Source organism: Geoalkalibacter subterraneus, assembly GCF_000827125.1.
GTDB classification, from domain to species: domain Bacteria; phylum Desulfobacterota; class Desulfuromonadia; order Desulfuromonadales; family Geoalkalibacteraceae; genus Geoalkalibacter_A; species Geoalkalibacter_A subterraneus.
The window spans coordinates 56,125-113,132 of record NZ_CP010311.1; the positions used below are offsets into that span (position 1 = coordinate 56,125).

56 protein-coding genes (2 of these 56 only partly in view) are annotated in these 57,008 nt (G+C 60.3%); 50 read left to right on the forward strand and 6 right to left on the reverse strand.

Translation table 11 applies throughout. The features are described 5' to 3' along the window. From GSUB_RS00280 to GSUB_RS00335, 14 genes are all read left to right on the forward strand, one after another. On the forward strand, nt 1–90 hold the final stretch of the coding sequence (locus GSUB_RS00280) for a proton-conducting transporter transmembrane domain-containing protein (RefSeq protein ID WP_040198586.1). The gene continues 1,335 nt to the left of window position 1, outside the view; only the last 90 of its 1,425 coding nucleotides appear in the window; its start codon lies beyond the left edge, outside the window; the stop codon is at nt 88–90. After that, nucleotides 87–1,607 (forward strand): hydrogenase large subunit, encoded by a 1,521-nt coding sequence (locus tag GSUB_RS00285; protein WP_040198588.1) that lies wholly within the window; start codon nt 87–89, stop codon nt 1,605–1,607. Before GSUB_RS00280 ends, GSUB_RS00285 begins: the two co-directional genes overlap by 4 nt. 12 nt (nt 1,608–1,619) lie before the next feature. Further along, nucleotides 1,620–2,372: an NADH-quinone oxidoreductase subunit B family protein gene (locus GSUB_RS00290; RefSeq protein ID WP_040198589.1), complete on the forward strand. Its 753-nt coding sequence runs from the start codon at nt 1,620–1,622 to the stop codon at nt 2,370–2,372. 74 nt (nt 2,373–2,446) lie between these two features. Further along, the gene (locus GSUB_RS00295) at nt 2,447–4,699 is read left to right on the forward strand and encodes an NADP-dependent malic enzyme (RefSeq protein ID WP_040198590.1); all 2,253 of its coding nucleotides are present in this window, start codon (nt 2,447–2,449) and stop codon (nt 4,697–4,699) included. A 183-nt stretch (nt 4,700–4,882) separates the two neighbouring features. Further along, complete coding sequence (locus GSUB_RS00300) at nt 4,883–7,525, forward strand: chemotaxis protein CheB (protein ID WP_084211603.1); 2,643 nt, start codon at nt 4,883–4,885, stop codon at nt 7,523–7,525. Between the two features lie 2 nt (nt 7,526–7,527). Beyond that, the gene (locus GSUB_RS00305) at nt 7,528–9,246 is read left to right on the forward strand and encodes a sigma-54 interaction domain-containing protein (protein WP_040198591.1); all 1,719 of its coding nucleotides are present in this window, start codon (nt 7,528–7,530) and stop codon (nt 9,244–9,246) included. Between the two features lie 189 nt (nt 9,247–9,435). After that, nucleotides 9,436–9,654 (forward strand): OmpA family protein, encoded by a 219-nt coding sequence (locus GSUB_RS18910; RefSeq protein WP_144401897.1) that lies wholly within the window; start codon nt 9,436–9,438, stop codon nt 9,652–9,654. 70 nt (nt 9,655–9,724) lie between these two features. Further along, the gene (locus tag GSUB_RS00310; protein ID WP_040201840.1) at nt 9,725–9,904 is read left to right on the forward strand and encodes a CsbD family protein; all 180 of its coding nucleotides are present in this window, start codon (nt 9,725–9,727) and stop codon (nt 9,902–9,904) included. 231 nt (nt 9,905–10,135) lie between these two features. After that, the gene (locus GSUB_RS18915) at nt 10,136–10,282 is read left to right on the forward strand and encodes a lmo0937 family membrane protein (protein ID WP_144401898.1); all 147 of its coding nucleotides are present in this window, start codon (nt 10,136–10,138) and stop codon (nt 10,280–10,282) included. A 31-nt stretch (nt 10,283–10,313) separates the two neighbouring features. Then, a complete protein-coding gene (locus GSUB_RS18395) occupies nt 10,314–10,469 on the forward strand; it encodes a DUF3309 family protein (protein ID WP_040198592.1) in 156 nt (51 codons plus the stop codon). Between the two features lie 43 nt (nt 10,470–10,512). After that, nucleotides 10,513–10,950: a putative quinol monooxygenase gene (locus tag GSUB_RS00320; RefSeq protein ID WP_235269860.1), complete on the forward strand. Its 438-nt coding sequence runs from the start codon at nt 10,513–10,515 to the stop codon at nt 10,948–10,950. Between the two features lie 76 nt (nt 10,951–11,026). After that, entirely contained in the window at nt 11,027–11,341 is a 315-nt protein-coding gene (locus tag GSUB_RS00325) for a BON domain-containing protein (RefSeq protein ID WP_040198593.1), read from the forward strand. 150 nt (nt 11,342–11,491) lie between these two features. Continuing rightward, the gene (locus GSUB_RS00330; RefSeq protein WP_052464268.1) at nt 11,492–12,367 is read left to right on the forward strand and encodes a sensor histidine kinase; all 876 of its coding nucleotides are present in this window, start codon (nt 11,492–11,494) and stop codon (nt 12,365–12,367) included. Between the two features lie 34 nt (nt 12,368–12,401). Next, on the forward strand, nt 12,402–14,186 hold the full coding sequence (locus GSUB_RS00335; RefSeq protein WP_040198595.1) for an alpha-amylase family glycosyl hydrolase: 1,785 nt from the start codon (nt 12,402–12,404) through the stop codon (nt 14,184–14,186). 133 nt (nt 14,187–14,319) lie between these two features. Here GSUB_RS00335 and GSUB_RS00340 read toward each other — a convergent pair whose 3' ends face one another. Next, nucleotides 14,320–15,849, reverse strand: coding sequence for a YifB family Mg chelatase-like AAA ATPase (locus GSUB_RS00340; RefSeq protein ID WP_040198596.1), 1,530 nt, complete (start codon nt 15,847–15,849; stop codon nt 14,320–14,322). A 264-nt stretch (nt 15,850–16,113) separates the two neighbouring features. On the opposite strand from GSUB_RS00340, the gene GSUB_RS00345 reads away from it, so the two are divergent. Together GSUB_RS00345 and GSUB_RS00350 are read left to right on the forward strand one after the other, a co-directional pair. Beyond that, on the forward strand, nt 16,114–17,052 hold the full coding sequence (locus GSUB_RS00345; protein WP_040198597.1) for a cation diffusion facilitator family transporter: 939 nt from the start codon (nt 16,114–16,116) through the stop codon (nt 17,050–17,052). A 10-nt stretch (nt 17,053–17,062) separates the two neighbouring features. Continuing rightward, nucleotides 17,063–17,392 (forward strand): hypothetical protein, encoded by a 330-nt coding sequence (locus GSUB_RS00350; protein ID WP_040198598.1) that lies wholly within the window; start codon nt 17,063–17,065, stop codon nt 17,390–17,392. A gap of 108 nt (nt 17,393–17,500) precedes the next feature. Here the strand turns inward: GSUB_RS00350 and GSUB_RS00355 are convergent, their stop codons facing one another. Further along, nucleotides 17,501–18,292 (reverse strand): carbon-nitrogen family hydrolase, encoded by a 792-nt coding sequence (locus GSUB_RS00355; protein WP_040198599.1) that lies wholly within the window; start codon nt 18,290–18,292, stop codon nt 17,501–17,503. Nucleotides 18,293–18,581: 289 nt separating this feature from the next. On the opposite strand from GSUB_RS00355, the gene GSUB_RS00360 reads away from it, so the two are divergent. From GSUB_RS00360 to GSUB_RS00445, 20 genes are all read left to right on the forward strand, one after another. Beyond that, nucleotides 18,582–19,067: a Na+/H+ antiporter subunit E gene (locus GSUB_RS00360; RefSeq protein WP_040198600.1), complete on the forward strand. Its 486-nt coding sequence runs from the start codon at nt 18,582–18,584 to the stop codon at nt 19,065–19,067. Beyond that, nucleotides 19,067–19,375: an MrpF/PhaF family protein gene (locus GSUB_RS00365; RefSeq protein ID WP_040198601.1), complete on the forward strand. Its 309-nt coding sequence runs from the start codon at nt 19,067–19,069 to the stop codon at nt 19,373–19,375. The genes GSUB_RS00360 and GSUB_RS00365 overlap by 1 nt, the downstream gene beginning before the upstream one ends. Beyond that, nucleotides 19,372–19,698 (forward strand): monovalent cation/H(+) antiporter subunit G, encoded by a 327-nt coding sequence (gene mnhG, locus GSUB_RS00370; protein WP_040198603.1) that lies wholly within the window; start codon nt 19,372–19,374, stop codon nt 19,696–19,698. Before GSUB_RS00365 ends, mnhG begins: the two co-directional genes overlap by 4 nt. Continuing rightward, nucleotides 19,695–19,940: a Na(+)/H(+) antiporter subunit B gene (locus GSUB_RS00375; RefSeq protein WP_040198605.1), complete on the forward strand. Its 246-nt coding sequence runs from the start codon at nt 19,695–19,697 to the stop codon at nt 19,938–19,940. The genes mnhG and GSUB_RS00375 overlap by 4 nt, the downstream gene beginning before the upstream one ends. Beyond that, nucleotides 19,937–20,209 (forward strand): hydrogen gas-evolving membrane-bound hydrogenase subunit E, encoded by a 273-nt coding sequence (gene mbhE, locus GSUB_RS19575; protein WP_052464270.1) that lies wholly within the window; start codon nt 19,937–19,939, stop codon nt 20,207–20,209. Before GSUB_RS00375 ends, mbhE begins: the two co-directional genes overlap by 4 nt. Next, nucleotides 20,206–20,685: a Na(+)/H(+) antiporter subunit B gene (locus GSUB_RS19580; RefSeq protein ID WP_052464272.1), complete on the forward strand. Its 480-nt coding sequence runs from the start codon at nt 20,206–20,208 to the stop codon at nt 20,683–20,685. Before mbhE ends, GSUB_RS19580 begins: the two co-directional genes overlap by 4 nt. Nucleotide 20,686: 1 nt before the next feature. Further along, complete coding sequence (locus tag GSUB_RS00385) at nt 20,687–21,076, forward strand: cation:proton antiporter subunit C (protein WP_040198607.1); 390 nt, start codon at nt 20,687–20,689, stop codon at nt 21,074–21,076. Continuing rightward, nucleotides 21,073–22,563, forward strand: a complete 1,491-nt coding sequence (locus tag GSUB_RS00390) for a complex I subunit 5 family protein (protein ID WP_040198609.1) — start codon at nt 21,073–21,075, stop codon at nt 22,561–22,563. Before GSUB_RS00385 ends, GSUB_RS00390 begins: the two co-directional genes overlap by 4 nt. A 45-nt stretch (nt 22,564–22,608) precedes the next feature. Continuing rightward, nucleotides 22,609–24,078, forward strand: coding sequence for a monovalent cation/H+ antiporter subunit D family protein (locus GSUB_RS00395; protein WP_040198611.1), 1,470 nt, complete (start codon nt 22,609–22,611; stop codon nt 24,076–24,078). 52 nt (nt 24,079–24,130) lie between these two features. Next, nucleotides 24,131–24,274, forward strand: a complete 144-nt coding sequence (locus GSUB_RS19295; protein WP_158414012.1) for a hypothetical protein — start codon at nt 24,131–24,133, stop codon at nt 24,272–24,274. Nucleotides 24,275–24,285: 11 nt separating this feature from the next. Then, entirely contained in the window at nt 24,286–24,546 is a 261-nt protein-coding gene (locus GSUB_RS00400) for a hypothetical protein (protein ID WP_040198613.1), read from the forward strand. Beyond that, nucleotides 24,536–26,317, forward strand: coding sequence for a Na(+)/H(+) antiporter subunit D (locus tag GSUB_RS00405; protein WP_040198615.1), 1,782 nt, complete (start codon nt 24,536–24,538; stop codon nt 26,315–26,317). The genes GSUB_RS00400 and GSUB_RS00405 overlap by 11 nt, the downstream gene beginning before the upstream one ends. Nucleotides 26,318–26,348: 31 nt before the next feature. Beyond that, a complete protein-coding gene (locus tag GSUB_RS00410; protein ID WP_040198617.1) occupies nt 26,349–26,819 on the forward strand; it encodes a universal stress protein in 471 nt (156 codons plus the stop codon). Between the two features lie 13 nt (nt 26,820–26,832). After that, complete coding sequence (gene hemW, locus GSUB_RS00415) at nt 26,833–27,960, forward strand: radical SAM family heme chaperone HemW (RefSeq protein ID WP_040198618.1); 1,128 nt, start codon at nt 26,833–26,835, stop codon at nt 27,958–27,960. A 154-nt stretch (nt 27,961–28,114) separates the two neighbouring features. After that, nucleotides 28,115–29,152: a heat-inducible transcriptional repressor HrcA gene (gene hrcA / locus GSUB_RS00420; protein ID WP_040198620.1), complete on the forward strand. Its 1,038-nt coding sequence runs from the start codon at nt 28,115–28,117 to the stop codon at nt 29,150–29,152. Nucleotides 29,153–29,165: 13 nt separating this feature from the next. Next, nucleotides 29,166–29,792, forward strand: coding sequence for a nucleotide exchange factor GrpE (gene grpE, locus GSUB_RS00425; RefSeq protein ID WP_040198623.1), 627 nt, complete (start codon nt 29,166–29,168; stop codon nt 29,790–29,792). A gap of 50 nt (nt 29,793–29,842) precedes the next feature. After that, on the forward strand, nt 29,843–31,762 hold the full coding sequence (gene dnaK / locus GSUB_RS00430; protein ID WP_040198624.1) for a molecular chaperone DnaK: 1,920 nt from the start codon (nt 29,843–29,845) through the stop codon (nt 31,760–31,762). Between the two features lie 135 nt (nt 31,763–31,897). After that, entirely contained in the window at nt 31,898–33,019 is a 1,122-nt protein-coding gene (gene dnaJ, locus GSUB_RS00435; protein WP_040198625.1) for a molecular chaperone DnaJ, read from the forward strand. Between the two features lie 26 nt (nt 33,020–33,045). After that, the gene (locus GSUB_RS00440; protein ID WP_158414013.1) at nt 33,046–34,965 is read left to right on the forward strand and encodes an ABC transporter substrate-binding protein; all 1,920 of its coding nucleotides are present in this window, start codon (nt 33,046–33,048) and stop codon (nt 34,963–34,965) included. A 12-nt stretch (nt 34,966–34,977) separates the two neighbouring features. Then, nucleotides 34,978–35,712: a hypothetical protein gene (locus GSUB_RS00445; protein WP_040198627.1), complete on the forward strand. Its 735-nt coding sequence runs from the start codon at nt 34,978–34,980 to the stop codon at nt 35,710–35,712. A gap of 4 nt (nt 35,713–35,716) precedes the next feature. Here the strand turns inward: GSUB_RS00445 and GSUB_RS00450 are convergent, their stop codons facing one another. Both GSUB_RS00450 and GSUB_RS00455 read right to left on the reverse strand, forming a co-directional pair. Then, the gene (locus GSUB_RS00450; protein ID WP_040198628.1) at nt 35,717–36,637 is read right to left on the reverse strand and encodes a putative 2-dehydropantoate 2-reductase; all 921 of its coding nucleotides are present in this window, start codon (nt 36,635–36,637) and stop codon (nt 35,717–35,719) included. Nucleotides 36,638–36,930: 293 nt separating this feature from the next. Continuing rightward, nucleotides 36,931–37,113 (reverse strand): hypothetical protein, encoded by a 183-nt coding sequence (locus GSUB_RS00455; protein ID WP_040198629.1) that lies wholly within the window; start codon nt 37,111–37,113, stop codon nt 36,931–36,933. A 166-nt stretch (nt 37,114–37,279) separates the two neighbouring features. Between GSUB_RS00455 and GSUB_RS00460 the strand changes: the two genes are divergently transcribed. The 12 genes from GSUB_RS00460 (at nt 37,280) to GSUB_RS00515 (ending at nt 53,703) form a co-directional block, all read left to right on the forward strand. Beyond that, a complete protein-coding gene (locus tag GSUB_RS00460; RefSeq protein WP_040198630.1) occupies nt 37,280–37,759 on the forward strand; it encodes a CarD family transcriptional regulator in 480 nt (159 codons plus the stop codon). Nucleotides 37,760–37,855: 96 nt separating this feature from the next. Then, the gene (gene ispD, locus GSUB_RS00465; RefSeq protein ID WP_040198631.1) at nt 37,856–38,551 is read left to right on the forward strand and encodes a 2-C-methyl-D-erythritol 4-phosphate cytidylyltransferase; all 696 of its coding nucleotides are present in this window, start codon (nt 37,856–37,858) and stop codon (nt 38,549–38,551) included. A 67-nt stretch (nt 38,552–38,618) separates the two neighbouring features. Further along, nucleotides 38,619–39,119 (forward strand): 2-C-methyl-D-erythritol 2,4-cyclodiphosphate synthase, encoded by a 501-nt coding sequence (gene ispF / locus GSUB_RS00470; protein ID WP_040198632.1) that lies wholly within the window; start codon nt 38,619–38,621, stop codon nt 39,117–39,119. A 72-nt stretch (nt 39,120–39,191) separates the two neighbouring features. Beyond that, the gene (locus GSUB_RS00475) at nt 39,192–40,877 is read left to right on the forward strand and encodes a glutamine--tRNA ligase/YqeY domain fusion protein (RefSeq protein ID WP_040198633.1); all 1,686 of its coding nucleotides are present in this window, start codon (nt 39,192–39,194) and stop codon (nt 40,875–40,877) included. 24 nt (nt 40,878–40,901) lie between these two features. Further along, nucleotides 40,902–42,845 (forward strand): CheR family methyltransferase, encoded by a 1,944-nt coding sequence (locus GSUB_RS00480; RefSeq protein ID WP_052464274.1) that lies wholly within the window; start codon nt 40,902–40,904, stop codon nt 42,843–42,845. Between the two features lie 174 nt (nt 42,846–43,019). After that, nucleotides 43,020–43,562: a chemotaxis protein CheW gene (locus GSUB_RS00485; protein ID WP_040198634.1), complete on the forward strand. Its 543-nt coding sequence runs from the start codon at nt 43,020–43,022 to the stop codon at nt 43,560–43,562. 73 nt (nt 43,563–43,635) lie between these two features. Further along, on the forward strand, nt 43,636–45,411 hold the full coding sequence (locus GSUB_RS00490; RefSeq protein WP_040198635.1) for a methyl-accepting chemotaxis protein: 1,776 nt from the start codon (nt 43,636–43,638) through the stop codon (nt 45,409–45,411). A 20-nt stretch (nt 45,412–45,431) separates the two neighbouring features. Then, nucleotides 45,432–47,558 (forward strand): hybrid sensor histidine kinase/response regulator, encoded by a 2,127-nt coding sequence (locus GSUB_RS00495; RefSeq protein WP_040198636.1) that lies wholly within the window; start codon nt 45,432–45,434, stop codon nt 47,556–47,558. An 11-nt stretch (nt 47,559–47,569) separates the two neighbouring features. Further along, entirely contained in the window at nt 47,570–48,598 is a 1,029-nt protein-coding gene (cheB, locus tag GSUB_RS00500) for a chemotaxis-specific protein-glutamate methyltransferase CheB (protein ID WP_040198637.1), read from the forward strand. A gap of 124 nt (nt 48,599–48,722) precedes the next feature. Further along, entirely contained in the window at nt 48,723–50,168 is a 1,446-nt protein-coding gene (gene cysS / locus GSUB_RS00505; RefSeq protein ID WP_040198638.1) for a cysteine--tRNA ligase, read from the forward strand. A gap of 10 nt (nt 50,169–50,178) precedes the next feature. Further along, nucleotides 50,179–52,191 carry an excinuclease ABC subunit UvrB gene (gene uvrB / locus GSUB_RS00510; protein WP_040198639.1) on the forward strand — a complete coding sequence of 671 codons (2,013 nt, stop codon included), beginning with the start codon at nt 50,179–50,181 and terminating at the stop codon, nt 52,189–52,191. Between the two features lie 69 nt (nt 52,192–52,260). Next, nucleotides 52,261–53,703, forward strand: coding sequence for a dihydrolipoyl dehydrogenase family protein (locus tag GSUB_RS00515; protein ID WP_052464276.1), 1,443 nt, complete (start codon nt 52,261–52,263; stop codon nt 53,701–53,703). On the opposite strand, the gene GSUB_RS00520 is transcribed toward GSUB_RS00515, so the two are convergent. Then, nucleotides 53,675–54,772: a phosphotransacetylase family protein gene (locus GSUB_RS00520; RefSeq protein WP_040198641.1), complete on the reverse strand. Its 1,098-nt coding sequence runs from the start codon at nt 54,770–54,772 to the stop codon at nt 53,675–53,677. The genes GSUB_RS00515 and GSUB_RS00520 overlap by 29 nt on opposite strands. Nucleotides 54,773–54,870: 98 nt before the next feature. Here GSUB_RS00520 and GSUB_RS19300 point away from each other — a divergent pair, with 98 nt between their 5' ends. Next, the gene (locus GSUB_RS19300; RefSeq protein WP_158414014.1) at nt 54,871–55,044 is read left to right on the forward strand and encodes a hypothetical protein; all 174 of its coding nucleotides are present in this window, start codon (nt 54,871–54,873) and stop codon (nt 55,042–55,044) included. Nucleotides 55,045–55,083: 39 nt separating this feature from the next. On the opposite strand, the gene GSUB_RS00525 is transcribed toward GSUB_RS19300, so the two are convergent. Continuing rightward, a complete protein-coding gene (locus GSUB_RS00525; protein ID WP_040198642.1) occupies nt 55,084–55,272 on the reverse strand; it encodes a Rho termination factor N-terminal domain-containing protein in 189 nt (62 codons plus the stop codon). A gap of 228 nt (nt 55,273–55,500) precedes the next feature. Here GSUB_RS00525 and GSUB_RS00530 point away from each other — a divergent pair, with 228 nt between their 5' ends. Beyond that, nucleotides 55,501–57,008 carry the 5' portion of a UbiD family decarboxylase gene (locus tag GSUB_RS00530; RefSeq protein ID WP_040198643.1) on the forward strand. Its footprint extends 334 nt past the window's final position, so the window shows 1,508 of its 1,842 coding nt (coding positions 1–1,508); the start codon lies at nt 55,501–55,503; its stop codon lies beyond the right edge, outside the window.

Below are 57,008 nucleotides of genomic sequence, written 5' to 3' on the forward strand. Positions count from 1 at the left end.
CTGCTGATTCTGCTGATCGGGGTCTATATCCCCGAGCCGATGCAGAACGCGCTGCATCAGGCGGCGGCCCTGCTGGAGGTGCAACCATGAACCCTTCCCGCGTGATCCGCCTTCGGCACGGCGCCTGTGTGCCGCTCGCCGAGTTGCCGCGGCTTGAATTTTCATCCTTTCGCAACACCCTGCTTGATGAGGTCGCGGGCGAGGCACGCGTTGTGAGCCTGTTCGGTCACCCCGGCGGCGAAGGACTGGACCTGTACGCGGTTCTGGCCCGCGACTGGAAAGGAGAACTGGTGCTGCTGCATACCCGGGTGAAGGAAAGCTTCCCATCGCTGACGCCGGAGTGTCCGCAAGTGCACCTGTTCGAGCGAGAACTCGCCGAACAGTACGGCGTCCGTCCGCAAGGGCACCCCTGGCTCAAGCCGGTGCGCTTTCATCAGAGATGGGTGAAAGGGGCCGACATCTGGGGGCGCAGGGACGATGAGCACCCGATCCCCGGCGATATGGACTTTTATCGGGTCGAGGGGGAGGAGGTTCACGAGGTCGCCGTCGGCCCCGTTCACGCCGGCGTCATCGAACCGGGTCATTTCCGTTTTCAGTGTCATGGCGAAGAGGTCATGCATCTGGAGATCTCCCTCGGCTACCAGCATCGCGGCATCGAGCAGATGTTGCGCGGCGGGCCCCATCCGGCCAGTATCTATCAACTCGAGGCGGCCGCTGGGGACACCACTATCGGCCACGCCACCGCGTACAGTCAGCTCATCGAGAGCTTGGCCGGGGTGAAGGTTTCACTGCGGACCCATGCCATCCGCGCCATTGCCCTGGAGCTGGAGCGGCTCGCCAACCATGTCGGGGACATCGGAGCCCTGGCCGGTGATGTCGGTTTTCTGCCGACCGCATCGTTTTGCGGCCGCCTTCGGGGGGATTACCTGAACCTGACCGCCGAACTGTGCGGCAGCCGTTTCGGGCGCGGTCTGGTGCGTCCCGGCGGGGTTCAATTCGACCTTGATCCGGCGCGGGCCGAGACCCTGACGCAACGACTCAAAGTCCTTGCCGCAGAAACCCGTGGCGCCATCGAGCTCTGTTTCGACAGCCCTTCGGTGTTGGCTCGCTTCGAGGGGACCGGACGCGTGACCGCCGATGACGCCGAAGCCCTGGGGCTGGTCGGCGTCGCGGCCCGTGCCTGCGGGCTGGTTCGCGATGTCCGCTTACATCGCAACTTCGGGAACGGCGAGACGCGCTTCGATACCCCGGTGATCGAAACCGATGGCGACGTTTTCGCACGCGGCAATGTCCGCCGTCGCGAAATCTATGCTTCGCACCGGCTGATCGACGAGGACCTCAAGCGACTTCCGGCCGGGGAGATCCGGACGGCCCTGCCTGCTCTGGCGCCGGAATCCCTGGGAATTTCCCTCTGTGAAGGATGGCGCGGCGAACTGGTCCATGTCGGGATCACCGATGCCCAGGGGAGGCTGGCGCGCTACAAGATCGTCGATCCCTCCTTTCATAACTGGAGCGCTCTGGCAATGGCCCTGCGTGGCGAACAGATCTCGGATTTCCCGCTGTGCAACAAGAGCTTCAATCTCTCCTACTGCGGATTCGACCTATAGGGAGTCATCAAGATGCTGAACATTGTTCGTGAACGCCTGCGCCAGGGGCATCGCACCGGCACCTTTCCCAAAGAGGCGCCGAAGCTGCCGGAGCGCTTCCGAGGCCTGCCGACCATTGCACAGAACCTGACCCCGGCGGAGTGCGCAGAGGTTGCCGCCGCGTGCCCCTTCGCTGCCCTGGGCTGCTCCGACAGCCAGCTGCAGATCGATCTGGGCCGCTGCCTCTTTTGCGCCGATTGTCCGGCCGCAGCCCGGGGCGCGCTCACCTTCAGCGGCGACTACCGGCTGGCGGTGAGAAAGCGCGAGGATCTTCTGCTCGAAGACAAAGCCCACCGGCTGGCCGACAAGCTGGACAAACGGATGCGCAAGCTCTTCGGCCGCTCGCTCAAGCTGCGCCAGGTCTCCGCCGGCGGGTGCAACGCCTGTGAAGCCGATCTCAACGTGCTTGGAACCCTGGTTTTCGACCTGGGACGTTTCGGCATCCAGTTCGTCGCCTCGCCCCGTCACGCCGACGGCCTCATCGTCACCGGGGCGGTCACTGAAAACATGAAGGGCGCCCTGCTCGAGACCTACGCCGCCGTTCCCGAGCCGAAGCTGGTGATCGCATCGGGCGCCTGCGCCATCGCCGGCGGGCCGTTTCGCGACAGCCCCGAGGCTCATAACGGCATCGGCGATCTGCTGCCGGTCGACCTCTACATTCCCGGCTGCCCGCCCCATCCCTACACGGCGCTCGACGGCCTGCTGCGTCTGCTCGGGCGGCTTTGACCGGGGCGCAAGCCCGCATAGAACAAGTTTGAGCCATCCTCCGGCCTCAGGCCAACATCAAAAGGAGAAAAATCATGTCCAAACGACAGGACGCTCTTGACTATCACAGCCAGGGCCGAAAAGGAAAAATCGAAGTCATCACCACCAAACCCTGCGCGACCAGCCGCGACCTTTCGCTGGCGTACAGCCCCGGGGTCGCGGAGCCCTGTCTGGCCATTGAAAAAGAACCCGGCCTGGCCTACGAGTACACCGCCAAGGGGAACCTGGTGGCGGTGGTGTCCAATGGCACAGCCGTGCTGGGGCTCGGCGACATCGGCGCCCTGGCCGGCAAGCCGGTCATGGAAGGCAAGGGTGTGCTGTTCAAGCGCTTTGCCGACGTCGATGTGTTCGACATCGAACTTGCCACCAAGGATCCGGACGAGATCATCCGCACCGTCAAGCTACTGGAGCCGACCTTCGGCGGAATCAACCTGGAAGATATCAAGGGGCCCGAGTGCTTCTACATCGAAGAGCAGCTTAAAGAGATCATGGATATCCCGGTCTTTCACGACGATCAGCACGGCACGGCGATCATCGCCGCCGCCGGCATGCTCAACGCTTTAGAGCTCGTTGACAAGAAAATCGAGGATGTCAAAATGGTGGTCAACGGAGCCGGCGCTGCCGGCATTGCCTGTGCGAATCTGGTCATCAGCCTCGGCATCAAACAAGAAAACGTTATTTTATGTGATACCAAGGGGGTCATCTACAAGGGACGCACCGAGGGAATGAACGCGTACAAGGAGCGCCTGGCGAATGAGACCAGCGCACGCAGCCTGGGCGAGGCTGTGAAGGGCGCCGACATTTTCTTCGGAGTCTCTGCCAAAGGGGCTCTGACCCAGGAGATGGTCAAGAGCATGGGCAGAGACCCGATCATCTTCGCCATGGCCAACCCCGACCCGGAAATCACCCCGCCGGAAGCTCTGGCGGTTCGTCCTGACGCCATTGTCGGCACCGGTCGCAGCGATTATCCCAACCAAGTCAACAACGTGCTCTGTTTCCCCTTCCTGTTTCGGGGGGCTCTCGACGTGCATGCCCGGGCGATCAACGAAGAGATGAAAGTGGCCGCGGTTCATGCCCTGGCCAACCTGGCCCGGCAGGATGTGCCCGACTCGGTGCGCAAGGCTTACGGCGGAGAGGAGATCAGCTTCGGCCGGAATTACATCATCCCCAAGCCGTTTGATCCCAGAGTTCTGCTGCATGTCGCACCTGCGGTCGCCCGCGCGGCGATGGACTCCGGGGTGGCCCGCAGACCTGTCGAGGATATGGACAGATACCGTGAGCAGCTGGAGTCTCTACAGGGTCGATCCAAAGAGGTCATGCGCATCCTCATCAACAAAGCCAGGACCAACCCGAAGAGGGTCGTTTTCCCGGAAGGAGATCAAGAGAAAATTCTCCGTGCCGTTCAAATTCTCCTGGACGAAGGGATCGCCCGGCCGGTTCTGCTCGGAGAGAAAGAACTTATTCGCGCCAAAATGGCAGATCTCCACATGGAACCGGATCAGGTCGAAATTATTGATCCGCCGACCAGCCCCGACCTTGAGGGCTATATCGATGAATTCTTCCGGTTGCGTCAGCGCAAAGGCATCACGCTCGCCGAGGCAAAGCGTCTGATCATGAAGAATCGCAATTATTTCGGCGCGATGATGGTTCACATGGGAGACGCCGATACCTTGTTGTCCGGCATTGACCATCATTACCCGGACACCATCCGTCCGGCCCTGGAGGTCATCGGCAGGCAGGACGGCCTGTCCAAAGTCCATGGCGCCTACATGATGGTCACTAAAAAAGATGTAGTGTTCTTTGCCGACACCACGGTGAATATCGAGCCGAGCGCCGAAGAATTGGCGGAAATCGCTCTTCTTACAGCCAGGAAGGCTCAACATCTGGATATCGAGCCCCGCGTGGCGATGCTCTCGTTTTCCAACTTCGGCAGCACGCAGCATCCCTTGAGCATCAAGGTCAAAAAGGCGACGGCTCTCATCAAGGAGCGAGACCCTGCGCTGGTGGTCGATGGCGAAATGCAGGCCAATGTGGCTCTCGACCCGGAGCTGTCGGCGAAACAGTTCCCTTTTTCCGCAGTGCAGGGTAATGCCAATGTTTTCATCTTCCCTGATTTGCAGTCGGGAAATATCTGCTACAAATTGCTCAATAAGCTGGGCGGCGCCGAGGCCATCGGACCTATTCTCATGGGCATGAAAAAGCCGATCCATGTTCTGCAGCGCGGTGATGACGTGGCCGACATTGTCAACATGGCCGCTGTTGCCGTAGTGGATGCGCAGGAATATTGAGTTGCATGCGGATGAAATGGAACATGGCAACACGGCAGCAACTGATGCTTTGAGCTTGGGTTTTGCCAGAAAGATGATACCTTTCCTATGAAAGGCCCCTTCTACCTTTTATTTTGATTTAAGCCGCCACTTCCATGGGTGAGCATATCAAGCTGGGGCGCAAACAAAAAAGGTGGACGGATAATGAGAGGGCAGAGCCTGAATACGGACAAAAAAAGCAACCGGCGAGATCAGGTTGCCGCAAACCAGGATCTGTCACAGGCCGGGGAGCTTCCTTTCCCTATCGTCGGCATCGGCGCCTCCGCCGGGGGGCTCGAGGCGCTGGAGCAGTTTCTGCAGCAGGTTCCGCAAGACAGCGGTCTGGCCTTTGTCATCATCCAGCACCTCGATCCGACCCACAAGGCCATGCTGACCGAACTGCTCCAGCGCACCACCGGGATGAAAACCTTTCAGGCCCGGGACAGGTTGCAGGTCAAGCCGAACTGCGTTTACGTGATCCCGCCCAACAAGGACATGTCGATCCTGCACGGCGCGCTGCACCTGTTTGAGCCGAGCGAACCCCGCGGCCTGCGCCTGCCCATCGATTTTTTTCTACGCTCCCTGGCCGAAGACCGGCAGGAGCGCAGCATCGGTGTCATTCTCTCGGGCATGGGCTCGGACGGTACCCTGGGGCTGAAGGCGATCAAGGAAAAAGGGGGCCTGGTCCTGGTGCAGGATCCGGCCACCGCCAAGTTCGACAGCATGCCCCGCAGCGCCATTTCCGCCGGCCTCGCCGACCTGGTCGCGCCGGCGGAGGAACTGCCCGGCAAGATCATCGATTACCTGCGTCATGCCCGCACCCTTGCCGGTTCCGAACCCCCGCTGGAGGAAAAGGATCAGAGCGCCCTGGAAAAGGTCGTCATCCTGTTGCGGAACAAAACCGGCCAGGATTTTTCGCTGTATAAAAAAAACACTATCCGCCGCCGCATCGAACGGCGCATGGGCATTCACCAGCTTGGCAAAATCGCCGACTATGTCCGCTATCTGCAACACAATCCCCAGGAGGTGGAACTGCTCTTCAAGGAGCTGCTAATCGGGGTGACTAATTTTTTCCGCGATCCGGAAGCCTGGGAGCTGCTGCGCACCGAGGCGCTGCCGGCCCTGCTCGAAAAGCGCCCGGATGGTGGGGGTCTGCGTGCCTGGTCGGTAGGCTGTTCCAGCGGCGAAGAGGCCTATTCGCTGGCGATCGTCTGCCATGAGGCGCTCACGGAGATTGAGCCGAGGGAGGATTTCAAACCCCAGATTTTCGCCACCGATCTCGACCAGGACGCCATCGACAAGGCCCGCCGGGGCTGGTATCCTGCCAATATTGCCGCTGATGTTTCCGCCGAGCGCCTGCGCCGGTACTTTGTCCAGGAGGAGGACGGCTACCGCATCGGCAAGAAAATCCGCGAGATGGTGACCTTCGCCACCCAGAACGTCATCATGGACCCTCCCTTCACCAAGCTCGACATTCTGGTCTGCCGCAACCTTCTGATCTATCTGATGCCGGAGCTGCAGAAAAAACTTCTGCCGCTCTTTCACTACAGCCTCAAACCCGACGGCATCCTGTTTCTGGGCAATGCCGAAGCCGTCAGCGCCGCCGCCGATCTGTTTACTCCCATCAATCTCAAACTGCGCCTTTTCCGGCGGCGGGAATCGGTCCTGCCGGTGGCCCCGGTGGATTTCCCCGCTTCGTTTGTTTCCCCCAGGGCGCAGGACGCCAAGGAGCCAACCAAGGTGAAAGCTGCATCCAACCTTCAGTTGCTTGCGGACCAATTGCTCCTGCAGCATTTTTCTCCGCCGGCCGTGCTGGTCAACGACCAGGGCGATATCCTCTACATCAGTGGGCGCACCGGCAAGTACCTCGAACCGGCGGCCGGCAAGGCCAACTGGAACATTTTCGCCATGGCTCGCCAGGGGATCAATTTTGATCTGGGCGTCGCCTTCCACAAGGTGCTCCGACAAAAAGAGCCCATTACCCTCAGAGGACTCAAGGTCGGCACCGACGGCGGCAGCCAGACCCTGGACGTCACTCTCAAGACGATCGAGGAACCTGAAGCGCTGCGCGGAATGGTGATGATCGTCTTTCACGACGTGGCGGAGCCGCCGAAGAATAAAACGCGCGGCCCCGCCGGTGGACCTGCAGCCGACAATGCCCGGATCGCAGAGTTGGAGCAGGAAGTCGCGCGATTGCGTGAAGAGCTGCATACCACCCGCGAGGAAATGCAATCTTCGCAGGAAGAACTCAAGTCGACCAACGAGGAGCTGCAGTCTGCCAACGAGGAGCTGCAGTCCACCAACGAGGAGCTGACCACCTCCAAGGAAGAAATGCAGTCCCTCAACGAGGAACTGCAGACGGTCAACGCCGAGCAGCAGTCCAAAATGGACGAGCTGACCCGGACCGAAGACGATCTGCGCAACCTGCTCAACAGCACCGAGATCACCACCGTGTTCCTGGATAACGACCTCCATGTGCGACGCTTCACCGAAGGGGCTCAAAAAATCTTCAAACTGATTCCCGGCGACGTGGGGCGTCCCCTCTCCGACATCACCAGCGACCTGCTCTACCCCGAGATGGCCAAAGACACCGAGGCGGTGTTGCGCACCCTGGTCTTTTCGGAAAAGGAGATTGCCACCGACGACGGACGCTGGTTTTCGGTGCGCATCATGCCCTATCGCACCATTGACGACGTCATCGGCGGGGTGGTGATCACCTTTGCCGATATCACCGAGGCCAAGACACTGGAGAACGAACTGCGCGGACAGGTCGAACAACTCAAACATCAGTTCGAGGGGGGCGGCTAGCTTTGGCCATCGACAAAAACAACAAACCCTTGGCGACGAGCGGCCGGCTGCGCCGCGAGGCTGAGGCGCAGTTGCGTGCGAAGACCGCGGCACAACCGCCACCGCTGAACCTGGCTGAGGCGCAGCGCCTGCTCCATGAGCTTGAGGTTCACCAGATCGAGCTTGAAATGCAGAACGTCGAACTGCGCAGCGCCCGCGAGGAGCTTGAGGTCGCGCACACCAAATACGCCGAACTCTTCGACTTCGCCCCCCTAGGCTACTTCATCCTCGATCAGCGCGGCCGCATCCAGGAGGCCAATCTGGCCGGGGCGCAGCTGCTGGGCATCGAGCGAAGCCGGCTGGTCGGTAAAATTCTAAGCCGATTTATCGAGGAGGACGAGGGGAGGGCGGCTTTTGCCGCTCATCTCGAAAAGGTCTTGCGCGGCGAGGGGGTTCAGTGCTGCGAACTTACCCTCAGACGGCCTGACGGCACCCGCTTCCACGGCCTGCTGCAGAGCGCCTCGGTGGACGCCAGCGAAAGTCTGGACGGCCGTGTCCTGACCTCGATCATCGACGACACCGATAACCGCAAGCTGCGCCTTAAACTGAAGAAGGCCCAGGCGATGTTGGAGGAGACGGTCGCCGCGCGCACCGCCGAGCTGACCCAGGCCAACGCACATCTGGTGCAGGAAGTCGAGCAGCACAAGCGGGCGAAGGAATCGCTTAAGGAGGCTTTTTCCCAGATCCAGCAGCTCTCCGAGCGGCTGCAGGCGGAGAACGTTCACCTGCAGCAGGAGGTCTCTCGAGAGTACGACTTCGGCGAGATCATCGGTCACAGCGATGCCATGTCCTACGTTTTTTTCCGTGTCGAACAGGTGGCGCCGCAGGATGCCACCGTGCTGCTGCTCGGCGAGACCGGCACCGGCAAGGGGCTGGTCGCTCGTGCCATTCACAACCGCAGTGCGCGCAAAGACCGGCCGATGATCACCGTCAACTGCACGGCACTGCCGGCAAACCTCATCGAGAGCGAACTTTTCGGGCGGGAAAAGGGCGCCTTCACCGGCGCGAACGCCCGCCAGATGGGGCGCTTCGAACTGGCTGACGGCGGCACCATCTTTCTCGACGAAATCGGCGAAATGCCGCTGGAGCTGCAGGTCAAGCTGCTGCGGGTCATTCAGGACGGCGAGTTCGAGCGGCTGGGCAGCCCCCGCACCCTCAAGGTCAACGTGCGCATCATCGCCGCCAGCAACCGCAACCTTGAAGAAGAAATCCGCGCCGGCCGCTTCCGCGAAGACCTTTTCTACCGGCTCAGCGTTTTTCCCATCACCATCCCGCCTCTGCGACAGCGCACTGACGACATCGAGCTGCTCGTACGGTATTTTGTCGCCAAGTACACCAAGAAAACCGGCAAGAAGATCGACACCGTCCCGAAAGAAACCCTCGAACTTTTCCTGCGCTATCACTGGCCGGGCAACGTGCGGGAGTTGGAAAACGTCATCGAGCGGGCGGTCATCACCAGCCAGGGCCCCGTCCTCCAGGTTCTCGACCGGTTCGATGCTTTCCGCAAACCCGAGGAGGAACAAGACCTCAAATCCCTCGGCGATCTGGAACGCGATCACATCGTCCAGGTGCTGCAGAAGACCGGGTGGCGCATCGAGGGCCCAAAAGGCGCGGCGCTCCTCCTGGGCCTCAACCCCAGCACTCTGCGTGCCCGCATGCGCAAATACGGCATCCAGCGTTAATCAGCACGATCCTCCCGCCTCATTCTCGCCCGCCATATCTGACGGATATGGCAAGTATGACGGCTGTCGCTGACGGCTTTCCCTCCGACCCTCCAGGAAATTTACACTTTCTCTTTTATAATCAACATCTTGCGCTCTATGAATCCGCAGGTTTCGGGCGGCACGTTCGTTGCGATAGTAATTTATAGAATGCTTACCGACAGTACCGGAGCCGTGGGATACAACCTGCGCCGCTCCGAACGCAGTGCCCTCGTGGCCAGAGGAGTCGATCCGCGCCGGCTCGTGACCCGGGGTTATGGTGTCGAGTTCCCCGTAGCCGGCAACGATACGGCCGAAGGTCGACAGCGTAACCGGCGCGTCGAGGTCATCATTTCGGATGAAGAAGGTCGCATACTGGAACGAAAATAATGAGATCTCAGGACTTGCGGAATGTTTCGAGGAGGGGGAAGTCAACCACGATCAGCGATTGGGGGACATTATGAAATCAGGTATCAGGGATAAGGCGCAAGGTGTGTTGCACGAGATGAAAGGCAAGGTCAAGGAAGTGACCGGAAAGCTCACCGATAATTCAAAGTTGGAGGCCGAAGGCAAGGCCGAGAAAATGGCCGGTAAAGCTCAGGGCAAAGTCGGTGAAGTGAAGAGGGATCTGGGCGAATAGTGAGTCCGGCCTGTCCTGTTCCAGGGTATTCGCCGGCCACAGCAAGACCCATCGGAGACTGCCGATCCTGATATAGCTGCAGCCGGGCCCGTTAAATGTGACGGCTATGCGATAACGAGAGCCTCGGTCCCAGGGGGCATTCGGAGGTTGAAGCAAAACCAACACAAAACCAACAACGTACGACTGGATGGTTGTTGCCGGGAGGCAGCCGCTGTCGGAAAGGAGTATCTCATGCTGTGGACTATTGCTGTAATTCTTATCGTCCTCTGGGCTCTGGGCCTGGTGAGCGGCTACACGCTCGGTTCGTTCATTCACGTGCTGCTGGTCATTGCCCTGGTCGTTGTGGTCGTCGGCTTTATCCAGGGGCGCAGAGTCTGAAAAGGCAACCCCATAGAAAAGGAGGAGCCACATGATTGGAACCATTGTCCTTGTCGTCGTGGTCCTGCTGTTGCTGGGTGCGTTGCCGACCTGGCCCCACAGCAGGCAGTGGGGCTACTTCCCCAGCGGTGGATTGGCGCTGATTCTGTTGATTCTTCTGCTGCTTATGCTGACCGGCAGACTGTAGATGGTTCCGGAGCAGTACGGGCGGCTCTCCGACCAGAGCGATCATGCACGACACAAAGGATCATGCACGACACAAAGAGAGAACCATGATCGATGCCACCATCAAAATCACGGTGCCGCCTGAGAAACGTAAGGAATTTCTGCAGACTCTTCGCGCGAGCCTCGACACGATCCGTCAAGAGCAGGGGTGCCTGAGCTGCAACTGCTACGTGGATATTGAAGCGGAAAACACACTTTTTTTCAGGGAGGAGTGGCGTACCAGCGAGGATCTTGAAAACCATGTGCGCTCGGTCATTTTCTGCGTTCTGGTCGGAGCCATGAGCCTTCTGGAAAAGCCGCCGGAGATCAGGTTCAACACCATCGCCTCCACCGTCGGTGTGGAGGCGATTGAAGCAATGCGGAACTCGCCGACAGCGGAGCGCGGCAGTTTCTGTCTCACCAATCACCGGGGGTTGAACGGAAAGAGCCCCCAGGCAGAATAACCCGAACCCTGGCGGACCTTCCCGGTGATGTATTCACCCGTTCCATCAGGGCCACCAACAGCAAGGAGAAAATTCCATGTTAAAATTACAGCGCATCATACAACTGATGGTTTGCCTGGTCGTGATCGCCGCTTTTATGGGGTGTGCCTCAACGGACACCAAATCAGGCACCGGCGAGTATATCGACGACACAGTTATTACCACCAAGGTCAAAACCGCAATTTTTGCTGAACCGGACCTGAAGAGTCTGCAGATCAATGTCGAGACCTTCAAAGGGGTCGTTCAGCTCAGCGGTTTTGTCGATTCTGCCCAGAGCGTCAAAAAAGCAGCAGAAGTTGCCCGTGGCGTCAAGGGGGTCGTCTCGGTGAAAAACGACTTGGTCGTTCGCTGATGTCCGGTGCCCTTGCCGGCAGGCAAAACTGCTTAGAATGAACAGGAGGAACTAACTGCACGAGGCACTAACTGCACGAGGCACTATGCCGAGAAGCCTGCAAAATAGAGGCTGAAAAGACTGATCAAACCCGACTCAGGTGGAGGATGCATGGCGGTCAACCGACCCGAAAAACCGACGGACGAATTCCTGGAACTGCGCCATCAAGCCGAAGAGCAGGTGCGCTTGAGCAATACCAGGGTGCAGGCTCCGCCGAGCAGGGAGGAGGCGCTGCGGCTCGTGCATGAACTCCAGGTCCACCAGATCGAGCTGCAGATGCAGAATGCGCAACTGGCCCAGGCCCGCGACGAGCTGGAAGCCGCCAACATCGATCTGGAGGCGTTCAATTACACCCTCGCCCATGACCTGCGCCAGCATCTGATGACCATCAACGGGTACTGTCAGCTCATTCAAAGTCTGAGCGGCGCGGAGCGCGCAGAAAAATCCCTGGAATATCTCGAGGACGTCTACCAGGGCACTCTTTCCATGAGCCGCCTCATAGACACTCTGCTCGAATTTTCCAGTGTCGCTAACGGCGAAGTGAGCCGTCAATCCGTCGACCTGAGCGCCATCGCCGAAGCAGTGGTGGCCGAACTGACCCAGGCGGCCGATGCGCCCCGTTACACCTTTCACATTGCCCCGGGAATCCTGGTCGACGCTGACCCGGACCTGTTGCGGGTGGTACTGGATAACCTCATCGGTAATGCCTGCAAGTATTGCGGCAACCGCGAAGGGGTGGTGATCGAATTCGGCGTAACCTCCGCTTGCGGGAAACAGGCCTGTTTTGTCCGGGACAACGGACCAGGCTTTGACATGGAGTTGGCCGGCAAGCTCTTTCTTCCTTTCCAGCGCCTCCCCGGCACCAAAGTCGAAGGCCACGGCATCGGGTTGGCTACCGTAGAAAGGATTGTCAGGCGCCACGGCGGCAGGGTGTGGGCCGAGAGTGAAAAAAGCAAGGGAGCAACTTTCTTTTTCACTCTCGATTGAGGCCGTGGCTTCGCAACGTGGAGGCACTATTTTCATGAGCGATACGGGGAAAATCACGGGGATGGGAGCCATCCCTCACTCAGGGGGCGTGGCTTTTCGGGTCTGGGCACCGCATGCACGGCAGGTTGCGGTGGTCGGCTCCTTCAACGGATGGGACGGCAACAGCCATCCCATGCTCGCCGAGGAAAACGGCTACTGGTACGCGGATGTGACAAAGGCGAAAATCGGCGATGAGTACAAGTTCCTGCTGACCACGGAGCAGGGCACCCTGAACCGCATCGATCCCTATGCCCGCGAAGTCACAAGCTCGGTCGGCAACGCCATTGTGCACGATACGTATTTTGACTGGGAAGGAGACGACTTGCGGCTGGCGTCGTGGAACGAGCTGGTCATCTACGAACTGCACATCGGAACGTTCAACGATCAGGAAAAGATCAACCAGCCAGGCCATTTTTCCTCGGTTTCGGCGCGCCTCGGGCATTTGAAAAGGCTCGGCGTCAATGCCATCCAGATCATGCCGGTGGGCGAGTTCGCCGGGGATCGCTCCTGGGGCTACAACCCCTCCCACATTTTCTCGGTGGAAATGACCTACGGCGGCCCGAAGGCTTTCAAGCAGTTGGTCAAGCGCGCCCATCAGGAAGGGATCGCGGTGATCCTCGACGTGGTGTACAACCACCTGGGGCCAAGCGATCTTGATCTCTGGCAATTCGACGGCTGGAGCGAGAACGGTCGCGGCGGCATCTATTTCTACAACGACGAGCGGGCCCATACGCCCTGGGGGGAAACCCGGCCCGATTATGGTCGCGGCGAAGTGCGGCAGTATCTGCGCGACAACGCCATGATGTGGCTGGAAGAATACCACCTGGACGGCCTGCGTTTCGACTGCACCCAGTTCATCCGCACCGTCAATGGGACCGACCATGTGCTGCCCGAGGGCTGGAGCCTGCTGCAGTGGATCAACAGCGAGGTGTCGCACAAATTTCCCGGGAGAATCCTGATTGCAGAGGACCTGATGAACAACCGCTGGCTCACCAGGGACGTCGGCGCCGGAGGTGCCGGCTTCGCCTCCCAGTGGGACGCCATGTTCGTCCACCCGATTCGTTTGGCGGTGGTCACTCCTGCCGATGAGCAGCGCTCTCTCGCCGCAATTCGCGACGCCCTCTGCTACCGCTACAACGATGACGCTTTCGACCGGGTCATCTACAGCGAATCCCACGACGAAGTGGCCAACGGGCTGCAGCGCGTTCCCCAGGAGATCAATCCCAGCGATCCCAAGGGCTGGCATGCGCGCAAACGCTCAACCCTGGCCGCCGCCATGGTCTTTACCGCCCCCGGCATCCCCATGATCTTTCAGGGCCAGGAATTCCTCGAAGGCGGCTGGTTTCGCGACACGGTGCCTGTCGATTGGGACCAGTGCGAGGAATTTCACGGTATCGTGCGGCTCTATCGCGACCTGGTCCGGCTGCGGTTGAACCGCGACGGCTTCACCCGGGGCCTGTGCGGCCAGTTCACCCAGGTCACGCACCTGAACGAAGCGCGCAAGGTCATCGCCTTTCACCGTTGGGACAAGGGCGGGGCGGGGGATGACGTGGTGGTGGTCGCCAACTTTTATCACGAGGCGCAGGATGACTACGTCATCGGTTTTCCGGCGCAAGGCGCCTGGAAGCTGCGCTTCAACAGCGACTGGCAGGGCTACAACGACGATTTCCGCAATCATCCAAGCACCGACGTCCGTACCGAACCTGGAGAGAAAGACGGTCTGCCCTGTCACGCCAGACTGTCAATTGGTCCCTACAGCGTGGTGATTTTTTCTCAATGACCGATGAAGAGGCCATTCAGTCCTGTGTGCAAAACCCCCTCGATTTATTACTTAAAGACTGCACTGTCAATTTTCCCTTTCAGTGAACTCGCTTGCCCGGTCCCCTTTTGCCTTGTGCAAACCTGATAATACTTCAGACCACCTTGCGGTCCAGCCCCCGATACTGAATGGCTTCCGCCAGATGCTCAGTTGCGATCTTTTCGCGGCCGGCCAGGTCGGCGATGGTGCGCGAGATCTTGAGGATGCGCGCGTAGGAGCGGGCGGAGAGTCCCAGGCGATCGGTGACGCTCTCCAGCAGTTTCTGCCCCTGGTCATCGAGGGCGCAGAAGCGGCGGATGTGGCGCGCCTGCATGCGGGCGTTGCAGTGGAGGTTGAAGGGGGCGAGGCGTTCGCGCTGAATGGCGCGGGCGGCTTCCACCCGGGCGCGGATGACGGCGGAGGATTCGCCATCCACCGGGTCGGCCAGATCCTTGTGCTGCACGCGCGGCACCTCGATGTGCAGGTCGATGCGGTCGAGCAGCGGCCCGGACAGACGCCGACGGTAGCGCTCGATCATGGTCGGGGTGCAGGAGCAGCTATCCTCGGATTCCCCCAAGAGACCGCAGAAACAGGGATTCATGGCGCCTACCAGCATGAAAGTGGCCGGATAGGTGAGGCTGGTGGCGGCGCGCGAAATCGTGACCTGGCCGTCCTCGAGGGGTTGACGCAGCATCTCCAGCACATTCTTTTTGAATTCCGGCAGTTCGTCGAGGAAAAGCAAACCGTTATGTGCCATCGAAACCTCTCCCGGGCGCGGATTGCTGCCGCCGCCGATCAATCCGGCATCGGAGATGGTATGATGGGGGTGTCGGAAGGGGCGCTGGGTGATCAGGGCCTGCTGTTCGTTGAGTAGGCCCATAACCGAGTGGATCTTGGTGGTTTCAAGAGCTTCGGCGAAGCTCAGATCCGGTAGAATGGTGGAAACCCGGCGTGCCAGCATGGTCTTGCCGCTGCCGGGCGGGCCGACCATCAGGATATTATGAGAGCCGGCCGCTGCGACCTCCAGGGCGCGCTTGGCCTGCTCCTGGCCGCGTACTTCGGCAAAGTCCTCGCCGTTGTGGTCTGCGCCGGCGAACAGTTCCGGAATAGAGACGCTGCACGGTTCGATCATGCGTTCGCCATTGAGGAAAGCCGTCACTTCGCCGAGGTCGTGCACGCCATAGACCGGTACGCTGTTAGCGATAGCGCCCTCGCGGGCATTTTCGCGGGGCAGAATCAGGCCGTCCACCGGCCAGTCGCCGGCGGCGATGGCCACCGGCAGGGCACCGCGTATCGGTTTGACCCGTCCATCGAGGGAGAGCTCTCCCATGATGACAAAGCGTCGGGCGGCATCTTCCTTGATGAGTCCGGTGGCGGTGAGCAGGCCGACCGCCATGGGCAGGTCAAAGGCGGCACCGTCCTTTTTGATGCCTGCGGGAGCGAGGTTGATGGTGATGCGCCGCGCGGGAAATTCGTAGCCGGAATTCTTGATGGCGGATTTGACCCGGTCCTTGCTCTCCTTGACCGCCCCTTCGGGCAGCCCCACGGTGGCGAACTGGGGCAGGCCGCGGGCGATATCGACCTCCACTTCAACCTGGTAGGCGTCGATCCCCGACAGGGCGCCGGACAGAACTTTGGCGAGCATGTTTGATTCCCCCCTCTTGCAGTCATTGACATAGAACCAGGTGATTTCACTGCCGCATGAGCCGTTGACGCCCAGCTGAAAGAGGGCGAAACGGCTCGGTTGGTCGGAAACGGCGAAGGTCTTTAATTAACAAAAAAGGACGTGGCGGGCAAGGACAAAGATCTGTAATACAAGAGGCAGGGCATTGCTTTTATCTGCTTGTCAGCAGGCACCTCCACCGTTAGAATGGCGCCGTTCCCAGCCGATTTCGACAGGAGAATGCGTATGTCCGCCCATGAAGGCGTCGACCGCAATATCAGCCGCGGGTTTCTTTTTGCCATCAGCCTGACCAGCGTGACGCTGCTGGCTGAGGTGATCGGCGGCCTGTGGACCAACTCTCTGGCCCTGCTGGCGGATGCGGCCCATGTGTTCATGGACCTGCTGGCGCTGGTCCTTTCGCTGGCGGCGCTGAAACTGGCGCGGCTTCCGGCCACCGACCGGCGCACCTACGGTTGGCACCGAGCGGAGATTTTTGCCTCCCTCATCAATGGCGTGACCCTGCTGGCGATGGCGGTGGGTATACTGCTGGAAGCCTGGGAGCGGGTGCAGGCGCCGGAGCCGGTCAAGAGCCGGGAAATGTTCATTATTGCCGCGATCGGGCTGGTCATGAACCTGGTGGCCGCCAGGTTTCTGCACGGCCACTCCCGTGATGACCTCAACGTCCGCAGCGCTTTTCTGCATGTGCTGGGCGATGCCATCGCTTCGGTGGGGGTCATTGCCGGCGGGCTGGTCATGATGCTGACCGGATGGTATGTTGTCGACGGACTGATCTCCGTCTTCATCGTCCTGATTATCGGCTGGGGCGCGGTGCGCGTCATTCGCGAGGCCGGCCATATTCTGCTCGAGGGGGTGCCGGCCCATATCGATATCGGCGAGGTGGTCGAGAGCATAAAGGGGATTGCGGGGGTGCGCGACGTACATCATATCCATTGCTGGTCGATCTGCTCCCACATCTCCTCCCTGTCCGCCCATGTCGACATCGAGCCGGAGCAGCGCCCGCAGCAGGGGCGGATTATCGCCGAGATTGGGGATATGCTCGAGCGGGACTACTCGATCAGCCACAGTACCCTTCAGGGCGAATGCAGTCGTTGCGAGACCGTGCCGCTGTTTCAGCAGCTTCATCACCGGTCTCCCGACTCGAACGGCCATGGCCACGAGCATTGATAGAGGAATTATGAAAAAACTCGTTCGTTTTATCTTCTGGGGTGTTGTTTTCGTTGTGCTGCTGGTCGCCGCCGACCAGGCACTGCTGCGGGTAGACCTGGATGTGCCGGGCTACCGCGAGGCGCACAGCTTCTACAAGGAATTCCGCGCGCGCCTGATCGGCCTGGGCGGGGAGCAGACGGCGCCGCCCGCATCAGGGAACGAGGGCACGCAACCTGCGCCGCCGGCCGCCGGCCCTTCCTATGTCTATGTCGATGATGAGGGAGCGCTTCATTTTGCCGAAAATCTCAACGAGGTCCCTGAACGTTACCGCCAGAACGCTCAGCAATTGGGGCATTAACAACAGGCGCTCAGTCCAGGCTCAGCACAGCTCTCCTGTGAAAAAAAAGGGCCACTCGCGGACATCGTTTGCGGCTGGCTCTTTTTTCTGACAGACAGGGCCGTTTCGTCAGGGCAGAGTCCCGTAAACGGTCGGCCTTCTGTCCTGAAAACACCTGATCTTGCTACGAAAATCGATCATCTCCTGAAAATCCAGGGTAGCAAACAGTTCGACACCCTTTTCTTCGCCTTCTGCCAGGATCTCTCCCCAGGGAGAAATGATCAGGCTCATGCCGAAGAAATCCAGCTTGCCCTGCACCCCGCAGCAGTTGGTGGCGACCACGAACTGCTGATTCTCAATGGCTCTGGCACGTAAAAGAGTCCGCCAATGCTCCTGGCGCGGCTTGGGCCATTCCGCAGGCAGGCAGAGGATTTCGGCCCCTTCCAGCGCCATTTTGCGGAACAGCTCCGGAAAACGCAGGTCGTAGCAGATCGCGATGCCGAGGCGTCCGGCGCTGGTAGGGACAACCAGGGTTTTGTCTCCGGCGGACAGGAAGCGATCCTCCCCCATGGTGGAAAAAAGGTGCAGTTTGCGGTAAGTCCCTTTGATTTCACCCTGGTCGATGACATAGGCGGCATTGTAGATATGGCCGTTTTCGCTTTCGGGCAGACTGCCGACCAACACCATTTTCTGCTCAGCCGATTTTTTCTGGAGGACTTCAATGACCCGCGGCGTTTCCAGGGCAAGTCGGGGCAGGTTTTTGTAGTCGTATCCAGTGCTCCACATCTCTGGAAGTACGGCAAGTTCGGCTCCCCGATCCCTGGTCCGGTCGATGGCCGACAGTGCTTTCTTCAGATTGGTGTCGACATCGCCAAGGGAAATATTGAACTGAATGCTGGCTGCGTTAAGTTTTCGATTCATCACACCTCTCTGGAAACAATGTTTTAAAAAGACGGAATTTTCCGGCGCAGTTAAGAAACAAACACGATTATAAAAGAAAAGAAGCCAATGAACAAGAGGCTCTAGGGGGATACCGGTTTGCCTTGACACCTTTTGGGGAGCATGCTAATCCTTGACACACTTTTCTTTCGTGCGGCAAGGGGTTCTGCTTTCTGCCGAGGTTCGGGAGGGAACTTATCTTCTTGTTTTTCCGGTCTGAGTTTCGGATTTAATGTCGAGACAACTGCCGGGTGGACCAGGGTGGTTTTAGATGACCAAGTTTGCCACTTTTCTGATCATGTTTGTCTTCTGGGCGGTCCTGTCCGGGATGTTCGACGGGTTTCACCTGTCGCTGGGGATTCTCTCCTGCCTCCTGGTCGCACATTTCAGTCATGACCTCCTTTTCGTCAACCGAAGCGTGGGCTCCTTCACCCGGCATTTTATCGGGTGGATCTTTTATGTGCCCTATCTGCTGAAGGAAATTGTTCTGGCCAGCGTGCAGGTTGCTTACATTGTGCTGCACCCCCGTATGCTCGATCTGATCGATCCCCAGTTGATCCGTTTTAAGACCCGCCTGAAAAGACCTGTTTCCAGGGTGTCCTTTGCCCAGTCAATCACGTTGACGCCTGGAACGATCACCGTAAGCGTTCACGATGATGAATTCACCGTGTATGCGTTAACCCGCAGCACGGCCGAGTCGCTGCCCGGCACCATGGAAGAAAAGGTGGCCGCCGCGCTTGAAAAGGAGCCGCTGTAATGGCCGACATTTTTATGGCCTTCGGAATCGGGCTGCTGCTTCTGATTCTGGTCAGTCTCTATCGGGTGGTTACCGGACCAACAGTGCTTGACCGCATTCTCGGCGGCAATGTCATCGGTTCACAGACCACCGTGCTGCTGCTGCTGATCGGGTTGATCTACGGCAATGTCGGGATGTTTGTCGATATTGCGCTGGCCTATGCGCTGCTCAACTTCATCGCGACCCTGGGAGCCACCAAGTATTTCCTGCGCAGACGGAGTGTTCACCTCGACAGCGATCTGCAGGAAGGGAAGGAGGCGGCTGAATGAACGTCATCACCATTGTTTTGCTGACCCTCGGCCTGTTTTTCTTTGCCGTTGGCGTTGTTGGAATTCTTCGTTTCCCCGATTTCTACACCCGCATGCATGCCGCCGGCAAATGCGACACTCTGGCCTCCGAGCTGGTGCTGCTGGCGGTGGCGCTTTACAACCTGTCCGATCCCTCGCTGGGAAGTGTTCTGGTCAGTATCAAGATCATGATGATCGCAGGCTTTGTTTTTGTTGCAAGCCCGACGGCGACTCACGCCCTGACGGAAGCAGCACTGGTGGTTGGAGTCTCCCCCTGGACCAGGAAAAGCGGGAGGCGCTCATGACCTGGCCCATTGATCTGCTCATTCTGGCGCTGGTGGTGATCTGCGCGATCGGAACAATTGCGGTGCGGGACCTGCTCGCCGCCACGGTGGTGTTCGGGGTGTACAGTTTCCTTATGTGTCTGCTGTGGGCGGAGATGGGAGCGGTGGACGTGGCGTTTACCGAAGCGACGGTCGGCGCCGGCGTCAGTACCGTGCTGTTTATTGCCGCTATTCTGCGAACCAGCCGAAGGAGTAAGGATTGAAAGCGATTGCCTGGCTTGCCTGCATCGTGACCGGAGCTTTGCTGCTCTACGGGACCAAGGATTTCCCCGCCTGGGGCGACCCGCAATCTCCGGCCAATACTCACCTGTCGAAGTATTTTATCGAGCAGGCGATTCCTGAAACCCACGTTCCCAACCTGGTGACCGCCGTTCTGGGTGACTACCGCGGTTACGACACCATGTTCGAGCTGGTGGTTATCTACTGTGCCGGGATCGGGGTCATCGCCGTGCTGCGGAGGTCGCGCCAATGAAGACTGTGCAGGATCGCGCAGAAAACCGGCGCCTGGGCGAGAGCCTGATTATCGAGATGTCTGTGCGCATCATGGTTCCCTTTATCCAGTTGTTCGGCCTTTATGTCATCGTGCACGGCCACTACAGCCCCGGCGGCGGTTTTCAGGGGGGCGTCATTCTGGGGGCCTCCTTCATCCTGTTGGCCCTGGCTTTTGATCTTCCGACAACCATGGAGCGCATGAGTGAGCGCTGCAACGCCCTGATCGCCAATATCGGCGTGCTGATTTTTACCGGGGTGGCGGCTCTGTGCACCATCGTGGGCGGCTACCTGCTGGACTACAGTGCCCTTGCCGCTGTGATTCCGATGGATCCCATCGAATGGCGGTCTTTCGGCATCTTTCTGGTCGAGGTCGGGGTCGGGCTTGGCGTGATGAGCATCATGGTCTCCCTGTTCTGGGATATCAGCTCCGCCGGTGACATGGATGAGGGGTTGTAGTATGGACGGTCTGCTGAACGAAGTCATCGCCAAATACAATTACTGGATCTATGTCGTTTTGATGATGATCGGCTTCTACGCCATGATCGGCAAGAACAACCTGGTGAAGAAGTTGCTGGGAATGAACATCTTTCAGACTGCAATCATCCTTTTTTTCGTTTCCACCGGGGTCAAGCGTGATGCCGGAGTTGCCATCGTCGACAAGTACGAGGTGCTCAAGCACGGCGTTGACGCTTCGACGGTGGTCAATCCCCTGCCCCATGTGCTGATGCTGACCGCTATTGTCGTTTCGGTGAGCGTGACGGGGGTGGCTCTGGCGCTGCTGATCCGCATTCACCGCAGATACGGATCCCTGGAAGAGGACGAAATCCTGGAGAAAATCCGCCAATGATCCTCGAGAATTTTCCTGCACTTGTGATTGCGGTACCGCTGCTCGCCGCCTTTGCCGTCAACCTTCTCGGCCGCCTGTCCCGCGCCTGGATCGCGCCGCTGGTGCTCGGTTCCCTGGCGTTCAGTACGATCGCCTCTGTGGTGCTGCTGGCCCGCGTGCTGCGCGAGGGCACGGTGCGTTACGTGATGGGCGGCTGGCGCGCTCCTTTCGGCATCGAGCTGGTGGTGGATCCCCTGTCCGGCCTGATGCTGGTGGTGGTTGCGGCGGTGGCGCTGGTGGCCTGTGTGTCGGTGGTAAAAAGCGTCGAGCAGGAATTGCCGGGCAAGGACTATCTTTTTTTCACCCTGCTGCTGATTCTGATCGCGGGCCTGCTGGGGCTGGTGGTAACCGGCGATGCCTTCAACCTCTACGTGCTGCTGGAGATCACTTCCATTACCACCTACGGCCTGATCGCCATGGGGCCCGATCGGGCGCCGCTGTCGAGCTTCAACTATATCATTATGGGCACCATCGGCGCCTGCTTTTATCTGCTGGGGGTCGGCTACCTCTATATTCTCACCGGCTCCCTCAACATGGCGGACATTGCTTTGATTCTGCCCGGTCTCGAGGGGCAGGTGGCGGTGGCCACCGCGTTTGCCTTCCTGCTGGTGGGATTCTGGGTGAAAATGGCGTTTTTCCCCTTGCACAGCTGGCTCCCCAACGCCTACAGTCATGCTCCGAACTCGGTCGCCGTGGTGGTGGCGCCGCTGATGACCAAGGTAACGGTCTACCTGATGCTGCGCATCATCCTGACCGTTTTTTCCGTTGATTACGCTTTTTACCAGCATGCCGCGGTGCAGAGCACCATTGTCTGGGTCTCTGCCGGGGCCATTGTCTGCGCATCCTTTCTGGCCCTGGCCCAGCGGGATCTCAAGCGGATGCTGACCTATATCATCGTTGCCGAAGTCGGCTACATGGTCGGTGGTGCATGGCTGGCCAATTCCGCGGGCTTGACCGGCGCAGTGCTTCACATCGTCAACGATGCCATCATGACCCTGTGCATGTTCCTGGCCGTGCTGGCCATCGCCTACCGAATCGGCGATACCCGTTTTGAGAACCTGACCGGAATTTTCCGCAAGATGCCGATCACCATGGCGGCCTTTACCCTGGGGGCCTTCTCCATGATCGGCGTGCCTCCGACCTGTGGTTTTTTCAGCAAGTGGTACCTGATCCTGGGTGGGGTGGAGGCCGACCAGTGGGGATTCGTCATCGCCCTGGTGGTCAGCAGCCTGGTGAATGCGGTGTTGTTTTTCCGCATTATTGAAATCGGTTATTTCCGTTTGGAGGAGCAGGATCATGCAGCGGTACACGGCAATGGCGTTGCCGAGGCACCCCTGATGATCCTCAGTCCGCTGGTTCTGACCGCCCTGGCCCTGCTGGTGGTCGGTTTCGGTTCGGGCCTTATCGTCAAGGATGTGATCCGTCTGGCGCTCCCGGCGGGATTTTAGCCCGGAGAGCAGCCCTTTTCCCTTTTCCGAGGTTTGTTGTCGACCATGCAGAACGCGCATAGCATTCTACCCCTGGCCGCGGTTCTTGTTTCATTGCTCGGTCCGATCCCCATCTACCTTTCGGGGCGTACTCCCAATGTGCGCGAGGCCTGGACTCTGCTCATTGCGCTGACCAAGTTTCTGCTGGTTGCCTCGATGGTTCCGGCAGTGCTCAATGGGGTGTCCTACACCTTTACGATCGCAGAAGTTCTCCCCGGCGTCCCCATTGAACTGCGGGTCGACGCCATGGGGGTGTCCTTCGCCCTGGTCGCCTCTTTTCTGTGGATTCTGACCTCGATTTATTCCATCGGGTACATGCGCAGTCTCAAGGAGCATGATCAGACCCGCTATTTCGCCAGTTTCGCCGTCGCCATCAGTGCAACCATCGGCGTGGCCTTCGCCGGCAATCTCCTGACGCTCTACCTGTTCTACGAGGTTCTCTCCCTTTCCACCTATCCGCTGGTCACCCATGAACAGAATCTGGAGGCGCGGGCTTCCGGGCGCAAATATCTGACCTACATTCTGGGCACCTCCATCGGTCTGGCCCTGCCTGCCATGCTGGTGACCTATGCGGTGGCCGGAACTCTCGATTTTCGCAGCGGCGGCATCCTGGCCGGCGTGGCCGGCCCGGAGCTGATGACGGTGCTGCTGCTCCTGTTCGTTTTCGGTTTCGCAAAAGCCGGGATTATGCCGCTGCACGCCTGGCTGCCCGCGGCCATGGTGGCGCCGACTCCGGTCAGTTCCTTTCTGCACGGCGTCGCGGTGGTCAAGGTGGGTGTGTTTTCCATTCTGCGGGTCATCTATCATATCCTCGGTCCCGAACAGCTGGGGAAGTTTGACCTCGGGGCGGTTATAACGACCCTGGCGGCCATCACAATACTGGTCGCCTCGCTGATCGCCCTGACGCAGGATAACCTGAAAAGGCGGTTGGCCTATTCCACCGTAGGGCAGCTCTCCTACATGGTGCTTGGCGCCGGCATGCTCTCCGCCTCCGGGATGCTGGGCGGCACCCTGCATATTGCCATGCACGCCTTCGGCAAGATCACCCTGTTTTTCTGCGCCGGGGCGATCTATGTTGCCCATCGCAAAAAATATATCAGTCAGATGGATGGCCTGGGCCGGCAGATGCCGGTGACTTATCTGGCCTTCCTGCTGGGATCCATGAGTATTATCGGGCTGCCGCCGCTGGGGGGATTCATCAGTAAATGGCACCTGCTGCTGGGTGCGGTGGAAGCCGGACAGCTCGCTCTTTTGCTGGTGCTGATCGTCAGTTCACTGCTGAATGCGGCTTACTTTTTCCCCATCGTCTATCGCGGATTTTTCATCATGCCCGCTGGAGAGGAAAACCGCGGGGGCATCAAAGAGGCCCCGCTGCTCTGCCTCGTCCCGTTGTCGGTGACCGCCCTGATTTCGGTGGCCCTCTTTTTCTATCCGGATCTTTTTATCAGCCTGATCAATCAGGCGTTGGCCCCCTGATCAGAAAGATTTACACCAACGATACTGCCTTTCAGGTCAATGGAGCATTTTTATGGCGCATGCCGACCAAAACAAGGATGAACCCAGGAAGATACTCGCCCACGAACCGGTGCCCGGCTACCGTACCGCGTTCTGGATCATTTTTGCGCTCAGCCTGTTCTATCTGGCGATCGTTTTTTCCAACGGTGCACACTGAACGGATCTGTTATGGCGAAACAGCAGAAAGATAAAAAATATCTCTTCGATGATCCGCGCAATGTCAGACGTCTGCTCGGCATCTTTTACGTCAGTCTCGGGGTGCTGCTCGGACTGGAGCTTTTCGTCCACAAACATCCCCATTTCAAGTGGGAGGAGTGGTTCGGATTTTACGCCATCTACGGCCTGGTTTCCTGCATTCTCCTGGTGCTGATCGCCAAATATATCCTGCGCCCTCTGATCATGCGCGACGAGGATTATTATGACGAGTAGTCTGTTGCTCCCACCTTCTTTCGTCTTCATTTTAGGCGCGCTGCTTGCCGCCTGCCTGCGGGGGCGGCTACTCAAGGTTGTCGCTATCGCGGTGCCGGTGGTGAGCTTTCTGATTTTATGGGGCGCCCCCAACGGCAGCTACGGAACCCTTTCATTCATCGGTCTTGACCTGGTGCTGGCGGAGGTGGACCGTCTTTCACGGGTGTTCGGCTATATCTTTCACCTGATTGCGTTTATCGGACTGATCTTTTCACTGCATCATGATGACCCCGCGCATTATGTGGTGGGCCTGCTTTATGCCGGTGCAGCTCAGGGGGTGACCTTTGCCGGCGACCTGTTCAGCCTTTTCCTTTTCTGGGAAACGCTGACGGTGACCGCGACCTTTCTGATCATTGCACGCCGCACTGCTGCGGCGCGGGGCGCTGCGCTGCGCTATCTGCTGGTGCATGCGGCCGGCGGTTTGTGCCTGCTGACCGGAATCGTCCTTTATTATCATGGCACCGGCAGCATCGCCTTTACCGCCATGGACCTGTCCCAGCCTGGGGCGCTCTTTATCTTTCTCGGCTTCGGCCTGAACTGCGCATGGCCGCTGCTGCATGCCTGGCTGGTCGATTCCTACCCGGAGTCCACCATCGCCGGGACCGTTTTCCTGTCGGCCTTCACCACCAAAAGTGCGGTCTATGTGCTGGCCCGCGCTTTTCCGGGCGCGGAGCCGCTGATCTGGATCGGCGCGGCCATGGTGGCTTTTCCCATTTTCTTTGCCGTCATTGAAAACGATCTGCGGCGGGTGCTCTCCTACAGCCTGATCAACCAGGTGGGGTATATGGTGGTGGGGATCGGCATCGGCACCGAGCTTGCCATCAACGGCGCGGTCTGTCACGCCTACGCGCACATCCTCTACAAAGGCCTGCTCTTCATGTCGATGGGCGCGGTGATGTACCGCACCGGGAAGATCAACGCCACCGACCTCGGCGGCCTCTACCGGACCATGCCCTTGACGGCGGTTTTCTGCATGATCGGGGCGGCGGCGATCTCGGCCTTCCCCCTGTTCAGCGGCTTTATCGCCAAGTCGATGGTGGTCGATGCCGCCGCGGGTGGTCACTACCAGTTCGTGTGGCTGATTCTGCTTTTTGCCTCCGCCGGTGTTTTTCATCATGCCGGCATCAAGATTCCGTTTTTCGCTTTTTTCTCCCACGATTCAGGCCTGCGCCCCAAGGAGGCACCGCTTCACATGCTGATCGCCATGGGCGGGGCGGCCTTCATGTGCGTCTTCCTCGGGGTTTATCCCGATTTTGTCTATGGGATGCTGCCTTTCCCGGTCGACTATGAACCTTATACTTTTGCCCATGTGCTCGCGCAGAGTCAGCTGCTCTTCTTCTCGGCGCTGGCATTCACCCTGTTGCTGCTGGCGGGCATCTATCCTCCCGAAATCCGATCGGTCAACCTGGATGTAGACTGGGCCTACCGCAAGGGCAGCCGCGCTTTCGTGCTGGTCGCCGACCGGGTATTCAACGGTATCAACAGTTGGGCCGAGCGTGTTCTGGGCTGGCAGTTGACCGGACTTCTGGCGAGATTTGCCAGCGACCCGGGCGCGAGTATTCAGAAATACTGGGTGCGTCTGACGGCCGAATACAGCGGAACCCGGGAGCGCGAGGAGCTGATGGAGGAGATTGACCGCCGCAGCCGCACGGCAACCTATCCCATAGGAATCCTGGTGTTGTTTGCAGTTTCGCTGCTGGCGCTGATGTCGATTCTGTTTATCCTGTTCTGAACCGTTCACCCCTGATGGAAGGCAGATGTCGATGAAAAAACTTATGCTGGCCATCGACGGCTCTCCCCAGTCCCTGCGTGCCGCGGAGTATGTCGCAGAGGTAGTGCCTCATATCCCCGACATCGGAATCGTGCTTTTTTCAGTTGTCAGCGGGCTGCCGCCCGACGCCGAGATTGCCCTGGACGCCTCGCCGCCGCCAGAGCACGAACTGCACGGCTATGAGGATAAGCGTGACGAACTGCAGTCGCTGCACGCCCAGGTCGTCAGGATCACTGAGCTGTTTGCCGGCAAAGGGCTTGCCGGTGATGATCTGGAGGTCTGCTGCAGGCCGATGCGTCACGGGGTGGCTGAGGATATCCTGGAGGAGGCCCGTGCACGGGGGTGCGATACCGTCGCGGTCGGTTCCCGGCATCTCTCCAAGGTCATGTCGCTGCTGCAGGGCAGTGTTTCAGCCAACCTGGTACACAAGGCGGATGCCCTGACGCTGTGGGTGGTCGGCTAAGCTGGCTTTTCCCATGTCGGGTCTTTACATTCATATCCCTTTCTGTCTGCGTAAATGCCCCTACTGCGATTTTTTCTCGGTAGAAGACGTCATCCCCGCAGATTATCCCCGCCGGCTCTGCCGCCATCTTGAACTGGCCGCATCGCGACTGCCGCAGCGCAGCGCCTTTCAAACCATTTTTTTCGGCGGCGGCACTCCCTCACTCATGCCTCCGGCCCGGATGGGCGAGGTTCTTGACCGAGCGGCTGACCTGTTCGGCATTGATGCCGATGCGGAGATCTCCATGGAGGCCAACCCGGGGACGCTGACCCTGGGCGATTTGCAGGATTTTCGTGCCGCCGGGATCAACCGTCTGTCTCTGGGCGTTCAGTCGCTCCACGACGCCTCCCTGCAGCGCCTCGGCCGTATCCACGATGCGCAGCAGGCCCGGTCCGCCTGTACGCTGGCGCGCCGGGCGGGCTTTGACAACCTGGGGCTCGATCTGATGTTCGCCCTGCCGGGGTCTACACTGGCTGCGCTTGAAGCTGATATAACGGCCTTTCTTGAGCTTGAACCCGACCACCTCTCCTGCTATGGCCTGACCGTGGAGGAGGGAACCCCCTTCCACCGGCAATTCTCCCGGGGGCATCTGCCACTCCCCGATGAAAACGACTATGCTGCAGCTTTTGAGCTGCTCCACGCGCGGCTCACCGCCAGGGGATTTTCCCATTACGAGATCTCCAATTACGCTCGTCCGGGGCGCCAGTGCCGTCACAACCTGCGTTACTGGCAGCGTAGGAGCTACCTTGGCATCGGCCCCGGAGCTCATTCTTTCTACGCCGTGGAATGGGGCGAGCGCTGGTCGGTGCCCGGCGACCTGGACCTCTACCGCTCCCGTCTGCGGCAGGGAAGCGATCCGGCAGAGCGGATCGAAACTTTCGACCGGCGAGGTGCCATGGTTGAAACGCTCTATCTTGGGCTGCGTACCGCTGAAGGGGTGGATGTCCGGTTGTTTCAGGAGCGTTTCGGGGACAGCATTGAAGCACTCTTTCCCGAGGCGGTTCAGCGTTGCGGCTCCTATCTGCGGCAGGACGGAGATCGGCTGCACTTCACCTTGCAGGGCTGGCTGCTCTACGACCATCTCATCTCCTTATTTTTGTAGGAAATTTTCTCTAATTTTTTCCATTTTCGCCGCCTTGACAAAGCAGGGGGTGGTTGTTATGTTGTTCTCGGTTAGCACTCGAGGCAAATGAGTGCTAACCTGTTTGTCAGAGGCCGGGAGATCTCCGGCTTCAGGTTTTTGGGGGATTTTTATCATGACCGAAGCGCTCAATGAAAGAAGCCGCAAGATACTTGAGGCGATCATCGAGGATCATATCGCTTCGGCGGAGCCGGTAGGGTCACGTGCCATTACCCGCCGGCACGGCATTGCTCTGTCTCCGGCAACGGTGCGCAACGTCATGTCCGACCTGGAAGAGATGGGGTACCTTGTCGCGCCCCACACCTCCTCCGGCCGAATCCCGACGGAGAAAGGGTACCGTTTTTACCTCGACTCCCTGCTGCAGGTGCGCGCCCTGACCGCACAGCAGAAAGAGCGTATCCGCCGCTACTACCAGCGCCGTGGTCTGCGCGCGGACGAACTGCTGCGTGAAGCAGGCCGGGTGCTGAGCAACATCAGTCATTACACCGGCATCGTCATGGCGCCGCAGTTTACTGCGTCCGTGTTCCGGCATATTGAGTTCGTGCGCCTGTCCCACGGGCGCATCCTGGTGATTTTCGTCAGCGAAAGCGGCCTGGTGCAGAACAAGATCATTGAAACCAAGGAAGATCTTTCCCCGCAAGATCTTGAAGGTCTCAACAACTATCTCAACCAACGTTTCGCCGGCTTGCCTATCGGCGAGATCAAGCAGCGTCTGCTGCAGGAGATGACGCAGGAAAAAGCCCTTTACGACAAGCTGTTTGCCCGCTTCATGGGGCTGTTCGAAGCAGCTCTCGCTGACGAGAGCCGTGAAGTCTTCATTGAAGGGGTCAGCCGCATGCTCGAGCAGCCGGAATTCAGCGACCTGGAACGGATGAAGCGGCTCTTTCAGGCTTTTGAGCAGAAAAGCACCCTGGTCGAGTTTCTCGACAAGTGCCAAAAAAGCCAGGGGGTACAGATCTTCATCGGAAGCGAAACCTCGTATCGTGAAATCGAGGGGTGCAGCCTGATTACGGCGTCCTATCACAGCGGTGACGGCACCATCGGCACCCTTGGCGTGATCGGCCCGACCCGCATGGCCTATTCACAGGTCATTCCGGTCGTCGACTATACGGCCCAGCTGGTCAGCCAGCTGCTGGAATCAGAGAACGAATAGGAGATTTTTTATCGTGTCCAAGAAGAAAAAAGACAGTCAACAGAGTGAGGCGCGGCAGCCTGATGCCGTGATTCCCGAGGCCGAACCGGTCGAGGAAACGCCCGGGGGTGCCGAGAGCGAGAGCACGCAGAATGCCGGCGCAGGGGAGCTCGAACTGGAGCAGGCGCGCGAGGAAGCCCAGCGTAACTACGACCAGTATCTGCGCATTGCCGCTGATCTTGAAAATTTTCGCAAGCGTGCCCAGCGAGAGAAAGAGGAGCTTTCCAAGTTCGCCAATGAGCGTATCCTGCGGGAGATCCTGCCGGTTGTCGATAACCTCGAGCGCGCCGTCGAGCACGCTCGCCAGGAAAGTTCCAGCGGTGAAGGCTTGCTGGAAGGGGTTGAGATGACTCTCACCCAGTTCGGCAAAGTCCTGGAAAAATTCGGAGTGACGCCGGTCAGAAGTATCGGCGAACCTTTTGATCCTGCGCGCCATGAAGCGGTGGGACAGCTTGAAACGGCTGAGCATGCCCCCAATGTTGTCGCGCAGGAGTTGCAGAAGGGGTATCTGCTGCATGAGCGGCTGCTGCGCCCAGCCATGGTCATGGTGGCCAAACCCCCGGCAGATAACGCACAGAATGAAAAAAGCGGGAAGGCCTGATTTTCCTGCACACTGAAAAAGCAACGTAATTTAAAAGGAGGATATACACTATGAGTAAAGTTATCGGCATCGATCTGGGGACCACCAACTCCTGTGTGGCGGTCATGGAAGGCGGCGAGCCTGTCGTCATCGCAAACGCGGAGGGTTCCCGCACCACCCCCTCCATGGTGGCTTTCACCGAAAGCGGCGAACGGCTGGTCGGCCAGCAAGCCAAGCGCCAGGCGGTCACCAATCCGGAAAACACCCTGTTCGCCATCAAGCGCCTGATCGGGCGTAAATTTGATTCGGAAGCGGTGCAGAAGGATATCAAGATCAGCCCTTTCAAGATCATCAAGGCGGATAACAACGACGCATGGGTGGAGGTGCGGGGCAAGAAATACAGCCCGCCTGAAATCTCTGCCATGATCCTGCAGAAAATGAAGCAGACCGCCGAGGACTATCTGGGCGAGACGGTGACCGACGCGGTTATCACTGTGCCGGCCTACTTCAATGACTCCCAGCGCCAGGCCACCAAAGACGCCGGCAAGATCGCGGGACTCAATGTTCTGCGCATCATCAACGAGCCCACCGCAGCAGCCCTGGCTTATGGACTGGACAAGAAGAAAGATGAGAAGATCGCCGTTTTTGACCTCGGCGGGGGTACTTTCGATATTTCCATTCTCGAACTCGGCGACGGGGTATTCGAGGTCAAGTCCACCAACGGCGACACCTTTCTTGGCGGCGAAGACTTTGACCAGCGCATCATCGACTACGTTGCGGACGAGTTCAAAAAGGAGCAGGGGATTGATCTGCGCGGCGACAAAATGGCCCTGCAGCGCCTCAAGGAAGCCGCCGAAAAAGCCAAGTGCGAACTTTCCAGCTCGGTGGAGACCGACATCAATCTGCCCTTCATCACCGCAGATCAGAGCGGACCAAAACATCTCAACATCAAGCTGACCCGCTCCAAGCTCGAGAGCATCTGTGCTGAGCTGCTCAACCAGTTGGTCGGACCCTGCAAGACCGCTCTCAAGGATGCCGGCCTTTCACCCTCCGATGTCGACGAAGTTATCCTGGTCGGCGGCATGACCCGCATGCCTGCGGTGCAGAAAAAAGTGCAGGAGATCTTCGGCAAGCAGCCCAGTAAAGGGGTCAACCCGGACGAAGTTGTGGCCATCGGCGCAGCCATTCAGGGCGGCGTGCTCAAGGGCGATGTCAAGGATGTGCTGCTGCTCGATGTCACGCCTCTGTCTCTCGGCATCGAGACGCTCGGCGGCGTAATGACCAAGCTGATCGAGAAAAACACCACCATCCCATGCCGCAAGAGCCAGATCTTCTCTACTGCGGCCGACAATCAGCCGGCGGTTTCGGTCCACGTGCTGCAGGGCGAGCGCGAAATGGCTGCCGACAACAAGACCATCGGCCGTTTCGAGCTGGTCGGCATTCCGCCGGCGCCGCGCGGCGTGCCTCAGATCGAGGTCACCTTCGATATCGACGCCAACGGCATTCTGCATGTCTCGGCCAAGGACCTCGGTACCGGCAAGGAGCAGTCGATCAAGATCACCGCGTCCTCCGGCCTGTCGGAAGAAGAGATCGACCGCATGGTCAAGGATGCGGAAAGCCATGCCGGCGAGGACAAGAAGAAGCGTGAGCTGATCGAAGCCCGCAACCAGGCCGACGGTCTGGTCTACACGACTGAGAAATCCCTCAGCGAGCACGGCGACAAGGTCGATGCTGAAACCAAGGAGAAGATCCAGGGGGCCCTGGACAATCTTAAAAAGGCGATGGAAGGTGACAGCGCCGAAGAGATCCAGTCCAAAACCCAGGAACTGGCCCAGGTTTCGCACAAACTTGCCGAGGTCATGTACTCCCAGGCCCAGGAAGAAGGGCAGGCCGGAGAGGGTGAAGCCCAGGCCGGCGCTGAGAGCGCCAAGGATGACAATGTCGTCGACGCCGAATTTGAAGACGTGGACGAAGACGAAAAGAAGAAATAACCAGGCCGCATTGCGTGCGGTGTGAACCTTAATCTGGCTCGACGGGAGCCGGGAGATTCTCCCGGCTCCCTTTTGCCGTGTGCGGACTTGATGTTCACCTGCGGCGGAAGGGCCACGCCCGAGAGGTAATTCAGTTTGGCTAAACGAGATTATTACGAGATTCTTGGGGTCAATCGCAACGCCAGCGAGACCGAAATCAAAAAAGCCTACCGCAAGCTCGCTCTCAAGCATCACCCTGATAAAAATCCGGGGGATAAAGAGGCTGAGGAGGTCTTCAAGGAGGCGTCGGAGGCCTACGCGGTGCTGTCCGATAGCCAGAAGCGGGCCCAGTACGACCAGTTCGGCCACGCGGGCATGAACGGTGGCGGTTTCAGTGAAGGTTTCGGCGGGTTTGGCGGCGGCAGCCCCTTTGAAGACATCTTCGGCGATATCTTCGGCGACATTTTCGGAGGAGGTAGCGGCGGAGCGCGCCGCGGGCGTGGCCGCCGTGGGGACGACCTGCGCTACAATCTGACCATCAGCTTCGAAGAGGCCGCTTTCGGTCACGAGACCAATATCGATGTGCCGCGACACCAGACCTGCTCTACCTGCAGCGGCAGCGGGTCACGGCCCGGATCCCAGCCCGATACCTGTCCCACCTGCCGCGGCGCGGGCCAGGTCCGGCATCAGCAGGGATTCTTCTCCCTGACCCGTCCCTGCCCCGATTGCGGCGGCGAGGGGCGTATCATCAAGGATCCCTGCCCCGATTGTCGCGGGACCGGTCGCGTACGCGAAAAACGCAGCCTTTCCATCAAGATCCCGGCCGGGGTCGAGACCGGCAACCGTCTCAAGCTCAGTGGTGAGGGGGAAGCAGGTTCCCAGGGTGGCCCGCCCGGCGACCTGTACGTGGTGATTACGGTCAAGGACCACCCGATCTTCCAGCGCGAAGGGCGTGACGTCATCTGCGAGGTGCCTATTTCATTTCCGCAGGCGGCGCTCGGCCATGAACTGGAGGTGCCGACCCTGGAAGGCAAGGTCAAACTCAAGATTCCCGCAGGCACTCAATCCGGCAAGGTGCTGCGCCTGTCCGGCAAAGGGATCCCCTCGCTGCAGGGCTACGGCCGCGGCGACCAGCTGGTGGTGGTGCGAGTCGAGACTCCCAGCCGCATGACTGCCCGCCAGCGGGAACTGCTCGAAGAGTTTGCCCGTGAAAGCGGCGAGGAGGTTCATCCTATGGGCAAGGGCTTTTTTGATAAAGTCAAGGAGATGTTCGGCTGATTTTTCGGCCGGATGAAAGGATGTGCATGTGGCGTAGCACAGCAGTGAGATTGATGTTGGCGGCCCTGGTAATTTTTTCGGGGCTTCTGCTGCCGGCGGCGGCACAGATGTCTTCGCAGCAGGGCGATTCGCGCACTGCAGGCCCTGAGGCGCTAGAGGTGCGTCGGGCGGGGGACCTTTATCGTGAGGGGAACCTGGATGAAGCGCTGAGGCGGTTGCGCGGTTTTGTGATTCGCAACCCGCATTCACCCTGGCGCGAACAGGCCTACCTCTATCTTTCCCGTATTTTTCATGATCGCAACTCCTGCGATGAAGCGCTGCTTTACCTCGACCGCCTTGAGCAGGAGTCGGACGCCGATATGGCTGAACTGGTTCGCGGCTCGTGCCTGGTTCAGGCGGGCCGCTATGCACAGGCCCTGGAACATCTGCTCCCCTTGCGCGAGTCTGATCTGGAGGGTTCCGACCGTGCGCTGCTGCTTGGTCGCATAGGGCAGGCCCGGGCCGCCCTCGGGCAGCCGCTGCAGGCTTTGGTCTCTCTCAACCAGGCCGCGGAACTTGATAAATACCCCGAGCGCTGGTTGGGCGAAGCTCACCGGACTCTCCGCGACGCCGACAACCCGGTTCTTGAGGAAGCCTCCTTCATGTTGCGCGGGCGCGCGGTCGGGCAGGACGCCGATCTGCAGCTTGCGCAGCGGGCAGCTGACGCGAATCAGAACGATCGTGCACTGTCGCTGCTGTCGCGGATCATGGCTGATCCCACCCCTTTTCCCTATCGTGATCAGGCTCGCTCCCTTTTAGCGCGAATCGACGGCGGCAGCACCGTCTCCCGCAACGCCCTGGGAGTTGTCCTGCCATTATCCGGTCGCTATGAATCCTTCGGTGAACTGGTCCGCCGGGGGATGGATCTGGCTCTGGAACTGCACCACCAGGGTGGGGATTCCTCTCCCCGTCTGATTTATCGTGACAGCGGCGTGGACGCTGCCCGTGCCTCGGATGCCGTTGCCACGCTGGCGGGCGCCGAAGGGGTGATGGCTGTCGCAGGTCCGTTGACCGGAGAGGCCTCCCGGAGCGCAGCCCTGCAAGCACAACGCCTCGGCGTTCCGTTAGTGTCTTTGTCGCCGCGCGCCGGGTTGCCGGAGGTCGGTGATTTCGTTTTTCGTAACTCTCTGACCAATGAACAGCAGGCCCGGACGCTGGCCGGCTACGCGGTCGAAGACCTGAATCTTTATCGTTTCGCCATTCTCGCCCCGGAAGAAGGGCAGGGTCGGGAGCTGGCCGATCTTTTTGCTGCACAGGTTGAGCAGAAAGGGGGGCGCGTGGTGACGCGGCAGGATTATCCCCCCGACCTCACCGACTTCCGCGTCCAGATTAAGCGGCTGCTCGGTCAGGACCCTAATGCGCCGGCTCCCCAGGCTCGCGGGGAGAAGCCCTCGCCGCCCCCTTTTGATGCGCTGCTGATTCCCGACTATGCCGAGATGATCGGGCTGATCGCGCCACAGCTGGCATATTACGATCTGACCGATGTCCAGCTGCTGGGGATCAACGGCTGGAATTCGCCGCAGCTCCTCGAGCGTGCCGGTCGATTCGTGGAGGGCGCAATTTTTGTCGATGGCTTTTTCGCAGACAGCCCCGATCCCATTGTGCGCGAGTTTGTCTCCCTGTACCGCGAAACCTATGGTGACGAGCCCTCGATTCTGGAAGCTCAGGCCTTCGATACGGCAGGACTGCTGCTCTATCTTCTCGGTCGGCCAGATGTCGCCAATCGCGAGGATCTGCGCCGCGCTCTGGCGTCTCTGCGCAATTATCCCGGGGTGACGGGAAATCTGTTTGTAGACGATCTGGGGGAGATCCGGCGCGAACTGTTCCTGATCCACGTGGAACAGGGTGCTTTTATTCAGATTGACCGTGAGCGCAACCGTGCCTTGCCGATGCCGTTGGATTTTTGAGCAATGAGGTCAATGACCTGGTGTTTGATGGCCTTTTGCCTGCTGTGCGCAGGCTGTGGCGTTTCTTCCGTTTCTTTGCCTTCATCCACCGGCATTGCCGGGCGGATCCAGGCTCCGGCCGGCGGCAGCATCGAGCACACGGTGGTTTATGCTTACCGCAACGCCGACAGCGGGCTGCGCGGCCCTGCTGATTTCGCCGCACCGGTCGATGAGCAGGGAGACTATTTTCTCGACCTGGTGGAAGGGCGTTACTTTCTGGTGGCCCGTCGGCGATCCGCCCCCGGGCAGGATGAGGGGCCGCCACGCCCCGGCGATGTCTGGGCGATGCACCCCCGCAATCCCCTGGAGGTGCGCGAAGGGCGGATTACAGAGGCCGATTTTCAGCTGCCCCGCAGTGCGCACAGGGAGGCGGTCGCCGCATTTGCCCGCAGCGATACCGCCCTGCGCGGTCAGCTGATCGATGACAACGGCAGCCCGCTGGAAGGGGTTGTGGTGCTGGCCTACCGGTCCGAAGAAGCGCGAGGCAAACCCGATCACCTGTCCCGGGCGACCGGTCCCGACGGACGCTTTGTCCTTTACCTGTCGCAGGGCGGGCGGTACTGCCTGCTGGTGCGCGATCAGGGACGCGGGCGCCCCGGCACCGCCGACCTTTACCGTTTTGCCGAGGAGAGCGAACCTTTCTGCCCATCGCTTTCAACCGGGCGGGAAAAGGATCTGGGCACCCTGATTCTGCGGGGGCGGCAGTAAGCCGCTAAGGCTGAAGGTTTTGTTCGCCCAGACTGAGCAGGGTATGAAGCAGTTGCACGCGGGGCATGGCAATATGGCGTGCTGCGGCACGCTGTAAAGGGATCTGGTAGATGGATTCCAGCTCCAGGGGGCGCTGCTCCTGACGATCGATCATCATGCTGGGGCGATAGCTGCCCATCCCTTCGGTCACCGCAAGCATCCGGTCGGCGAAATCTTCCGCGATAGGGCTTGACAACTCCTGGGCGTTGCCAGCGGCAATGACCTCCTGCATCAGGGCCCGCACTTCCCCGCGCATCAGTTCGTGGTTCAGTAGTTGATCGGTGGTCAGCCCGGTCAGGGCGCACAGGCCGTTGAAAGGAATATTCCACACCAGCTTCTCCCAGCGCGCCTTGATCAGATCCGCAACCGCCTCGCATGAAATGCCGGCCCCCTCGAACAGTTGAGCCAACCGCTGTGCTCTTTGAGAAAGGCCGCCGCTGAATTCGCCAAGGCGGATCCTGCCCTGATCGAGGTGGTGCACAACCCCTGGTTCACCGCGATTGCAGCACAGAAAGGCGATCCCTCCCATGACTCGCTGCGGCCCATGGATCTGAGCGAGAAGCTCCTCGTTGCCCAGGCCGTTCTGCAGGGTCAGCACCATGGTGTTTTCTCCCACCAAGGGTGTGGTCAGTTCGGCCAGGCGATGATTGGCGAACGTTTTCAGCCCCACCAGCACCAACTCGACCTGCCCCATTTCCGCAGGCGTGGCATACCCCTTGACCTGCTCAAGGTGAAAGTCGCCCCGGGGTGAAGTGATCGTCAGCCCCCGGCGGGAAATCTCATCAAGGTCACGCCGCAGCAGAAAGCGTACATCGTTGCCGGCGCGCTGCAGCAGGGCGCCATAGTAGAGACCGAGGGCCCCGGCGCCGATAATGGCTATGCGCATGAAACATCTCTCCTTCAACAGTCGTTTTCTGGATGGGACTTACACCATAACGCTCCGCGTCACGGGTTAAAAGGTGAACCTGAATCCGGGCAGCAGCGTGCCGTCGGAGCTGAATCCGAGAGTGAGTCCGAAATCGCGCCGCAACTGGTTTTTGTAGTCTTGATGCAGGTTGCGGTTGTGCCATGAAAGCGGCGTTAAGTGCCAGGCTCATGGCAGCTTCGCGCGGACGGCCCGCATAGAGCTGTCCCGCCCCGGGAAGCACTGCAGAAAGGGTCCCGGCCAGGCCCGGTGATTTAAGCGGCAGCGTTTCGATGATGAATGAAGCGTTTGTATTCAGTGATCGCGCGGTAGTAGTCGCCCTCATCGAAGAGACTGTCGGCGAAGGACAGCGCCGTTTCGCCCGGCACTGTTTGCGCACGGGATGGACCACTTCCAAGCAGCAGAAGAAAACAGAGCAGAATGAGTGAGAGGCGCATCGTAGAAATCCTTGCCTGAAAGTGGACAGACTTTAGCACAGCCGGGCTTTCGCGACCAGAGGCCGAATGCGCTGAATTCGGCCTCTGGCGACCGAAACGGACTGGTCGTTGACCGGGACGCTCGGTTATGGTAAACTTTCTGTCTATTTTTCAGGAGGCTAGAACCATGTTCAAAATTGGTGATAAAGCGGTTTACCCGACTCAGGGAGTCGGTGTGATCGAGGCTATTGAGTCTAAGGAATTCCAGGGCCAGAGTCTCGATTTTTACGTGATGCGCATCGTCGACAGCGATATGACCATCATGGTTCCCGTGAACAACGCTGAAGTGGTCGGTTTGCGCTGCCCCATCGGCATGGATGAGGTGAACACCATCTTCGGTCTTCTTGAAGAACCGCAGAAAGGCGGGCCCGTGGCCTCCTGGAGTCGTCGCCAGCGGGAATACAACGAGAAGATCAAATCCGGCGACTTGTTCGAAGTGGCCGAAGTGCTGCGCGACCTCTACCAGATCCGCTGCGACAAGGAGCTGTCCTACGGCGAGAAGAAGGTGCTTGAGCAGGCTCAGAAACTGCTGATCAAAGAGCTGGCCCTGGCGCAGAACGCCGAAGAAGCCCTGGTTCATCAGCGGATCGAGCAGATTTTTCACTGATTCGTCTTTGATTTGAACCTTGCCGCCGGATTCCGTGGCGGATTCCGTGCTGCCGGGGCACGCGGGCACGGGGAGAGTTGCGTCCCGCGGAGACAGATGAACACCACGGCCCTGATCCCCGCTGCCGGCATGGGCCGGCGCATGGGAGCCTCGATCAACAAGCAGTATCTCGAATTGGCGGGCCGTCCCATTCTGGCCCACACCCTCGCCCTGTTCGAGAACTCCCCCGATATTGACCGGATTATCGTCATCTCCCCCCAGGAGGAGATCCCCTTCTGTCGCGAACAGGTGGTGAGCCGCTATGGCTTCCGCAAGGTGCACGATATTGTGGCCGGCGGCGCTGAACGGCAGGACTCCGTGCGCAACGGACTGGGGGCTCTTCCCGAGCCGAGTGGGGATGATATCGTTCTTATTCACGACGGCGTGCGCCCCTTTATGCCGGCGGCGCTGCTGCCCGAGGTGATTGCGACGGCGCAGCAGGTCGGTGGGTGCGTGGTGGGCGTTCCGGTCAAGGATACGGTCAAGGAAGTCAGCGATCACCGAGTGGTCGGCACACCGGTGCGGGAGCGCCTGTGGCTGGCGCAGACTCCGCAGGCCTTCCCCTTTTCAGTTATTCGCCGAGCCCATGACCGCGCATTGGCCGAGAACTTTCGCGGCACAGACGACGCATCCCTGGTGGAGCGTCTCGGTCTGCCGGTGGCGATGGTGCAGGGCAGCTATCGCAACATCAAGATCACGACGCCTGAGGATCTGACCCTGGCCTATGCCTTTCTTGGTGATAAATCCTTGTAATTAACGGCCGGCCGTCGATTTCGACAGGCCGGTTTTGTGCTTGTAGACAAAATCAAAAGGAGGCATCATGTTTCGTATCGGCCAGGGCTACGACGTGCACCGCCTGGTGCCCCAGCGGCGGTTGATCCTCGGCGGGGTCGAGATCGATCACGAGCGGGGGCTGCTGGGTCATTCCGATGCGGATGTGCTGCTGCACGCCATCTGCGACGCCATCCTGGGGGCTCTGGGGGAGGGAGATATCGGGCGCCATTTTCCCGATACGGATTCGGCCTATCGTGGCATCTCCAGCCTCAAGCTGCTGCGGGAAGTGATGGCGCTGGCCGAGGGCGCCGGCTACGCTATCGGCAACCTCGATGCGACGGTGATCGCCCAGGCACCCAAGCTGGCGCCCCACATCCGCGCCATGGTGGAAAATATCGCCGCCGCCTGCCACACCGACGTGGAGCGGGTCAACGTCAAGGCGACCACCACCGAAGAGCTGGGATTCGCCGGCCGGCGCGAGGGGATCGCCGCTCAGGCGGTGGTTTTGCTGCAGAAGAGTTCCGTCACCGAAGAGATTCCTTTCTGAACGCTGTCCTGTTTTAATTCCATGCCCCACAGGGCATGATTTGATCTGAGGAAAGGCCAGGATTACCGATACATGAGCGACAATCATTACACTCACGCCACCAATTTCATCCGCAACATCATCGAAGAAGATCGTGCGGCCGATTCCAGCCGCCAGGTTATTACCCGCTTCCCCCCCGAGCCCAACGGCTATCTGCACATCGGCCACGCCAAGTCCATCTGTCTCAATTTCGGCCTGGCTGCCGATTACGGCGGCCGCTGCCATCTGCGCCTTGACGACACCAATCCTGAAAAGGAAAGCGTCGAGTACGCCGAGGCGATCAAGGATGCGGTGCGCTGGCTTGGCTTCCAATGGGGAGAGCATCTCTATCACGCCTCTGATTATTATGAGCAGCTCTACGCCTGGGCCGAGGCGCTGATCGAGCGCGGCAAGGCTTTCGTGTGCAGCCTCAACGCCGAGCAGATGCGCGAGATGCGGGGGACGTTGACCGAGCCGGGGCGCGAGAGCCCTGATCGCGACCGCCCGGTGGCGGAAAACCTCGACCTGTTCCGCCGCATGCGTGCCGGTGACTTTGCCGACGGGGCATACACGCTGCGCGCCCGCATCGATATGGCCTCTCCCAATATGAACCTGCGCGATCCGGTCATCTACCGCCTCCAGCGTCACAATCACTACCGGACCGGCGACGCCTGGTGCATCTACCCCATGTATGACTACGCCCACCCGCTGTCCGATGCCCTGGAGGGTGTCACCTACAGCCTGTGCACCCTGGAGTTCGAGGATCATCGACCGCTCTACGACTGGTTTCTGGAGCAGCTGGCGGATCTGCTGCCGGCCCGGCCGCGCCAGATCGAATTCGCCCGCCTCAACCTCGCCTACACGGTGATGAGTAAGCGCAAGCTGCTGGAGCTGGTGCGTGAAGGGCATGTGCAGGGGTGGGACGACCCACGCATGCCGACCCTGGTGGGACTGCGGCGCCGCGGATTTCCACCTGCCGCGATCCGCGCCTTCTGCGACCGCATCGGCGTCGGCAAGAGCGACGGTTGGATCGACATGGGCGTGCTCGAGGATTGCGTGCGGCAGGAGTTGAACGAAACGGCCCCGCGGGCCATGGCCGTGCTTGATCCGCTCAAGGTGGTGATCACCTCCTATCCAGAGCAGAAGCGGGAAGAGTTTGACGCGCCCAATCATCCGCAGAAACCGGAGATGGGAACCCGCAAGGTGCCGTTCTGCCGGGAGATCTACATCGAGCGCAGCGATTTCATGGAAGACCCGCCCCGCAAATTTTTCCGCCTCGGGCCGGGGCGCGAAGTGCGTCTGCGCAACGGCTACATCATCCGCTGCGACGAGGTGGTCAAGGATCCGGTCAGCGGCGAGGTCACCGAGCTGCGCTGCAGTCACGATCCCGATACGCTGGGCGCCAACCCCAAAGATGGTCGCAAGGTCAAGGGCACCATCCACTGGGTATCGGCCCGCCACGCTCGGAAAGCCCAGGTGCGGCTTTATGACCGCCTGTTCTCCGTGCCTCATCCGGGACAGGGACAGAGCGATTACCGCCAGGACCTCAATCCCGATTCCCTGCAGCTGTGCAGCGCGCTGATCGAGCCGTCACTGGCCGCGGGACAGGGGTGCTTCCAGTTTGAGCGGACCGGTTATTTTTATACCGATCCTGTTGACAGCAGGCCGGAGACACCGGTCTTCAACCGTGTCGTCACCCTGCGTGACACCTGGGCCAAGATCGGCCAGCAGGGCGGCTGACGCCGAGGCAAAAATTTATATCGCATGCCGCGGACTCAACTCCACAACCCTGCCCCGCGGGTCTGCATTGCCGATACCGAGGGGGGACTCTGCGCCGGTCTGGCCGATGTCGTGACCGAGGCCGGCGCGAGCGCCGAACCGGTGACCTTAGATCAGGATCTGGAAAGGATTCTGAGCGAAGAGCACTGGGACGTTGTCATCCTGGGGCTCGAGCTGTCCGGCAGGTCTGGGCTGGAACGATTGCGGCTGCTCGAAACGCGTCACGTCTATCGGCGTCTGCCGGTCGTGGTGGTGGCTGATTTCCCCGAGCTCGAATTTGAGCTGCCGGATGTCTTCGATTTTCTGCCTGCCCCGGTAGACTCTGAACGGTTCCTCGTTTCCCTGCAGCAGGCTTTGCAGCTCCAAACTCCCCTCCACAATACCAGGCAGTATGCCCCCCTGACCCGCGACGACCTCTTCGCATTTCAGGCTTTTCTCATCCAGCACAGCGGCCTTCGTTTCGACCTGCGCAACAAAAACATGCTTGAACGCGGCCTGCAGCGACGCATGCGGGTGCTGGGCATCGACTGCTACCGCGCCTACCTTGACTATCTCACCACATCCCCCTACGGCCATGACGAACTGAACCGGCTGTTGAGGCTTCTGACCGTCGGAGAAACCTGTTTTTTCCGCGACCTCAACCAGTTCGAAGCGCTGCGACGACAGGTGCTGCCGGAGCTTCTTGCTCATCGACGGGGGGATCGCACCCTGCGGATCTGGTCGGCAGGATGCTCCACCGGCGAGGAGCCTTATTCCCTGGCCATTGTGCTGCGGGAGTTTTTTCCCGAAACCCGTGACTGGGATGTGCGCATCCTGGCCGGCGACCTCAATCCGCAGGCCCTGCACAAAGCGCGCAGCGGTGTTTATGGCGCGCGGGCGCTGCGCATGGCAGATCCTGCTATTGTCGACAAATACTTTCACTTGCGCGACAAACGTTATATTCTCGACGAATCGATTCGACGCATGGTGGAGTACAGTTCCCTCAACCTGCAGCGGCACAATTATCCGGATGAAGCGCTGGGGCTGGCGGAAATCGATCTCCTCATGTGCCGCAACGTCCTGATTTACTTCAACCGGGACACCTGTCGCTCGGTGCTCGAGGGATTTTATCGCACCCTGCGCCCCGGCGGATATCTGTTTCTCGGGCATGCGGAGAGCTTGACATCGCTTTCGCCCCGCTTCGAACGGGTGAGCGGCGAGGGCGGCTTTTACTACCGTCGCCCTCTGCATGAAGAACCACCGCCTGCCGAAGAGAGCGGCCACACTGCGCCTGCGACCTCTGCCATCCTGCACGATGCGTCGCCGAAACCCTCCGCTGCCTCTTTCACCCCGCCTACGGCCGGGTTGTCGAGAGATGCGCCGCTTGCAAAGAGCAATGCTGATCTGCCGTCGCCCAAAAGGGAGGAGATTCCGTCGACGGTTTCTCTGGCGATCCGATGCCGGGAAGCGGCACAGGCTGTGGCCCGTGAAGACTATGGCGAGGCGCACCGCCTATACGAAGATATCCTGAAACAGGATCCGCAGCATTGCGATGCCTTGACCGGCATGGGGTTTTTATGTGCCAACCAGGGCGACTACCCGCAGGCGCTGGAATGGGGAGCACGCGCTCTGGCGGTTGATGACCTTCATGCCGATGCCTATTTTCTGTGCGGACTGGCCTTTGAGCTGGATGAGCAATGGGAGCAGGCCCGCGAGGAATATCGCAAGGCGCTGCTGATCGATCTCGATTTTGTCATGCCCTATTTTCAGCTCAGCCGCATTTATCAGCGCCAGGGGCGAAAAGAAGATGCGCGCCGGGAGCTTTCCAATACGCTGCGGCGACTTGATCCATTGCCTCCGGGGACCCTGGTGACTCATTCCGGCGGATTCAGCAGGGAAGAACTGATGGAGATCTGCCGTTCGCTGCTGGAGCGGATCGATGCCCGTTGACTTTTGTAACTGCTCAGCACGGGGCCGTAACTCCCATGACAAGGGCACTATTCGCCATCCCTGGCCGTTTGATTGGCGCCCTCCCTGGCGCCAAACACCCTTGCCATGGGAGTTACGGCCCCGCTGGTGAATAGGTACTGAACTTTTGGATGCAGGCTATCGGGAGCAAGCACGATGAGCGATTCCTCGCAATCTGTGGATGAAATACGGCGCACCCTTGACCGCATGCGACAGGATTACTGGCGCCAGATAGAAGAACAGGACGAAGCGCCGCAGGGAGAGGAGCGTGATTTCGTGCTGCTGCGCCTGGCGCAGGAATGGATCGGCATCCCCTGCGAGCAGGCCCGTGAAGTGCTCAGGGTCCCTCGCCTGGTGCCGGTGCCCGGTGTCGATGACCAGATCGCCGGCATCGTCAACGTGCGCGGACATATTGTCGCCGTTACCGACCTGCGTGCGCTGTGCGGCCTGGCGCGGGCTGAAACCGACAGAAATTCGCGCCTGATGCTGGTCGAGGCGGCGGGCGTGACCACAGTCCTGTTGGTGGATGAGGTGCGCGATATCCGCCCGATCAAAGTCGACGACATCGAGGAGAGTCCCCGGCATTTCGGTCGGCTTCCGGCGGAGGTTTTTTTCGGCCGGGTGGAACTTGCGGAGGGGCTGGTCAGCCTGATCGATATCGATCGCTTGTTGCGGTGCCCCGAATTGATTATCGAGTAGAATCACAGCCGGAGTTGCAGGCAGTTTATTCGCCGACCGTGGTCAGCGGCGGCCTTACGTGATGAGGTGAGAGATGCTTTCCTGGATCAAGCGACGGATTTCCATCAAAATCAGTCTTGCTTTGATAGTCGTTCTATCCCTGCTGGGGACGCTGGTCTCCGTCTACCTGGTGCAGACACGAGCCGAGGCACTGGAGGAGATGATGCTGAACAAGGCACGCACGCTGACCAAGATCGGCGCGCGCATCGTGGAGCAGACCTTCCAGCAGGCGATTGAAAGCGGGCACCTGACCCGGGAAGAGATCTTCGATACTGATTATCGCGAAATCCAGGAAGGGCCCTTGAGTCGTTCCGGAGCACCCAAATACCATACCGCCTACGATCAGTATCTCGATCGGCGGCTGCAGCCCATCATCGACGCTTTTATCGAAGAGGACAGCATGGTCGTTTTTGCGGTTCCGACCGATTACAACGGCTATGTCCCGACTCACAACAGCATCTACAGCCGGGCTTTGACCGGGGATCCGGAGCAGGATCTGCTTCGCAACCGTACCAAGCAGATTTTCGATGATCCGGTCGGGTTGCGTGCGGCGCGTGTGGAAGGACCGCAAGACGGGGGGATCCTCCGTCAGAGTTATCGGCGCGACACCGGCGAACGACTCTGGGACCTGAGTGCGCCGATCTCCGTCGATGGTGAAAGGTGGGGAGCGTTCCGCCTTGGTTTTTCCATTGCTCAGACCGACCACGAAATGGCGGTTCTGCGCAATACAGTGATTGCTTCGATGCTGGTTCTGCTCGCGGCTGCCGCGCTGACCATCTACCTGGTCGTCACCCGCATCATCCGACCCCTGCACGAGGTCACCGCTACGGTGGAGCGCATCAGCGAGGGGCATCTGGATGAAACAATCACTGTGGACCGGGAAGATGAAATCGGCACTTTGGGGCGGGCCGTCAATCATATGACGCAGATGATTGTCCACAACCTCAAGGGTGAAGTCGACAAGAGCAACAGCCTGATCAAAAATGTCAAGGAGGCGGTCCTGCAGCTCTCCTCAGGCGCCAATGAAATCATGGCCATTTCGGCGCAGCAGTCTTCCGGCGCGACACAGCAGGCAGCGGCGGTGCAGCAGGCCACCAGCACCTCTCAGGAATTTGCCGCTACGGCGCGCCAGGTGGCTGACAACGCAAAGCGGGTCGAAGGTCTGGCCGAGCAGGCCAGCCAGGTGAGCCGCAACGGCCGCAAGGCGGTGGAGGATGCTTCCGCAGGGATGGAGGAACTGCGCCGCCAGGTGCGCAGCGTGGCCGATGCCATGCTCGACCTGGGAGAAAACAGCCACAAGATCGGCGGAATCGTCGATATCATCGAAGAGCTGTCCGATCAGACCAACCTGCTGGCCCTCAACGCGGCCATCGAGGCGGCCGGGGCAGGTGAATCGGGCAAGCGTTTTGCGGTTGTCGCCAACGAAGTCAAACGGCTGGCCGAACGCACTGTTGAGGCCACCAACCAGATCGACAATCTCATCGACCGTATTCAGACTTCGACCAACACGACGATCATGCAGACCGAAGAGGGCACCAAGAAACTCGACAGTGCCTATCAGCTGGTCAGCCGAATCGCAGAGGTGCTCGACAGCATAATCGTAACCGTGCAGCAGACCACCACCGCGGCAGGAGAGATTACCGTCTCGACTCAGCATCAGCTGGCGGCCAGCGAGCAGATGACCGAAACCATCAGCGAAGTCAGCGATGTGGCCGGCCAGGTGGCGTCCAGCGCCGAGGAGACGGCTCACGCCATCGCCGAGCTGTCTGAGCTGGCAGAACGGCTCAGACAGCTGGTGGACGACAAGTAGAGGATTGCCGCGAGGATATTGTGACGGAAAAACAGCGCAAATATCTCGATATTTTTGCCCGGGAGGCGGCCGATCATCTGGCGGCTCTGCGTGCCGGCGCCCTTTCTCTGGAAGGCGGCGGTGGCGGCGGTGAAGGTATTCGTGAGTTGCTGCGCCATGTCCACACCCTTAAAGGGGCCTCGCGGATGCTCGATCTTGATGCCACCAATCTTCTGGCGCACGCCCTTGAGGATTGCCTCAAGGAGGTGGAGTCCGGAGAGCGGTCCCGCGACGGGGCATTGGTTGACGTGGTGCTGCTGGCTGCCGACACCATCGAGGCGCTGGTTGAAGAGGCGCGTGGTCATGGGCGCTGTGCTTTTCGCCATGATCGCGTGATCGAGGGGCTGCGTCGCGGTGTCGTGCCTCAGGATGCGACCGATCCCGAAATTCATGAGCACCGGGATGAAGCGGGCACCGACGGCACGGGTGCTGCGGGTGACAGTGTGCGGATCGCCGTAGAGCGGCTTGACCGCATGGTGAACCTGATCGGCGAAGGCACCCTGGCGGTGCATCAGCTGCAGGAGCGCGCTGAATATCTGGCAGCTTTCGAGCAGGACCTGCAGGCCTTTGCACAGCGCCTGCGGCGCGATGAGAATCGCAGAGACCTCACGCTGTTGCTGGAGCGGTTGCAGACCCATCGGCTGAAGGTGCAGAAGGAGATCCTGTCGTTTCATCTCCTCAATGAAATGCTCGCCGAAGAAGCCGACGGGATGCGCATGGTGCCCTTTGCTCCTCTGGCCGGCGATCTGCGTCGCGTGGTGCGGGATCTCGCCCGTGATGAAGGCAAGCAGGCTGTTCTTGAAATCGAGGGAGAGGATGTCGCCATCGATCGCATGCTGTGGGAGGCGTTGCGGCCGGCCCTGCTCCACATGCTGCGCAATGCCGTTGATCATGGCATTGAGCCCCCGGAGGAGCGACGCCGACAGGGAAAAGACCCCACAGGCCGGCTGCTGCTCAGCGCCGGGTACGAGCACAGCGGCGTCTGCATTCGGTTGTGCGATGACGGGCGCGGCATGGACCCCGGTCGGGTGAGAGAGCTGGCCGTAGAAAAAGGCGTGGCCTCTGCAGAAGAAGTGGCCGACATGAATGATGAGCAGGCTCTTTACCTGATCCTGCGTCCCGGATTTTCTTCCCGCGAAATTATTACTGATCTGTCCGGGCGGGGTATCGGCATGGATGTGGTGCACAACTGCATGGAGCGGATCAAGGGAAACCTGCGCATCCATTCAACACCGGGCGAGGGCACCGACATTGCCCTGCAGCTGCCGCTGACCCTGGCACGTATGAATGCCCTGGTGATGCAATGCGAAGGGGAGCGCTATGTGGTCCCCCTGCAGTATGTGATGGCGGTGGTGCCGGTGCGCGAACAGGATCTCGTGCTGCAGGGCGGGCGCGAGATGATCCGTTTTGAAGGCAGGCTTTTTCCGCTGCGGTCATTGAGTGAGACACTCGGCGTTACCCAGCGGACCCTGATTGAGCAGCGGCGCATTTTCGCCGTGGTCATGGGCTTTCGCGAGCAGAGTGCCGCCTGGGCGGTCACTGCGGTGGAGCGGGTGAGGGAGATCGTGATCAAAGGGCTGGGTTCGCAGCTCAAGAGCGTGCCGGGCTTCTCCGGCGCGACTCTGCTGGAGGAAGGTTTGCCTGCTCTGATCCTGTCCGTGCCTGACCTCTTTTCACGGTTGACCGCCGCCGGCGAAACCCGCCTGCATGGCGAATTTGCCGCCGCGCGTGAACGGATGCGGCGAGGCCGGGTGCTGGTGGTGGATGACTCCGTCACGACACGCACTATGGAGCGCAATATTCTTGAAGGACAGGGCTACCGGGTTGAAGTGGCGGTTTCCGGGGAAGAAGCCCTGGCTGTGTTAGAGCGGCAGGATTTCGACCTGGTCGTCACGGATATCGAAATGCCCGGCATCGACGGCTTCGAACTGACACGCCGCATCCGCCAGGCGCAGGACGGTGCCGACGTGCCGGTGATCATCGTGACCTCGCGCGCCACGGATGAAGACCGGCGGCGCGGCATTGAAGTCGGCGCGCAGGCCTATATCGTCAAGGGCAGCTTCGATCAGGGGAAACTGATGGATGCGGTGGAAACCCTGATAGGGTAGGGGCTGTTTTCGTGAAAAAAATCAAAATTGTCATCGCCGACGACTCCCTGTTGACGCGGGTGGTGCTGCGGGACATTCTGCGCCGCGATGCGGAAATCGAAGTGGTGGCCGAAGCCCGCAACGGCCGTGAGGCCCTTGATGCGGTGCTGCGCTGCCAGCCGGACCTGGTGATCATGGATGTGGTGATGCCGGTGATGGACGGGATCAGCGCGGTGCGTGAAATCATGGCGCGCCGCCCTACGCCGATCCTGATTCTCTCCTCCAGCGTGCGTTCCCACGATGCTCGCGGCGCCTTTCACGCCATCGACTGCGGCGCTCTCGATGTCATGAGCAAGCCGCGCGGTATGGTGAAGGACGTGTTCGAACCCATGGCCGAGGCGTTGGTGGAAAAGGTCAAACTGCTGGCGCGGCTGCCGGTGCGCCGCCTGGTTTCGGAGCGTCCCCGCACCGCAGCGGCAATATCTGGTAGCCCAGCGCAGCGCAGCGTATTGGCGATCGGCGCTTCTACCGGCGGCCCTAAAACGGTGCTGTCCGTGTTGCGCAATCTCTCCCCCGCCACCCAGGCTTCTATTCTGGTGGTGCAGCATATTGCCGCAGGTTTTGCCGAGGGGTTCGCCCTGTGGCTTGATCGGGAGACGCCGTTTCCTGCCTCTTTGGCGCGTGAGGGGGATGTGCCGCGTCCGGGGCACATCCTCGTTGCGCCCCATGATCGTCACATGGAACTGCGCGACGGCCGCATCCTTCTGACCGACGGACCGATGGTCAACAGCTGCCGCCCTTCGATCGATGTGCTTTTCGCCGGGCTGGCTCACGAACAGCCCGAAGATGTGGTTGCACTTCTTTTGACCGGCATGGGACGCGACGGCGCCGAGGGGATGGCCGCCCTGAAGCTGGCAGGTGCCGTGACGCTGGCCCAGGATGAAGCGAGCTGCGTGGTGTTCGGCATGCCCAAGGCCGCGATTGCCCTGGGTGGAGTGCAGCAGACCCTGGCCCTGCATGATATCCCCCGCGCGCTGGGGCGCCTGCTCAAGCAGAAGTGACGGGTTGGTTCTTGGCCCGCAGCTGCGGTTTGTGGTAGGTTTCCGAAAAAGGTGCGGATCGGCGCAGATGGATGCCGGACCTGCAACCAAGATCAAATTTTCCTGAAGAGAGGTTTTTCTACCCATGAGTATTCGCGTATTCAACACCATGACCGGCCGCAAGGAAGAGTTCCAGCCCCTCGAACCCGGTCGGGTGAAGATGTACGTGTGCGGCGTGACCGTTTACGACTACTGCCACATCGGTCATGCCCGCGCCAATATCGTGTTCGACGTCGTCTATCGCTACCTGCGCTACCGGGGGTACGAGGTGCGCTATGTGCGCAACTATACCGACGTCGACGACAAGATCATCAAGCGCGCCAACAAGCAGGGGATCTCCAGCCATGAGCTGGCGGAACGCTATATCCGCGCCTTTGACGAGGACATGGCCGCCCTCGGTCTCGCGGAGCCCACCGACCAGCCGCGCGCCACTGAGCATATCGGGGACATCATCGCCCTGGTGCAACGCCTCATCGACAAGGGAACCGCCTACGAAGCGGGCGGCGATGTTTATTTCGCGGTGGAGAACTTTCCGACCTATCTCAAGCTCTCCAAGCGCAGCCTGGACGAGATGCAGGCCGGCGCCCGCATCGCTCCCGGCGAAAAGAAGCGCAACCCCATGGACTTTGCCCTGTGGAAGGCCGCCAAGCCTGGGGAGCCCTCCTGGGATTCCCCTTGGGGACAGGGGCGGCCGGGCTGGCATATCGAGTGTTCGGCCATGAGCACGGTTCTGCTCGGCGAGTCCTTTGACATCCACGGCGGCGGCAAGGACCTGATCTTTCCACACCATGAAAATGAGATCGCCCAGAGCGAGGCCGCGTCCGGCAAGCCGTTCGTCAAGTACTGGCTGCACAACGGTTTCGTCAATGTCAACCAGGAGAAGATGAGCAAGTCTCTGGGCAACTTTTTCACCATCCGCGACATTCTGAAAAAGTACGATCCGGAAGTCGTGCGCTTTTTCATCCTCACCGCCCATTACCGCTCGCCCATCGATTTCTCCGACCAGAACCTCAAGGAGGCGCGCGCCGGGCTGAGCCGTTTTTACGAGGCACTGCATGCCGCGGATGAGGCGCTGGAGGGCTGCCCCGAGGCAGAACAATCCTCGGATGAAGGCGCCAAGCTTGCAGAGACCTTCTGTCAGGCGATGGACGATGATTTCAATACCGCCCAGGCGCTGGGCCATCTTTTTGAAGGCGCCCGCGCGCTCAACCGCCTGCTGGGGGAAAAGAAGTTCCGCAAGAAGGCCGACAAGGTGGCGGCGGCCCGTGCGCTGCGCGATACGCTGCGGTCTCTCGGCGGCGTGCTGGGGCTGTTCGGCTCCGACCCGGGCGCCTGGCTGCGGCAGCGCAATCTGGCCGGCCTCAGCGAGTTGGGGCTGAGCGAGGAGGATATACAGGCGCGCATCGAAGAGCGGCTGCAGGCACGGGGCGACAAGGATTTCGCCCGCGCCGACCAGATCCGTGAAGAACTGGCGGAAAAAGGGGTTGAACTGCTCGATACGCCGCAGGGCACCACCTGGAAGGTCAGGTGATTCGCCGTCCATGGCCCGCTTCGTTCTTTCCAGCCAATACGAGCCGCGCGGCGATCAGCCCGCGGCCATCGCCGAGCTTGAGGCCGGGGTCGAACGCGGCGACCAGCACCAGGTGCTGCTCGGCGTCACCGGCTCCGGCAAGACCTTCACCATGGCCAATGTGGCCGCCCGCCTCAACCGCCCGACCCTGGTGATGGCCCCCAACAAGACCCTGGCGGCGCAGCTCTACGGCGAGTTCAAGGAGTTGTTTCCGCAAAATGCGGTTGAGTATTTCGTCAGCTATTACGATTACTATCAGCCCGAAGCCTATATTCCCACCACCGACACCTTCATCGAAAAAGACAGCGCAATCAACGAAGAGATCGACAAGCTGCGCCACAGCGCCACCCGCTCGCTGCTGACCCGCCGCGACGTGCTGATCGTCGCCTCGGTGTCCTGCATCTACGGTCTCGGCTCTCCCGAGGCGTATCACGGCATGCTGGTGGAGCTGGTCGAAGGGGCCGAGATCGAACGCAATGCGCTGCTCAAGCGGCTGGTGGAGATCCAATACCAGCGCAACGATGTTGATTTTCACCGCGGCACCTTCCGGGTGCGGGGCGATGTGGTGGAGATTTTTCCCGCCTACGAGGAGGACCGCGCCCTGCGGGTGACCTTCTTCGGCGACGAAATCGAAGAGATCGCCGAGATCGACCCCATGCGTGGCCGCATCATCGACCGCCTGCCGCGGGTGCATGTCTTCCCCGCCAGCCACTACGTGGCGACCCCGCCGACGCTGGAGCGTGCCATCAAGGAGATCCAGGAGGATCTGCGCCTGCGGCTGACCGAGTTGAAGGCGCAGGACAAGCTGGTGGAAGCGCAGCGCCTCGAGCAGCGCACCCTGTTCGATATCGAGATGATGGAGGAGATGGGCTACTGCCAGGGGATCGAGAACTATTCGCGTTACCTCGACGGGCGCAGCCCCGGTTCGTCGCCTGCCACCCTGCTCGACTACTTCCCCGATGACGGGCTGCTGTTTATCGACGAAAGCCATGTCACCGTTCCGCAGATCGGCGGTATGTACCGCGGCGACCGCTCACGCAAGCAGACCCTCGTCGACTACGGCTTCCGCCTGCCGGCGGCGCTGGACAACCGCCCCCTGACCTTCGAGGAGTTCGAGGCGCGCCAGTTCCAGACGGTCTATGTCTCCGCCACCCCTGGCGACTACGAGTTGAAGAAAGCGCACGGCGTGGTGGTGGAGCAGATTGTACGCCCCACCGGCCTGGTGGACCCGCCTATCGAAGTGCGGCCGGCGCAGCAGCAGGTCGATGACCTGATCCACGAAATCCGTCGCACCGTCGAGAGCGCCCAGCGGATCCTGGTCACCACCCTCACCAAACGCATGGCGGAGGATTTGACCAGCTATCTTGAAGAATTGGGAATCAAGGTGCGCTACCTGCACTCGGATATCAACACGGTAGAGCGCATGGAGATCATCCGCGACCTGCGCAAAGGGGTGTTCGACGTGCTGATCGGCATCAACCTGTTGCGCGAGGGGCTCGATATCCCCGAGGTGGCGCTGGTGGCCATTCTCGATGCCGACAAGGAAGGGTTTCTGCGCTCGGAGCGCTCACTGATTCAGACCTGCGGCCGGGCTGCCCGCAACGTCGACGGGCGCGTCATCATGTACGCCGACCGCATCACCCGCTCCATGCAGGCCTGCATCGATGAGACCGGGCGCCGCCGCGAGACGCAGCTGGCCTATAATGCCGAGCACGGCATCACCCCCCAGTCGGTGAAAAAGTCGCTGCGCTCGATCCTGGAGGACATTGCCGAGCGCGGCGATTACGGCGAGCTGCCGCTGGCCGCCGAGGAGGAGATCCCCTACGGTTCGCCGCAGGACATCGCCAGGGAGATCGCGCGGGTCAAAAAGGAGATGCTGGCGGCCGCCGCCGATCTAGACTTTGAAAAGGCCGCCGAGCTGCGCGACCGCATGCTGCAGCTGGAAAAGCAGGAGCTGGCGCTGCGGGGTTCGCCCATCAAATAAGGAGCGGCCTTCCTGTCGCGAATTGATTCTTGGGGCCGACGTCTTATTCCTCACCTTTTTGGAGTGACCATGGATCCATCCTACGACATGATCATCCTCGGTTCGGGAACCAGTGCCTTTGCCGCCGCGCGCAAGGCGTCCTCACTGGGTGCCCGGGTGCTGATGGTGGAACAGAGCCGGCTGGGCGGAACCTGCGTCAACTGGGGATGCGTGCCGAGCAAGACTCTCATTCACCATGCCAGCGAATACGCGGTGGCCGCGCGCCTTGCCGCAGCGGCCGGCGATGCGCCGCCGCGCGTCCCCGACGGCCGCTGGCTGCTGGAAAGCAAAGAGCGCGCCGTGGACAGTGTGCGACAGGAACACTACCAGAGCGCTCTCGATGACGACCCGCTGATCGACATCATGCACGGGCGCGGGCGCTTTCTTTCCCCGCACAGCCTGCAGGTGGGCGACGAGATCCTGACGGCGGAGCGCTTCCTGGTCGCGACCGGCGGCTATCCCCGCACGCTGGCGCTGCCGGGGCTCGAAGAGGCCGGTTATCTCAACAGTTATTCGGCCCTCAATCTGACAAAGCCGCCCGCCTCTCTGCTGATTCTCGGCGGCGGCGTCATCGCGGTGGAGATGGGGCAGATGTTCGCCCGCTTCGGCACCCGGGTCACCATCATCGAACGCGGCCGGACTCTGCTGCGGGAGTTCGACCGGCGCCTGACCCGCACCTTTGCCGAATTGCTGCATCAGGACGGCGTCTCCTTCGAGTTTGAATTCGAGGCCCGCGAAATTGAGCGTCACGGCGACCAGCTCTGCCTGCGTGAGGCTTCCGGCGGGGCCGATCGCTGCTTTACCGCCGAGCGCCTCATGCTGGCGGTCGGCACCGCTCCGGCGACACGGGATATCGGCCTGGACAAAGCCGGCGTTGAGCTGAATGTCGGCGGCTTCATCCAGGTCGATTCCTATATGCGGACTTCGGCAGAGAACATCTGGGCCGCCGGCGATGTCACTGGACCGCCCCTGATTGCACCGGCCGGCGCGCGGGAAGGAGAGGTGGCGGTGGTCAACATGCTCGACCCGGATGCACGCCGACGCATCGACCATCACACCTCCCCCATGGCGGTATTCGTCGAGCCGGAGCTGGCAACGGTGGGGATCAACGCGCGGCAGGCGGCGGAAGAGGGGATCGAAGCAGACGAGAGTTACTTCGACCTGAGCCATGTGGCCAAGGCCCATGTGATGGGCGGGCGCCGCGGCGGTTTCGTGCTGACGGCCGCGCGGGAATCGGGGCGACTGCTGGGCACGCAGATTCTTGCGCCGCGCGCGGCCGACATTATTCACCAGGCGGCGCTGGCGGTGCGTTGCGGGCTGACGGTGCGCGACCTGTCGGAATGCGTTCACGCCTATCCCACCATTGCCGATGGTCTGCGGCTGGCGGCGTTGGAACATGCGCGTCTTTTCGATGTCGACATTGACAGGTCAAATTTTTCCGGAATCAGGGAAACAGGTCGAGCAGAACCTTGAGATCGAAGCGCTCAGGCGCCAGTTTCTGCAGCAGATCGATCTTTTCCTGGTCTTCGGAGGTGATTTTTGACACATCCTCGGTGATGAGGTTGTGCAGCTCGGCAGTGGTGTGCTCGGTGGTGCGCAGGTAGGGGATGCCGCTGTGGTCGAGAATCTTCTGGGTGATGCGGCTTACGGGGATGATGCCGGGGACGACCAGACCGACGATTTTTTCGCGGTACTCCGGCATCTGGTAGAGGTTGGCCAGGGTGACGAGCAGTTCGTCGCGACTGCTGGTGACAATCAGCAGGGTGCTGTTTTGCAGCAGTTCGGCAACCCGCCAGGTTGAGGCGGCGCCGATCTGCACGTGATGGATGATGCGGCCCGCCTGGCTATCATCGCCATGCAGCGACCGGTCCAGCAGGCGGGAGATGCGGCGCAGAGTGGGGTTGGCCAGCACCGGTTGATAATTGAAGCCGCCCAGAACTTTCAGGTCGTATGGTGAGAGGCCGCGCTGCAGATAATCAATGGATTGATCGCGCTTGGCCGGATTGAGCTTGTTGGCCACCACGCAGCGAACCCTGACCCCCTGCTCCCGGAACATGCACAGATTGAGACAGACCGAATCCACGACCCGGCCGATGCCGCCTTCGGTCACCATCATCACCGATGCATCCAGCAGGCGCGCCATGTCGGCATTGGACAGGCCGGCAACGGAACCGACACCGGCGTGGCCGGCTCCCTCGATGATGAGCAGATCGCACCTGTCTTCCAGTGCCGCGCAGGCCTCGGTGATGCGTGGAACGAATGCGGCGGCGGACATTTCGCCATCGATGATGCGCCGGGTCGTATCGGATTGTAGAACCACCGGCGACATGAGGGGAAACTCCTGCGCCTGTCCGAACAGTTCGGCGATCAACGCGGCGTCACGATCGCCGTCGTGGCCGGCGTAGTGGATAGGTTTTGGACCAAGGGGTTTAAGAAAGCCGACCCGCAATCCCTGGGCGCGGGCCAGCATCAAAAGGGCGAGGCTGGTAGTGGTTTTGCCGCAATGCTGGCCTGTGGCGGCGATGAAGATTTTGCGGGCCATCGATCGAGAGTCCTCCGGCTGGATTTATGTATACGGCATTTTAACAGCCTTTGGCCGCAACAGCTACGAAAATGACGTCAATTTGAATGGAGAGGGGCGTGATGCGCAAACTGCTGACCCTGGGAGCGGTGGGATTTTCGATGACGGCGATGCTCGATCCCCTGTGGCAGGCCGGACTCGGCGAACCCATTGCCTGGGGGCGGGATCTGCTTCTCGCTGTGGGGGGTGGGCTGTGTTTTTATGCGCTGATCCGGTATCGCGATTTTCTGTGAAACCGAATCAGCGGCTGGTAGGTTAGGATCTGCCGGTTTTTATTCGGCAAGGCAGTCCTGGCGCCAGCGGCAATCCTGCTGGCCGCACTGGTGGCGCCAGGAGATGCCGTAGCAGTCGGAATTGCCTTCGGTGAGTTGAATGCTGTGGATCAGGTCGTTTTTTTTCATCTTCGATGCGTTTTTGATCCCCATGTCCTTGGCGATGGTGCGAATATCGGTGACCTTCATGTCACTCTTCCTCCCTGTGATTGATGACGCCGATGAAACCGTAAAACCGATTGTTGGAATTTATCGTTTACAGCTGAATGCACAAATAAAGAATCATAACGCGGTGAAAAGTCAAGAGGCTCTTTGCTGTAATCGGCATTGCATTGCGCGTCGGCCCGCAGTATAAAAAAGAGGCCGTTGTGTCGCGAGGTCGACAGCGGATAATATGACTACACCGGGAGTTACGGCATGGGCTATCGCAATCTGCGGGAATGTGTCGCGGATCTGGAAAAAACGGGGCGCTTGCGTCGCATTGAAGTGGAGGTCGATCCCGACCAGGAGATCGGCATCATTCAGCGCAGAGTTTATGCGCAAGGCGGACCGGCGCTGCTGTTTACCCGTGCTAAAGGGAGCGGTTTTCCACTGCTCGGCAACCTGTTCGGCACCCTGGAGCGCACCCGCTACCTGTTTCGCGATTCTCTGGCGCATGTGGAGACGCTGGTCAGGCTCAAACTCGATCCGCGCGAACTGATGCGCAGACCCGGCACGCTTCCGAAAGCTCTGTTGGGCGCCGCCCATCTGCTGCCGCGGCGCGTCGACAAGGGGCCGATCCTGGCCCACCGCACAAGCCTCAGCCGTCTGCCGCAGCTCAAGTCATGGCCCCTCGACGGCGGCGCCTTCATTACCCTGCCCCAGGTTTATTCCGAAGATCCCGAACGCCCCGGCTGGCGTCATGGCAACCTCGGCATGTACCGGGTGCAGATTTCCGGCAACCGCTACCAGCCCGACCTGGAGGCGGGTTTGCATTACCAGATTCACCGCGGCATCGGTGTTCACCATTCCGAGGCATTGCGGCGCGGCGAAGCGCTGCGGGTCAATGTTTTTGTCGGCGGGCCGCCCAGCCTCAACGTGGCGGCGGTGATGCCGCTGCCGGAAGGGATGCCGGAGCTGGCGTTTGCCGGCCTGCTCGGCGGCCGCCGGATCTCGCTGGTGCCGGCGGCCAACGGCCTGCCCATGCCGGCGGAGGCCGATTTCGTCATTTCGGGGACGATCGATCCCCGGCGCACGCTTCCCGAAGGGCCCTTCGGAGATCACCTTGGATATTACAGCCTGGCGCACGATTTCCCCGTCCTGCAGGTGGAAGCGGTTCATCACCGCCCGGAGGCCATCTGGCCCTTTACCACGGTGGGGCGCCCGCCGCAGGAAGATACCACCTTCGGCGCATTCATTCATGAACTGACCGGTCCGCTGATCCCCGATGTGCTGCCGGGCATTCATGCCGTGCATGCCGTGGATGCCGCGGGCGTTCACCCTCTGCTGCTGGCGCTGGGCAGCGAGCGCTATGTTCCCTATGCCGAAAAGCGTGAACCGATGGAGCTGCTGACGCAGGCCAATGCGGTCTTGGGGCAGGGGCAGCTGTCGCTGGCCAAGTATCTGCTGATCGCAGCCCGTGAAGATGCGCCAGGACTGGACATCCATGATATCGAGGCCTTTATTCAGCATGTGCTGGAACGTATCGACTGGCGGCGCGACCTGCACTTCCAGACCCGGACAACGATCGACACCCTTGATTACAGCGGACACGGCCTCAATGCCGGCTCCAAGGTGGTGATGGCGGCTGCCGGCGAACCACGGCGCACCCTGCCGAGAGAGATCGCCTCCGACCTGGCTCTGCCGGCTGGATTCAGTGCTCCCAGGGTCGTCCTGCCGGGAGTGCTGGCGGTTCAGGGTCCGCCCCATGTCGGGAAACGCGGAGA

Bases quoted from the DNA above. Each gene is read 5' to 3' on its own strand.
- GSUB_RS00405 (WP_040198615.1), top strand. From the start codon at position 24,536: ATGACGAGTAGTCTGTTGCTCCCACCTTCTTTCGTCTTCATTTTAGGC.
- GSUB_RS00490 (WP_040198635.1), top strand. From the start codon at position 43,636: ATGCTTTCCTGGATCAAGCGACGGATTTCCATCAAAATCAGTCTTGCT.
- uvrB (WP_040198639.1), top strand. From the start codon at position 50,179: ATGGCCCGCTTCGTTCTTTCCAGCCAATACGAGCCGCGCGGCGATCAG.
- GSUB_RS00440 (WP_158414013.1), top strand. From the start codon at position 33,046: ATGTGGCGTAGCACAGCAGTGAGATTGATGTTGGCGGCCCTGGTAATT.
- GSUB_RS00295 (WP_040198590.1), top strand. From the start codon at position 2,447: ATGTCCAAACGACAGGACGCTCTTGACTATCACAGCCAGGGCCGAAAA.
- GSUB_RS00345 (WP_040198597.1), top strand. From the start codon at position 16,114: ATGTCCGCCCATGAAGGCGTCGACCGCAATATCAGCCGCGGGTTTCTT.
- GSUB_RS18910 (WP_144401897.1), top strand. From the start codon at position 9,436: ATGCTTACCGACAGTACCGGAGCCGTGGGATACAACCTGCGCCGCTCC.
- GSUB_RS00360 (WP_040198600.1), top strand. From the start codon at position 18,582: ATGACCAAGTTTGCCACTTTTCTGATCATGTTTGTCTTCTGGGCGGTC.
- GSUB_RS00310 (WP_040201840.1), top strand. From the start codon at position 9,725: ATGAAATCAGGTATCAGGGATAAGGCGCAAGGTGTGTTGCACGAGATG.
- dnaK (WP_040198624.1), top strand. From the start codon at position 29,843: ATGAGTAAAGTTATCGGCATCGATCTGGGGACCACCAACTCCTGTGTG.
- GSUB_RS00340 (WP_040198596.1), bottom strand. From the start codon at position 15,849: ATGCTCGCCAAAGTTCTGTCCGGCGCCCTGTCGGGGATCGACGCCTAC.
- GSUB_RS00520 (WP_040198641.1), bottom strand. From the start codon at position 54,772: ATGGCCCGCAAAATCTTCATCGCCGCCACAGGCCAGCATTGCGGCAAA.
- GSUB_RS18915 (WP_144401898.1), top strand. From the start codon at position 10,136: ATGCTGTGGACTATTGCTGTAATTCTTATCGTCCTCTGGGCTCTGGGC.
- GSUB_RS00350 (WP_040198598.1), top strand. From the start codon at position 17,063: ATGAAAAAACTCGTTCGTTTTATCTTCTGGGGTGTTGTTTTCGTTGTG.
- GSUB_RS00285 (WP_040198588.1), top strand. From the start codon at position 87: ATGAACCCTTCCCGCGTGATCCGCCTTCGGCACGGCGCCTGTGTGCCG.
- GSUB_RS00400 (WP_040198613.1), top strand. From the start codon at position 24,286: ATGGCGAAACAGCAGAAAGATAAAAAATATCTCTTCGATGATCCGCGC.
- GSUB_RS00525 (WP_040198642.1), bottom strand. From the start codon at position 55,272: ATGAAGGTCACCGATATTCGCACCATCGCCAAGGACATGGGGATCAAA.
- GSUB_RS19580 (WP_052464272.1), top strand. From the start codon at position 20,206: ATGAAGACTGTGCAGGATCGCGCAGAAAACCGGCGCCTGGGCGAGAGC.
- GSUB_RS00390 (WP_040198609.1), top strand. From the start codon at position 21,073: ATGATCCTCGAGAATTTTCCTGCACTTGTGATTGCGGTACCGCTGCTC.
- GSUB_RS00320 (WP_235269860.1), top strand. From the start codon at position 10,513: ATGCACGACACAAAGGATCATGCACGACACAAAGAGAGAACCATGATC.
- GSUB_RS00410 (WP_040198617.1), top strand. From the start codon at position 26,349: ATGAAAAAACTTATGCTGGCCATCGACGGCTCTCCCCAGTCCCTGCGT.
- GSUB_RS00395 (WP_040198611.1), top strand. From the start codon at position 22,609: ATGCAGAACGCGCATAGCATTCTACCCCTGGCCGCGGTTCTTGTTTCA.
- GSUB_RS00485 (WP_040198634.1), top strand. From the start codon at position 43,020: ATGAGCGATTCCTCGCAATCTGTGGATGAAATACGGCGCACCCTTGAC.
- GSUB_RS00445 (WP_040198627.1), top strand. From the start codon at position 34,978: ATGACCTGGTGTTTGATGGCCTTTTGCCTGCTGTGCGCAGGCTGTGGC.
- GSUB_RS00375 (WP_040198605.1), top strand. From the start codon at position 19,695: ATGACCTGGCCCATTGATCTGCTCATTCTGGCGCTGGTGGTGATCTGC.
- hemW (WP_040198618.1), top strand. From the start codon at position 26,833: ATGTCGGGTCTTTACATTCATATCCCTTTCTGTCTGCGTAAATGCCCC.
- GSUB_RS00480 (WP_052464274.1), top strand. From the start codon at position 40,902: ATGCCGCGGACTCAACTCCACAACCCTGCCCCGCGGGTCTGCATTGCC.
- GSUB_RS00365 (WP_040198601.1), top strand. From the start codon at position 19,067: ATGGCCGACATTTTTATGGCCTTCGGAATCGGGCTGCTGCTTCTGATT.
- GSUB_RS00385 (WP_040198607.1), top strand. From the start codon at position 20,687: ATGGACGGTCTGCTGAACGAAGTCATCGCCAAATACAATTACTGGATC.
- GSUB_RS00325 (WP_040198593.1), top strand. From the start codon at position 11,027: ATGTTAAAATTACAGCGCATCATACAACTGATGGTTTGCCTGGTCGTG.
- GSUB_RS00450 (WP_040198628.1), bottom strand. From the start codon at position 36,637: ATGCGCATAGCCATTATCGGCGCCGGGGCCCTCGGTCTCTACTATGGC.
- ispD (WP_040198631.1), top strand. From the start codon at position 37,856: ATGAACACCACGGCCCTGATCCCCGCTGCCGGCATGGGCCGGCGCATG.
- GSUB_RS00460 (WP_040198630.1), top strand. From the start codon at position 37,280: ATGTTCAAAATTGGTGATAAAGCGGTTTACCCGACTCAGGGAGTCGGT.
- GSUB_RS00330 (WP_052464268.1), top strand. From the start codon at position 11,492: ATGGCGGTCAACCGACCCGAAAAACCGACGGACGAATTCCTGGAACTG.
- GSUB_RS00335 (WP_040198595.1), top strand. From the start codon at position 12,402: ATGAGCGATACGGGGAAAATCACGGGGATGGGAGCCATCCCTCACTCA.
- GSUB_RS19295 (WP_158414012.1), top strand. From the start codon at position 24,131: ATGGCGCATGCCGACCAAAACAAGGATGAACCCAGGAAGATACTCGCC.
- GSUB_RS18395 (WP_040198592.1), top strand. From the start codon at position 10,314: ATGATTGGAACCATTGTCCTTGTCGTCGTGGTCCTGCTGTTGCTGGGT.
- GSUB_RS00515 (WP_052464276.1), top strand. From the start codon at position 52,261: ATGGATCCATCCTACGACATGATCATCCTCGGTTCGGGAACCAGTGCC.
- GSUB_RS00300 (WP_084211603.1), top strand. From the start codon at position 4,883: ATGAGAGGGCAGAGCCTGAATACGGACAAAAAAAGCAACCGGCGAGAT.
- cysS (WP_040198638.1), top strand. From the start codon at position 48,723: ATGAGTATTCGCGTATTCAACACCATGACCGGCCGCAAGGAAGAGTTC.
- ispF (WP_040198632.1), top strand. From the start codon at position 38,619: ATGTTTCGTATCGGCCAGGGCTACGACGTGCACCGCCTGGTGCCCCAG.
- GSUB_RS00455 (WP_040198629.1), bottom strand. From the start codon at position 37,113: ATGCGCCTCTCACTCATTCTGCTCTGTTTTCTTCTGCTGCTTGGAAGT.
- GSUB_RS00475 (WP_040198633.1), top strand. From the start codon at position 39,192: ATGAGCGACAATCATTACACTCACGCCACCAATTTCATCCGCAACATC.
- GSUB_RS00355 (WP_040198599.1), bottom strand. From the start codon at position 18,292: ATGAATCGAAAACTTAACGCAGCCAGCATTCAGTTCAATATTTCCCTT.
- GSUB_RS00290 (WP_040198589.1), top strand. From the start codon at position 1,620: ATGCTGAACATTGTTCGTGAACGCCTGCGCCAGGGGCATCGCACCGGC.
- hrcA (WP_040198620.1), top strand. From the start codon at position 28,115: ATGACCGAAGCGCTCAATGAAAGAAGCCGCAAGATACTTGAGGCGATC.
- mnhG (WP_040198603.1), top strand. From the start codon at position 19,372: ATGAACGTCATCACCATTGTTTTGCTGACCCTCGGCCTGTTTTTCTTT.